The 57,671-nt window shown below is 45.5% G+C and carries 55 protein-coding genes and 4 pseudogenes (1 of these 59 running past the window's edge); 6 read left to right on the top strand and 53 right to left on the bottom strand.

The genetic code is table 11. The annotated features are described in order from the left end of the window. Positions 1–251 (bottom strand): annotated as a pseudogene (locus DWY93_RS12400) (mobilization protein); the annotation flags it as partial. Between the two features lie 343 nt (positions 252–594). On the opposite strand from DWY93_RS12400, the gene DWY93_RS12405 reads away from it, so the two are divergent. Beyond that, positions 595–927, top strand: a complete 333-nt coding sequence (locus tag DWY93_RS12405) for a hypothetical protein (protein WP_147324207.1) — start codon at positions 595–597, stop codon at positions 925–927. Between the two features lie 117 nt (positions 928–1,044). Here the strand turns inward: DWY93_RS12405 and DWY93_RS12410 are convergent. From DWY93_RS12410 to DWY93_RS12495, 20 genes and pseudogenes are all read right to left on the bottom strand, one after another. Continuing rightward, positions 1,045–1,227, bottom strand: a pseudogene (locus tag DWY93_RS12410) (cysteine-rich KTR domain-containing protein); the annotation flags it as partial. An 11-nt stretch (positions 1,228–1,238) separates the two neighbouring features. Next, complete coding sequence (locus tag DWY93_RS12415) at positions 1,239–1,676, bottom strand: DUF6591 domain-containing protein (RefSeq protein WP_015528419.1); 438 nt, start codon at positions 1,674–1,676, stop codon at positions 1,239–1,241. Positions 1,677–1,678: 2 nt separating this feature from the next. Further along, complete coding sequence (locus tag DWY93_RS12420; protein ID WP_005937453.1) at positions 1,679–2,137, bottom strand: DUF1700 domain-containing protein; 459 nt, start codon at positions 2,135–2,137, stop codon at positions 1,679–1,681. Further along, positions 2,134–2,493, bottom strand: coding sequence for a PadR family transcriptional regulator (locus tag DWY93_RS12425; RefSeq protein ID WP_005937450.1), 360 nt, complete (start codon positions 2,491–2,493; stop codon positions 2,134–2,136). Before DWY93_RS12425 ends, DWY93_RS12420 begins: the two co-directional genes overlap by 4 nt. Before the next feature lie 196 nt (positions 2,494–2,689). Then, positions 2,690–2,824 (bottom strand): annotated as a pseudogene (locus DWY93_RS12430) (Maff2 family protein); the annotation flags it as partial. A gap of 123 nt (positions 2,825–2,947) precedes the next feature. Then, positions 2,948–4,807: a type IV secretory system conjugative DNA transfer family protein gene (locus DWY93_RS12435; RefSeq protein ID WP_347466172.1), complete on the bottom strand. Its 1,860-nt coding sequence runs from the start codon at positions 4,805–4,807 to the stop codon at positions 2,948–2,950. Between the two features lie 23 nt (positions 4,808–4,830). Further along, positions 4,831–5,322, bottom strand: a complete 492-nt coding sequence (locus DWY93_RS12440; protein ID WP_117470894.1) for a PcfB family protein — start codon at positions 5,320–5,322, stop codon at positions 4,831–4,833. An 82-nt stretch (positions 5,323–5,404) separates the two neighbouring features. Continuing rightward, positions 5,405–6,199, bottom strand: coding sequence for an ATP-binding protein (locus DWY93_RS12445; protein ID WP_054356383.1), 795 nt, complete (start codon positions 6,197–6,199; stop codon positions 5,405–5,407). After that, a complete protein-coding gene (locus tag DWY93_RS12450) occupies positions 6,199–7,017 on the bottom strand; it encodes a replication initiator protein A (protein WP_054356382.1) in 819 nt (272 codons plus the stop codon). The genes DWY93_RS12445 and DWY93_RS12450 overlap by 1 nt, the downstream gene beginning before the upstream one ends. A 9-nt stretch (positions 7,018–7,026) precedes the next feature. Then, complete coding sequence (locus DWY93_RS12455) at positions 7,027–7,905, bottom strand: replication initiator protein A (protein WP_117470893.1); 879 nt, start codon at positions 7,903–7,905, stop codon at positions 7,027–7,029. Further along, positions 7,898–8,290 (bottom strand): hypothetical protein, encoded by a 393-nt coding sequence (locus tag DWY93_RS12460; protein WP_008688048.1) that lies wholly within the window; start codon positions 8,288–8,290, stop codon positions 7,898–7,900. Before DWY93_RS12460 ends, DWY93_RS12455 begins: the two co-directional genes overlap by 8 nt. 13 nt (positions 8,291–8,303) lie before the next feature. Next, positions 8,304–8,702, bottom strand: a complete 399-nt coding sequence (locus DWY93_RS12465; protein WP_117470892.1) for a single-stranded DNA-binding protein — start codon at positions 8,700–8,702, stop codon at positions 8,304–8,306. Between the two features lie 13 nt (positions 8,703–8,715). Further along, on the bottom strand, positions 8,716–9,114 hold the full coding sequence (locus DWY93_RS12470; protein WP_008688044.1) for a hypothetical protein: 399 nt from the start codon (positions 9,112–9,114) through the stop codon (positions 8,716–8,718). 131 nt (positions 9,115–9,245) lie between these two features. Next, the gene (locus DWY93_RS12475; protein ID WP_022068206.1) at positions 9,246–9,557 is read right to left on the bottom strand and encodes a DUF6050 family protein; all 312 of its coding nucleotides are present in this window, start codon (positions 9,555–9,557) and stop codon (positions 9,246–9,248) included. After that, on the bottom strand, positions 9,554–9,715 hold the full coding sequence (locus DWY93_RS17200) for a hypothetical protein (RefSeq protein ID WP_164468309.1): 162 nt from the start codon (positions 9,713–9,715) through the stop codon (positions 9,554–9,556). The genes DWY93_RS12475 and DWY93_RS17200 overlap by 4 nt, the downstream gene beginning before the upstream one ends. A gap of 4 nt (positions 9,716–9,719) precedes the next feature. After that, positions 9,720–9,854 (bottom strand): hypothetical protein, encoded by a 135-nt coding sequence (locus tag DWY93_RS17795; protein ID WP_008371487.1) that lies wholly within the window; start codon positions 9,852–9,854, stop codon positions 9,720–9,722. Further along, the gene (locus tag DWY93_RS12480; protein WP_117470891.1) at positions 9,851–10,756 is read right to left on the bottom strand and encodes a ParB/RepB/Spo0J family partition protein; all 906 of its coding nucleotides are present in this window, start codon (positions 10,754–10,756) and stop codon (positions 9,851–9,853) included. Before DWY93_RS12480 ends, DWY93_RS17795 begins: the two co-directional genes overlap by 4 nt. After that, on the bottom strand, positions 10,746–11,531 hold the full coding sequence (locus tag DWY93_RS12485) for a ParA family protein (protein WP_117472424.1): 786 nt from the start codon (positions 11,529–11,531) through the stop codon (positions 10,746–10,748). Before DWY93_RS12485 ends, DWY93_RS12480 begins: the two co-directional genes overlap by 11 nt. Positions 11,532–11,590: 59 nt before the next feature. Further along, positions 11,591–12,445, bottom strand: coding sequence for an Arm DNA-binding domain-containing protein (locus DWY93_RS12490; RefSeq protein ID WP_347466142.1), 855 nt, complete (start codon positions 12,443–12,445; stop codon positions 11,591–11,593). A gap of 15 nt (positions 12,446–12,460) precedes the next feature. Next, positions 12,461–12,649, bottom strand: coding sequence for a MarR family transcriptional regulator (locus DWY93_RS12495; protein ID WP_087306154.1), 189 nt, complete (start codon positions 12,647–12,649; stop codon positions 12,461–12,463). 205 nt (positions 12,650–12,854) lie between these two features. Here DWY93_RS12495 and DWY93_RS12500 point away from each other — a divergent pair, with 205 nt between their 5' ends. From DWY93_RS12500 to DWY93_RS12510, 4 genes are all read left to right on the top strand, one after another. Next, positions 12,855–13,328: a GNAT family N-acetyltransferase gene (locus DWY93_RS12500; RefSeq protein ID WP_117470889.1), complete on the top strand. Its 474-nt coding sequence runs from the start codon at positions 12,855–12,857 to the stop codon at positions 13,326–13,328. A gap of 24 nt (positions 13,329–13,352) precedes the next feature. After that, positions 13,353–13,922 (top strand): helix-turn-helix transcriptional regulator, encoded by a 570-nt coding sequence (locus tag DWY93_RS12505; protein WP_117470888.1) that lies wholly within the window; start codon positions 13,353–13,355, stop codon positions 13,920–13,922. Between the two features lie 88 nt (positions 13,923–14,010). Next, on the top strand, positions 14,011–14,910 hold the full coding sequence (locus DWY93_RS16970) for a hypothetical protein (RefSeq protein ID WP_140393083.1): 900 nt from the start codon (positions 14,011–14,013) through the stop codon (positions 14,908–14,910). 4 nt (positions 14,911–14,914) lie between these two features. After that, the gene (locus DWY93_RS12510; RefSeq protein WP_087306150.1) at positions 14,915–15,853 is read left to right on the top strand and encodes a DUF1848 domain-containing protein; all 939 of its coding nucleotides are present in this window, start codon (positions 14,915–14,917) and stop codon (positions 15,851–15,853) included. A 76-nt stretch (positions 15,854–15,929) separates the two neighbouring features. Here DWY93_RS12510 and guaA read toward each other — a convergent pair whose 3' ends face one another. From guaA to rfbA, 9 genes are all read right to left on the bottom strand, one after another. After that, positions 15,930–17,474 carry a glutamine-hydrolyzing GMP synthase gene (gene guaA, locus DWY93_RS12515; RefSeq protein ID WP_117470438.1) on the bottom strand — a complete coding sequence of 515 codons (1,545 nt, stop codon included), beginning with the start codon at positions 17,472–17,474 and terminating at the stop codon, positions 15,930–15,932. Between the two features lie 326 nt (positions 17,475–17,800). Next, positions 17,801–18,949 (bottom strand): beta-aspartyl-peptidase, encoded by a 1,149-nt coding sequence (gene iadA / locus DWY93_RS12520; RefSeq protein ID WP_117472426.1) that lies wholly within the window; start codon positions 18,947–18,949, stop codon positions 17,801–17,803. Positions 18,950–19,286: 337 nt separating this feature from the next. Further along, entirely contained in the window at positions 19,287–22,136 is a 2,850-nt protein-coding gene (gene uvrA / locus DWY93_RS12525) for an excinuclease ABC subunit UvrA (RefSeq protein ID WP_117470481.1), read from the bottom strand. A 309-nt stretch (positions 22,137–22,445) separates the two neighbouring features. After that, positions 22,446–23,690, bottom strand: a complete 1,245-nt coding sequence (locus DWY93_RS12530) for an FOG: Glucan-binding domain (YG repeat) (RefSeq protein WP_015552510.1) — start codon at positions 23,688–23,690, stop codon at positions 22,446–22,448. Between the two features lie 337 nt (positions 23,691–24,027). Beyond that, a complete protein-coding gene (gene leuA, locus DWY93_RS12535) occupies positions 24,028–25,701 on the bottom strand; it encodes a 2-isopropylmalate synthase (RefSeq protein WP_117472428.1) in 1,674 nt (557 codons plus the stop codon). A 576-nt stretch (positions 25,702–26,277) separates the two neighbouring features. Further along, a complete protein-coding gene (gene glmM, locus DWY93_RS12540; protein ID WP_117472430.1) occupies positions 26,278–27,636 on the bottom strand; it encodes a phosphoglucosamine mutase in 1,359 nt (452 codons plus the stop codon). A 316-nt stretch (positions 27,637–27,952) separates the two neighbouring features. Beyond that, a complete protein-coding gene (gene rfbD, locus DWY93_RS12545) occupies positions 27,953–28,801 on the bottom strand; it encodes a dTDP-4-dehydrorhamnose reductase (protein ID WP_117472432.1) in 849 nt (282 codons plus the stop codon). A gap of 31 nt (positions 28,802–28,832) precedes the next feature. Continuing rightward, positions 28,833–29,870, bottom strand: coding sequence for a dTDP-glucose 4,6-dehydratase (gene rfbB, locus DWY93_RS12550; protein ID WP_015552506.1), 1,038 nt, complete (start codon positions 29,868–29,870; stop codon positions 28,833–28,835). A gap of 160 nt (positions 29,871–30,030) precedes the next feature. Next, positions 30,031–30,933, bottom strand: coding sequence for a glucose-1-phosphate thymidylyltransferase RfbA (gene rfbA, locus DWY93_RS12555; RefSeq protein WP_117472434.1), 903 nt, complete (start codon positions 30,931–30,933; stop codon positions 30,031–30,033). Positions 30,934–31,362: 429 nt separating this feature from the next. Here rfbA and DWY93_RS12560 point away from each other — a divergent pair, with 429 nt between their 5' ends. Continuing rightward, positions 31,363–32,700, top strand: coding sequence for an MATE family efflux transporter (locus tag DWY93_RS12560; protein ID WP_117472436.1), 1,338 nt, complete (start codon positions 31,363–31,365; stop codon positions 32,698–32,700). A gap of 278 nt (positions 32,701–32,978) precedes the next feature. Here DWY93_RS12560 and prfA read toward each other — a convergent pair whose 3' ends face one another. The 23 genes and pseudogenes from prfA to DWY93_RS12670 form a co-directional block, all read right to left on the bottom strand. Beyond that, positions 32,979–34,052: a peptide chain release factor 1 gene (gene prfA, locus DWY93_RS12565; protein WP_015552502.1), complete on the bottom strand. Its 1,074-nt coding sequence runs from the start codon at positions 34,050–34,052 to the stop codon at positions 32,979–32,981. Between the two features lie 13 nt (positions 34,053–34,065). Continuing rightward, entirely contained in the window at positions 34,066–35,229 is a 1,164-nt protein-coding gene (locus tag DWY93_RS12570; protein ID WP_242990616.1) for a HemK/PrmC family methyltransferase, read from the bottom strand. Next, positions 35,226–36,227, bottom strand: coding sequence for a DUF1385 domain-containing protein (locus DWY93_RS12575; RefSeq protein WP_021905622.1), 1,002 nt, complete (start codon positions 36,225–36,227; stop codon positions 35,226–35,228). The genes DWY93_RS12570 and DWY93_RS12575 overlap by 4 nt, the downstream gene beginning before the upstream one ends. Positions 36,228–36,487: 260 nt before the next feature. After that, a complete protein-coding gene (gene rpmE / locus DWY93_RS12580) occupies positions 36,488–36,697 on the bottom strand; it encodes a 50S ribosomal protein L31 (protein WP_015552500.1) in 210 nt (69 codons plus the stop codon). Between the two features lie 222 nt (positions 36,698–36,919). Next, positions 36,920–37,657 carry a GntR family transcriptional regulator gene (locus tag DWY93_RS17800; protein ID WP_273482963.1) on the bottom strand — a complete coding sequence of 246 codons (738 nt, stop codon included), beginning with the start codon at positions 37,655–37,657 and terminating at the stop codon, positions 36,920–36,922. 314 nt (positions 37,658–37,971) lie between these two features. Beyond that, positions 37,972–38,970 (bottom strand): SIS domain-containing protein, encoded by a 999-nt coding sequence (locus DWY93_RS12590; protein WP_021905624.1) that lies wholly within the window; start codon positions 38,968–38,970, stop codon positions 37,972–37,974. Positions 38,971–39,001: 31 nt separating this feature from the next. Then, positions 39,002–40,741 (bottom strand): hydantoinase B/oxoprolinase family protein, encoded by a 1,740-nt coding sequence (locus DWY93_RS12595; RefSeq protein ID WP_117472438.1) that lies wholly within the window; start codon positions 40,739–40,741, stop codon positions 39,002–39,004. 1 nt (position 40,742) lies between these two features. Further along, the gene (locus tag DWY93_RS12600) at positions 40,743–42,803 is read right to left on the bottom strand and encodes a hydantoinase/oxoprolinase family protein (protein WP_117472440.1); all 2,061 of its coding nucleotides are present in this window, start codon (positions 42,801–42,803) and stop codon (positions 40,743–40,745) included. A 374-nt stretch (positions 42,804–43,177) separates the two neighbouring features. Beyond that, positions 43,178–44,083 (bottom strand): PfkB family carbohydrate kinase, encoded by a 906-nt coding sequence (locus tag DWY93_RS12605; RefSeq protein WP_117472442.1) that lies wholly within the window; start codon positions 44,081–44,083, stop codon positions 43,178–43,180. Positions 44,084–44,102: 19 nt separating this feature from the next. Continuing rightward, positions 44,103–45,911 (bottom strand): amidohydrolase, encoded by a 1,809-nt coding sequence (locus tag DWY93_RS12610; protein WP_117472444.1) that lies wholly within the window; start codon positions 45,909–45,911, stop codon positions 44,103–44,105. A 49-nt stretch (positions 45,912–45,960) separates the two neighbouring features. Next, positions 45,961–46,962 (bottom strand): dipeptide ABC transporter ATP-binding protein, encoded by a 1,002-nt coding sequence (locus tag DWY93_RS12615; RefSeq protein ID WP_117472446.1) that lies wholly within the window; start codon positions 46,960–46,962, stop codon positions 45,961–45,963. Further along, the gene (locus tag DWY93_RS12620; RefSeq protein ID WP_117472448.1) at positions 46,963–47,946 is read right to left on the bottom strand and encodes an ABC transporter ATP-binding protein; all 984 of its coding nucleotides are present in this window, start codon (positions 47,944–47,946) and stop codon (positions 46,963–46,965) included. 19 nt (positions 47,947–47,965) lie between these two features. Continuing rightward, positions 47,966–49,381, bottom strand: coding sequence for a M20/M25/M40 family metallo-hydrolase (locus DWY93_RS12625; RefSeq protein ID WP_117472450.1), 1,416 nt, complete (start codon positions 49,379–49,381; stop codon positions 47,966–47,968). Between the two features lie 29 nt (positions 49,382–49,410). Then, on the bottom strand, positions 49,411–51,081 hold the full coding sequence (locus tag DWY93_RS12630) for an ABC transporter substrate-binding protein (protein WP_117472452.1): 1,671 nt from the start codon (positions 51,079–51,081) through the stop codon (positions 49,411–49,413). 20 nt (positions 51,082–51,101) lie between these two features. Then, positions 51,102–51,968, bottom strand: a complete 867-nt coding sequence (locus DWY93_RS12635; RefSeq protein WP_117472454.1) for an ABC transporter permease — start codon at positions 51,966–51,968, stop codon at positions 51,102–51,104. A gap of 14 nt (positions 51,969–51,982) precedes the next feature. Continuing rightward, positions 51,983–52,672, bottom strand: coding sequence for an ABC transporter permease (locus DWY93_RS12640; protein WP_242990626.1), 690 nt, complete (start codon positions 52,670–52,672; stop codon positions 51,983–51,985). Positions 52,673–52,690: 18 nt separating this feature from the next. Further along, positions 52,691–52,969, bottom strand: a pseudogene (locus DWY93_RS17540) (hypothetical protein); the annotation flags it as partial. Positions 52,970–53,343: 374 nt separating this feature from the next. Continuing rightward, the gene (locus DWY93_RS12645; protein WP_117472458.1) at positions 53,344–54,570 is read right to left on the bottom strand and encodes an MFS transporter; all 1,227 of its coding nucleotides are present in this window, start codon (positions 54,568–54,570) and stop codon (positions 53,344–53,346) included. After that, positions 54,567–55,658 (bottom strand): sialidase family protein, encoded by a 1,092-nt coding sequence (locus DWY93_RS12650; RefSeq protein WP_117472460.1) that lies wholly within the window; start codon positions 55,656–55,658, stop codon positions 54,567–54,569. The genes DWY93_RS12645 and DWY93_RS12650 overlap by 4 nt, the downstream gene beginning before the upstream one ends. 17 nt (positions 55,659–55,675) lie before the next feature. Continuing rightward, positions 55,676–56,116 (bottom strand): RbsD/FucU family protein, encoded by a 441-nt coding sequence (locus DWY93_RS12655; protein ID WP_117472462.1) that lies wholly within the window; start codon positions 56,114–56,116, stop codon positions 55,676–55,678. Positions 56,117–56,386: 270 nt separating this feature from the next. Then, positions 56,387–56,800 (bottom strand): C-GCAxxG-C-C family (seleno)protein, encoded by a 414-nt coding sequence (locus DWY93_RS12660; RefSeq protein ID WP_117472464.1) that lies wholly within the window; start codon positions 56,798–56,800, stop codon positions 56,387–56,389. A 57-nt stretch (positions 56,801–56,857) separates the two neighbouring features. Further along, positions 56,858–57,301, bottom strand: coding sequence for a hypothetical protein (locus DWY93_RS12665; RefSeq protein WP_117472466.1), 444 nt, complete (start codon positions 57,299–57,301; stop codon positions 56,858–56,860). A 328-nt stretch (positions 57,302–57,629) separates the two neighbouring features. Further along, positions 57,630–57,671: the end of an acyltransferase gene (locus tag DWY93_RS12670; RefSeq protein WP_117472468.1), read on the bottom strand. 1,140 nt of this gene lie beyond the right edge of the window; 42 of the gene's 1,182 nt are visible here — the last part of the coding sequence; the start codon falls outside the window, past its right edge — the gene reads right to left on this strand; the stop codon is at positions 57,630–57,632.

Consider the following 57,671-nt stretch of genomic DNA (forward strand, 5'->3'; position numbering starts at 1 on the left):
ATCTGGTTTAAGTTGCCGCCGATCCTGCCGTATTCGGCGGTCAGCTTCCCGACAGCGGCAAGCAACTCGTCATTGACGGGGGAAACGGTTATGATGGGGCGTATGGCTGCCCCGGTTATGGCTTGCCGGATAAACTCGGCTTGGCTCATGTTGTAAGCAGAAAGCCGTTGGGCAAACTCGGCGTATTCTTCCTCGGTCATGCGTGTTTTGACTACCCGGCTGCGGTGCGGTGTGTTGTATCGTTTTCGCATGGTAAAACCTCCTTTCTGTGCGTGGTGTCCTCTCACTAATAGGAGAAAAACGGGGTGTGAAGCGGAACTGTTTTTGAAAAATCCGAAAAAATATTTTGAGGGATTTTTAAGCGGCGCAAGCCGCATAAGCAGGGTTTGGGGAAGGCACTCCCCAACAAGATTCCCGCAGGGGCAAAATGAGCGAAAAGCGAATTTTGGTACTGTGGTAGAATCTTGCTCTGAAAAACTGCCGCTTTCCTCTGTGAGGCTGCTCTTAATACCTACAAAACCGCAGCGGGGCAAATAGGCGGAAAATCCAACGGATTTTTTCTATGCCCTTACTGCAATTCGCAAGGGGGACGGTATGGCTGGTTTCATCAATATAGCGATAGTGGCGGCGTGTTCTGCCCGCTGTTTGTCCCCCTCCACGAAAGAAACCGAAAAATGCCAAACGCTTCTTTTGATTTTTTTCATCACTACTACGGTAGCCCCATACCTTTCTTCCAAATGGCTGCGGTATTCTTTTCATCACTACTACGGTACGCAAGACCGTTTTGGGCAAATTTCCCCGTCACTTTCTACAACAACAGGAATGTGCGGTCTGCCAAAAATGGGCGCAAAAAAAACGCCACGGACTTTCAAAAAATCTGTGGCGTTGCAGCTTGGTCGATATTCAATTTTCATTTCCATAATGTGAGGGGAGCGACAGCACTTTAGTCTGTCGCTCCCTTGATTACCCATCAGCGGAAACAGGCAGGGCTGTCAACGGCGGCGCATTTATGCGCCGTTCATCTTGACCGTTGACTGCTCCGGCTGATTCCGCTATTTGTTGTGGGATTACAGCTACATTCAAATCTTTTGCGCTGATTAGTGCTTCTTGTTTGCATTTCGGACAGAACAGAGGGAAATTTTCAAGTATTGTATCGGGGCGTATCTTTGTTCGTGTTTTATTTCCACAAATAGGGCAAAGCACCCACCTATCAGGCGATTTAATCATTTTAATTTTCATTATTTAAGGAAAGAAATGTAAATTGTGAAGTTATCGGGAATGTAGCTGATACTCAATCCCTTTTCGCCATTTGACAAAAGCGTACCGATAGAAACATAGTCCTGTCCCTCAATTTCTTCCGACACTTCCTCTATTATAGAAAACCCCTCTTGCTTCAAAAGCTCTAAATAGTCGTTATAGTCGGTTTCGCTTATATCCACAATACTGATACTGCAATTCTCATGTTCCGTATCAAGCATAGCCCAACCGACCGTACCGGACGGGACGGGAAGCTCCTCGGTGTATTCATTCACAGGCCATACACCCGCGTCAAGCATGGTATTGCTTTCTGTTTGTGTATTGCTTGGATTATCCGCAGCGGACGGCGTATCTTGATTGGAACAGGCAGCCAAAGAAAGCATAAGTAAAATAGCGATTATTGAAACAAATTTTTTCATAGCTACCTCCTGTTTTTGCGGACGGTTCGGATAATCTGAATGATTGCGATTGTAACCGCGATTACACCGACTGCCAAAATGATTTGTGAAGCGTCAAATCCAAAAGCTCCCTCAACTTGAATGTTTGTCATTGCGTCTGCTTGTCCGATTGCCCCGTCCGGCACTTTCCCGGATTGGGTAGTGGCGTAAATCACAAACGCTGCAACGGCAACGACAAGGGCTGCAACGCTCGAAATAATCCCTTTCCGTTTCTGCGGTGCTGCGCTGTCAATGCCTAACTGCTCGGCGGTATTCTCTGCAAACTCTTTGGGAGTGCCTAACCGTTCGATTACCTGTTGTTCCGTTTCGCCATGCTCCAACGCAGAAGCAAAGACTTCATTCAGATCACGCACGACCTCTTTTTTTGCTTTGCGTGTTAAACTCAATTCCTTTTCCACTTGCTTAATGTATTGCTCTTTCATTCTGATACCTCCGCTGTTTGATAGGTGGCAATAAAGCCATTTACACAACTTTCATAGCTCGCCCAAAATAAAATCAGCTCGTCTAATACCTCTCTGCCCTTATGGGTAAGGGAGTAGTATTTTTTTGATCCGCCATTTGCCGCTGCCGGGGCTAATCGGCATTGGATTAACTCGGCTTCCTGCAAACGATACAGAATAGGGTAAATCGTTCCCTCTTTTGCATAGCCCAAAACGGACGCGCTGTTATTTAGCTCTGTAATGATTTCATAGCCGTAGGTTTCTTTGCGTCCGATCAAGCACAAAAGTATCATTTCAAGAGAGCCTTTTTTGAATTGCTGCACATACCTGTTATCCATACTCTCTACCTCACTTTAGTTTTGCTATTTAGTGTTCCTAAATAGCAAAACATATTATAACTCCCGGAGGTGTTCAAGTCAATAGAGTTTATAGAAATGTTACAAATGCTTTTTTGACTTTACCCTATAATTTGCCTTGCTCGGAATAGCGGCGGGGCTGACTGTCCTTGTCCTGTTTTGTTGTGCTTCTTTATTAACCATGAGCATTAGCGCCGGGATTGTCATTTCCATATCCTTCCAGAAGGTTTACGACACCCCACACACCAAGACCTGCGCCGATAGCGACTACAAGAGTTTTTAAAGTTGTAATTGCGCTGCTAAAAAATGCCATATATTCATAAACCAAAACTGACTTCTTTCAGGTGTTTACGGGAATGAAAAAACACCGACTAAAAAGCCGGCGCACCTAATGTCAGTTATTCCTTTCCTCATTATTTTTCGTTCATTCCCAAGGTTACTCCGACAGTTCTACATGAATCACTTCCACCTCTTCTTCGGGTTTCGGTGTGTACTGCGGATTTAACTCTTTCTCTACTTTGTACCGGTTCTTCTCGTTTTCATCTGCAAGAAGCCGATAGTTTTTGTGTTTCGTGATATCATATTTATCCGAGAAAAATGGTCTGGCACCACGGATCTGCAGGATACATTTTCCTCCATCCATGACTGCAATCTCATCTTCCGTCATCAGCTGTTTGCCTGTTTTCTGGTAGTTCAATCCAAAGGACTTCTGATTACTCCTCGTCTCCGAAGTGTTATACAGGTCAATGGTTTCCTTCCCCAGAAGCTCACTCATTTCCTTTAAGGTGGTTTTCTCTTTGCCACCAAGAAAAAGTGTAGTATCACAGTTGCCCAAAATGGTATCTGCACTATCCTTATACATTGCCTTTAGCTGACTCTGGGACTGCAAAATAATAGAAGCAGAGATTTCCCTGCTTCGGATAGTTGCGATCAGCTTGTCAAACTGAGGAATCTGCCCGATGTTGGCAAACTCATCGGCGATGACACGCACATGCACCGGAAGTCTTCCACCATATTTATCATCTGCCTTATCGCAAAGCAGATTGAAAAGCTGTGACTGTAACATGGCAATCACAAAGTTAAAGGTTGTATCTGTATCAGACATGATCAGAAACAAGGCTGTTTTCCTGTCTCCGATCTTATCCAGTTCCATTTCATCGTAAGACATGATCTCACGAAGTTCTGCGATATCAAATGGGGCAAGTCTGGCTCCACAGGATATCAAAATACTTTTCGCTGTCTTTCCAGCCGCCATTTTATATTTTTTATACTGTCTGACCGCAAAGTGCTGCGGATCTCTTTCTTCCAGCTCCTGGAACATCATATCCACAGGATTCTGGTAAGTTTCATCCTCTTCACGGGTTTCGCTTTCGTTCAAAAGATCCAGAAGGGTATTCAGGTTCTTTTCCTCTTCATCCCCTTCATACCAGATAAAAGCAATCAGTGCTGTGTACAGCAATTTCTCTGCTTTCACCCAAAAATCTTCGGAAGCTTTTTCCCCTTCGCCTTTGGTATTCACAATGATTGTTGTCACCAGCTTCAAGATATCTTTTTCAGACCGTATATAGGCAAATGGATTGTAATGAAGCGATTTGGAAAAATTGATGGTATTCAGAACCTTAATCACATAGGGCTCATGAACTACTTTTCCAGACTTATCTTTCATAATATTTCCATTCTTATCTTTCTTAGGCGGTCCCTTTGCTAACATCTTCCCGCACTCCTCAATGAGAGTGCCCTTTGGATCTGTAATGACCATGGAACAATTCATCTGCATGACCGACGGTTTAACGAAAAATCGTGTCTTACCGGAACCACTACCACCGATGACCACGATATTTTTATTTCTCGCATACTTCGGCTGCTTTGGTCTGCTCTCCATAGTCAATGCTTCTGTTGCTGTCAACGGAATATTCATCCAGGGATCATCTGACATATAAGGCTTGATATCCTCTGCAGTTCCCCATCTGGCTGAACCATACTCGATTCCCTTCCGAAGTTTCTTTGCATCTGACTGTTTCTGCCAAACCAATAATTTCAAAATAACTGCGACAGTAACTCCAACCAATAGATCTCTCAGGTCAAAGCTCAACAGAATCCCTGTAAAGATCCGATCTGCATGTTCCATCGCATATAACAGTTTGTTCCCTATATCTTCTCCGGGACTGCTCCTGTATAAACAGGACGCTCGATCCGCATAAAAAGCAGTCAGAACATAGGGAAGATTTGTAAGAACCAGTTTCTTTTTATCCAGAGCGGACAGCCTGACCCTGATCTTATTCTTACATTTTTGCATCAGGTTTTTACCGATTTGCTTTTTCATCGGCTCTGCTCCTGATGTCGGTTCTTTACTTTGTCCTTCGTCTTCTTTGGCATCATTGCCCGGTAAGCTGCAAGACGCTTATGAATGGAAGGTTTATTCGCTTTTTGAATCTGTTTCTGGGAAAACTCACGGAAAGCAGCATTGAGGGCATCCTGATCACGTCCCTTGAAAAATACCAGATAAACCGGCGGCTCTTTGCTCTTATCTTTTTTCAAAGCATAATTGATCCCGTATTTTCTGGCATAGCGTTCAAAGGACTTGATATTCTTATTTGTGATCTCGATATTGACCATCCCGGCATTTTGTTTTGCCAGCTCTTTTACCGTGACCTTTCCCTGTTTCGGCTGATTCTTCTTCGCTTTCTTCTCTACTGATTTCTGCTTCTGATGATGCAGATACGCAACAAGAACCTTTTTCAACAGGTCTGCCGTAATCTTAGTAGCCCGAATACAGAACGTGACCGTTTTCTGAGTTACCTCTTCCTGCATGACTTTTCCCTCCTTTCAGCGATTCAACTGCTGTCCAAATCTGTAATCATGGCAATCACCCCCTTTAATGAAAAAAGACAGATTAACCGGTAATCAGGTTCTGCACCTGTACGAGTTTTTCTGTCCCTTCTTCTTTTCTCTTATCTTCTCCACCACAATAGATGGGAACACACATTTCAAGTATTCTACTGTAAATACGCTGATGGGCAGTATCCAAATCTGTGGACTTCATTTCATTCAGTCCCAGATTCGTTGTTATGATCAGCGGAAGCATTTTACAATAGCGGCTGTCTATCACATTATAGACCTGCTCCAAAGCAAACTCGGAATTTCGTTCTATTCCCAAGTCATCAATAATCAGCAGCGGATAATCCACAAGATTTTGTATAATCTGGTTCTTATCTGCCTGATAGCTGGTCATTTCATTTAAAATCCTGGAAAAGTTTGTCATCATGACACGTTCTCCCTGTTCCAAAAGTGCATTTGCAATACAGCCTGCAAAAAAGCTCTTCCCGGTTCCAACCGGTCCCATCAAAAGCAATCCTACATTTTTTCTCTTCATATCTGTCCAGTTTTCTACATACTGCCTGGCGATTAGTATCTTCTGGTTGCTTCCATTGTCATTTTCAAATTTCCATTCCCAGAATCTTCTTTCCCGAAGTCCGACGGATTTTCTCTGATAAAGCTGCCGCTGTTCTTCTTCCCGCTGCATCTTCTCATCCAGTTCCTGCCTGGCTTTTACCTCGCATTCACACAAACAGGACACTACACGCTCAAAACCTATCAGACTGACTTTCATCTGTTTTCTTTTTCCACAGGTGCCACAATGAAGACATCCCTCTTCGTCCAGATAATCTGCTGTTACTTTGTTTTCCATCACAGGCTTTCTCCTTCCTGAAATTCATATTTATCCATTCCTATCCTGGTTCCATCCCTTTCTGCCCAAAGACAGATTGTTGCAAAATGGTTTTGATACTCTTTTCCACTGGATTTCATATAAACAGAAAGATGCTCAATCCGTTTCTGGTAATCCCATGGAAATAGCGTCGTCAACTCCTGTAGTTCAGCTTCCGACAGAACAACATTTTTAAATCTACCATATTGACTGAATTTTTCTTCCAAAGCGGGTGTATTGCCCTTACTCTTATCAGTATGATTCTTTTCAGTCTTATTTATCTTAGTATTACTTCCATCCAGATTCTTGCAGTCCGGACTTCTATTTTTTTGCGTTCCGGACTTCCAGTTTCTTGCAATCCGGATTTCCAATTCTTTGCAGTCTGGATTTCCAGTTTCTGGCATTCCAGAAACAAAGTATCTTACTGGCTTTCCTCTACTCCGTTTTACAAAATTTTTCACATATATGACAGAGGGACGATTATTCCCCTGCCGATACCGCTCGATCAATCCAATCCCATGCACACTATCCAGCTCATATAGAAGCTTTGTCACTGTCGTATGCGACATTCGCAACAGCTCCTGCAATTCTGCGATCGTGTAAATGATATAGACATAACCCTCACTGTCAATCCAGCCATTTTTCTTGGACAGGCTGATTCGATCAAGCAGAATTCCATAAAGGAGCTTTGCGTCTGTGGACAGGCTTGCAAACTCTTTTTCTGTGAACAGAGCTTTTGGTATCCGAAAAAAAGAAAACTGGTCAGATTCTTCTGCTCTGAAATATTCAAAATCTGCCATAATATTTTCCTACTCTTCTACATCAAAATCACAATTTGCTGCACTGCCTGTACCATGGCACATCTCATCAAATGCAAAATTGAATGATTGAATCATTTCGTCCAAATAATAATTTCTGGCCTTCTTGTTACAAGCATACATATCACCAATAAAGCCTTCATCATTCCCCATCGCATGAACAAGGGTTTCCAGGACCTTCATAAACTTCTTTTTTGAACAGCTTTCATACTGTCTGTTCACATATTTCTGGATATCTAACACACGAGCAGGATTATTTTCATTTTCCTCCAGAATTCCAAATGCAAGATCCATACCAAACTCATATCCATCAGCCTTAATTTGATCAATATCCATCTCTCCAAGCTCATCCTGGTATCCTCGCTTTTCCATTGCAGTTAAAGACGTTTCATATTGATCAATATATCCCATATCCGCAATAGTTTCAAAAATATCTCTGGATGCTTTCACCATCTTATCCATAATAATTTCTCTTTCAGCCAGCGGCATATTTGCCATGATAGTATCTAATGTCATCATTGATTCTTCCTCCATCTCATTTTCATAAATACCATTGATATAAAAGTGGTTCGCCTTTCCATTGTTTGGAATGATACGCACCAGTTTACCAACCTGAACCAGTTCCTGTACTGCCTGATCTACTCCATACCGAGTCGTATTCAGGTCTTTCTTTATTTCACTTTTGGGATAGATAACAAACAGATTCCCGTTATGATCTACCCAGCCATTTTGCACCGCAAATTTCAAACGATCCAGAAATAAGCTGTATAGAATCTTTGCTGTATTTGACAGATTTTTGTATTTTTCCATCTGAAACAGCACCTTTGGCACCTGCAGACAATCTACCGGCATATACTCCATCTTACTCATTGATTGTTTCCTCCTTCTGTTTGTACAGCACTTCGGCTGAATTAATATTGATTTCCAGCATCCCTACAAACACCTGATAGTACAGCAGGCATATCTGTTCATCCTCTCTTGCCAGATACAATCCTTCCAGTTCATTGGACGGATGTTTCATTCCGTATACTGCCTGACAGATATCATGGATTTTCTCACATTCCACACTTCTAAGATGCATCTCCAAGGTGTGATTAAATCTCTGCCAGTCCTCCAGTTTCTGATTTACTGCCATCATGCACTGGAACAGTTCCGCTGCTTCACATGCTGCTGACAGCACTACATTTTTGTTGTTGATACTTCCATCGGCATTTTTCATATGCCCTACCATATACGCCTGATCTACTGAAACCATCTTTTATCCTCCTCTATCTAAACGGCATTTCTTCTTCCATACCCTCTGGGATCTCTAAGAACCCTTCCGCATCTTCTGGAAACGGTGGTCTGTCAACCATTTTTGCACCTGCGAATTCAATCCGGTTTGCATACACTTCGGTGGTATAGATCTTTTTCCCGGTATCCTTATCTTCATAATTACCTGTGACAATCTCGCCTTCCACCATGACCTTCGTTCCCTGCATCAGATAATCTCTGGCAAATTCTGCTTTCTTTGCAAAAGCCTTTACCGGAATGAAACTGACTTCATCGGAATAATTTCTTCTGACTGCCAGAACAAACTTGGCAATCTTATGAAGTCCTTTTTCATTCTCCACTTCGTTGTATCCGGGATTTCTTACTAATCGCCCGGAAATAACTATTGTATTCATTGGCTTACCCCTCCTATGCTTTCATTGATTTGTAACAGATACCGATACATGGTCCACATTTTCCATAGGCACATCCGTAACATTCATCTTTTTCCAACTCTTCTTGCTTCATTTCATCGGCAAACATTCCTAACAGTGTTGTGTAAATCTTTTTCATTGCCAGGAACTTTTCTTCTGCTTTTTCCATCTTCTCTTTGTAAAATGGGATCAGTTCACGAAGAACTGGATGGAAACGTTCATTTTCATCATCCCAGGCACAGGTTTTCATCATACAGCGTGGCTGTTTCTCATAATTGCCCAGATAATATGGGCAGAACGTACAGCCTCTTTCTTTAACAATTGCCACCGGAATCACTGGCATCTGACTTTTGATTTCCTTTGTTACATGCTTACTTTCAATTCGCTCTCTCATCTTAAAAATCCTCCAAGAATATATATATTTGCAAAAGGGAATTCCCCTGAATTGCCTGTTTTTAAGCACAAAAAAAGAGGCAGACTTACGATTTTTATTTTCGCAAGCCTGCCTCTTATCAATCTAATATTCTATTTTCCAATGACATACCGTATAAACACGTATATCGCTCTGATCACATACACTGGAATCATGATGCTTCCAATCAATGCTCCAATAATGACACTTAATGCAGCCATCCCAAGTGTTGCTGTGGTATCCATTCCTCTCGGAATTAGAATCAACCGCATTTTATGTATTCCAAATGGAAGTCCGGCAATAAATACCCACCAGAACCAATCCGTCTGCCCACTGACTTTCATAATTGTTTTTGTCATCCAAAACCAGAATACCATAAATGCCAGTGGCAGAATTGATTTTTTAATTACATCTTCAATCGTCATCTTTTTTTCTCCCTCTGTCTGATTCCTTCCGCCACCTCCCGATTAAGGTTTGCCAATATTTCTCTAACCACAGGAGAATCCAATCGAAAGGTTTCCAGATCTTTCTCCGTGAGCTCCCTTCCGTTCGCATCATATCTTCGTACAATTTTTAAAGCCATACTTTCACTTCCTTCCTGCTGATAATCCTAATGTTTTCAACAAATGTTTAAACTTCTCTCTTTTCATCCGTTTAACACGTATCTTTTCTATCTTTTTCAGATAGACTTGTATTCTACTTGCCATATCTTCATTGCTCATTCTTTACCCTCTCTTTCTGCCCACGATGCCAGAAGCATAAATATAATTTCTTCCATCTGAGTCTTTGTATATGTCTCTGGAAAATATTGTTTCAATTTCTTCGCCGGAATCTGCACCTGAACTTTTTCAGTACTTTCATTCATGCAAATCTGATCAATCTCCGAATACGTCAACATCCGCTCTTTTGAAATCTGTTTCAATTCCTTTGCCTGCTTCAAGGACGGTACCATATTGTGATTACTCATATACTGAAATAATATCTGCTGCTCTTCAGTTCTCAAATAAGAAAGTTCAACAGCTGTGTTAAAGGGAAGCTTCTTCTCGTCTGCCAATTCTAATAGCTCTGCTACTAACTCTGTCAGATGAATATATCGAAGAATCTGTCTGGAACTATCTCCTGTATTCTGACTGACTTCTTCTGCCGCCAACTTCTTGCCAACTTGGCAAGAAGTTAAATCAGATCGTTTTCCCTGACGCTTTAACGCCTCATATTTCATTTTATAAGCAAATGCCTTTTCGCTGATCAGCAGCTCTTCTCGTTGAATGTTGGAATCTACCATAATCACCGTCGCTTCATCATCTGTAAGATCTTTGATGATAACCGGCATTTTCTCTAGTCCAGAAAGTTCACATGCTCGTTTTCGCCGATGACCAGCTACCAGCTCATAACCACCGGATTCTCTCAACCGCACAATACCAGGAACCAACACGCCATATTGTGTAATACTTTCCGCTAATTCTTCCATTTTCTTATCATCTCTTACTTGAAATGGGTGATTCGTAAATGGATGAAGACTTCCTATTGCTATCTCACTAATTCCATTGGTTGTCTCTTCGTTTGTTCCAAACAATGCATCAAGCGGCTGTAAGGAAACGGGAGTTGCTCTTTTTTTAGATGGCATCTTTCAGCACCTCCTCCGTCACTCTCCGATAAGCTTCTGTAGCTTTGCCTTTCGGATCATAAGAGAAAATACTCTGTCCTTCTCTGACTGCTTCCTTCATTCTTACAGAAAATGGAATATAATTATCGAAGATATGAATTTGACCTCCATATACATTTCTGAGAAGTTCCATATTATTCCTGGCATCATTCGTATGAGCATCCACCATCGTAAACAGAATTCCACCGACTTGCAGCTTCGGATTGATTTGCTTACGGACCTTACCGATCGTTTTTAATAACTGCTGCAATCCTTTGATTGACAGGTAAGACGCTTCAACCGGAATTAGTACTTCATCTGATGCAGCCAGTGCATTGATTGTGATCATTCCCAATGATGGCATACAATCAATGATAATTGCATCATATTGATCCTTGATACCATATAAAATCTGTTTCAATACATATTCCCTGCTCATTGCATTTACCAACTGTACTTCCGTACCTGCCAGTCCAATGTTAGAACAGATAATGTCTATTCCTTCTGCCTGATGCCTGATATAACAGTCTGAAGGAATATCTTCATCTTTCATTACTGTATCCATAAGAGCTGTAAGTGTTTCATTACTTTCATCACAATCACGATATCCAAATCCTGCGGATACATCAGACTGTGGATCTGCATCTACAATCAACACTTTCATATTCTTTTGTGCCAATCCTACTGCTAAATTAGCTGTACATGCGGATTTTCCCGTTCCCCCTTTTTGGTTTACAATAGAAATAATTCTAGCCATTTTTTCATCACCTTTCAATCAATAAAAATGACCGAATCAGCTAAACAGATTTTCATCCATTACGAGCTAATTCGGTCCTGTTTTTCGCTATTAAATTGTAATATCACCACTTTCGTGATACAGTAAAAGCATCTCAGATAAAAGCGGAAATTTTCTTTCATCTGAATAAGTTTTTTATAAAAGGTAGGCCTTTCCTTCATAAATTTGTTGATTCGTTGCAAGTTTTTTTCAGGACCAAATCGACTCAACCCCTTGTATTTACTGGGTTTCCGTTGATTTAGTCTTATTTTATCATCATCATCGCCCACTCGTAAACTGCACCAGTACAATATCTGAAACGCATGATAGGAATATGGTTTGTCCTTTACCGCTTCAATGAATTTCAGATATTCCTCTTTTGTCCAGAACAACATTTCCTCCGCTTTTCCCTTTCCCAACGGCCCCGCCTTTACAACAGGATTGCTTTTCAGTTCATAGAACCGTACCGCATGATTAAACAGTGCACTCAATTCTGATTGCAGAGTTTTCAAATAAGTCGGAGCATAGGGCTTTCCTTTTTCATCACGATAGGAAATCTGTTCATTCTGCCACTGGATAATATCTTTCGGACGAATATCACGCATTTTCTTATCCTTGAAATAGGGCAGTAGCTTTGTCCTCAAGATATGCTCTTTCGTCAGCCAGGTATTGTGTTTCAGTTTCGGCTTCATATCTCTTGTGTATGCCTGAACAAATTCCTCAAAAGTCATATCCAAGTCAGCCGCTTCTTTCATACGGAAATGCCGTTCCCACTCTGTTGCTTCCCGTTTGGTCTTAAATCCCCTCTTAACTTTCCGGCAATTCTTACCAGTCCAGTCATAATAGTGAAAGGACACATACCATGTTCCCCGCTGTTCATCTTTGTACGCCGCCATAATCTCACTCCTTTCCTAATTCGCCTGTGCCATGCCATAAAATTTTTCTTCATAGTATTTTCTGCTCACTCGTCCGGCGATTGTGATAAAACCTTTTGCTTCCAGTTCTTCGTTCATCTGCCGCACCAGCTTATAAGCAAATGGTTTGGAAATGCCTAAGTCCTGCGCCACTTCTCCGGCTGTTACAAATAAATCATTTTTCAAATACACGTCCTTCTTTTGGATTTTTAACTTTTTTGTTAAGTTTTGTATTTTCAGTATACTTAACATTTCTGCTATTGTCAATAGCTTTTTTGTTAAGTTTATCTTTTTTATTAAATTTAGCATTTCTGATAAGTTTTTGTTGCCGTATTATTTTAGGTATGCTACAATGTAGGAAACGGGATAACTATTTTCACAGGAGGGCTTTATGGAATACACGATACGAGAAATGACGGTAATGGAATATCCTCTATTGAATGAATTTCTATACGAAGCTATTTTTATTCCAGACGGTATAAAGCCGCCACCGAAAAATATTATCGCTTCTCCCGAATTACAAATTTATGTTGACCGCTTCGGGGCATCAAAAGCTGATTTCGCATTAGTCGCAGAAGTTGAACAAAAAATCGTTGGTGCTGTCTGGGTACGCATTATACACGATTACGGACATATTGATGATGAAACGCCCTCTCTTGCCATCTCTCTATACAAAGAATACCGGGGACAGGGGATAGGAACCGATATGATGAAAGAAATGCTATCTTTGTTGAAAACACATGGTTATGAACGTGTTTCACTTTCTGTTCAAAAGGCTAATTATGCGGCTGAAATGTATCGAAAAATCGGTTTTGATATTGTACGGGAAAACGAAGAAGAATGGATTATGGTGTGTAATTTGTAAAGTTTAAGGAAAGGACACAAAATTATGATACTGGGAGAGCGAATTAAGAGAATCCGCACATTTCGGGGATTAACACAACGAGAACTAGGATTGAAGCTGGGATATGAGGAGCGCAACGCTGATGTTCGTGTGGCACAATATGAATCCGGCTATCGTGTTCCCAAAAAAGATACTCTCATGGAAATTGCCAGGATTTTGAATGTCAACTATATCAATTTTATTATAGAAGCCCCCGGCTGCGCTGAGGACATTATGCAGACTTTTTTCTGGCTTGACGAGGACAACCGCAATACCTTTCATCTGTTTCAGCTTGTCCGCAATCCCGGCAAGTGCAACGTTTCTGATGATAAGTCTGTTCGCTATAATGATAGTGACGAATGGCCTGCTCATGCTCCTGTCGGTATGTGGATTGATTATGGTCTGGTAAATGAATTTCTGCGTGAATGGGGTTTGCGGAAAGAACAGCTAAAAAGCGGAGAGGTTTCAGAGGACGAATATTTTGAATGGAAAATCAACTGGCCAGCTTCCAGCAGTAGCGTTGATGAAAAAGGAAATGACAAGAAAAATAATAGTTATCAATGGAGAAAATCATGATTTCTCATTCAAAATCTTGCTTAAAGAGTTCAACCATGTTATTATTATATAGAACATATGTTTGTTTTTAAGGGAATGGAGGATAAAAATGCTTATAGAAAACTTAACGAATTATTGTGATATGAACTATCGACAAAAATGTCTAAATGAAAATTGTGGCTATTGTAATACATCATGTTCTCATCCTACTGTTTGCCCCCAAGACTGTGAACAATGTCTAGAACAAATTCATTTTCCTTCTAGACACCCCAATGGAAGACTTGATTATACATGTAATAATGTCTTGAATTTTTATGTATGTAAATATTTCCATAAATATGCTTCTGAAATTGAATATGCTTTACATTCTATCAATAGTCTTCCATATAAAGATACATTCAATATATTATCTCTGGGATGTGGAGCATCTCCAGATTTAGCTGCTTTTGAAAACTATTTGTCAAAAAATAATTTTTGCATTCCCGTGAACTACTTAGGTATAGATATAAACCCGCTTTGGAATGACAAGCATAATTTTATTAAAGATTATTTTAAATCAACCTCATATAATCCGGAGTATATTTGCACTGATGTTTTTGAAATTTTTAAAGATCATTACACCGTTGATAAAAATCTTCTTATTTTACAATACCTCATCTCACATTTTTATAACACTGGTAAGTTGACTGCTGTAAATGAATTTTATAAAAACCTAATACAAAATGTTATTAAAAGAATGCAACCTAAATCAATAATAATTATCAATGATGTAAATAGTAATCGTCGTGGAAGAGATTTATTTTTACGATTTTCAGATACTCTATCAAAATACGGGATTCGGCACACATATTCCTGTCGATATTTTGAGTATAACATTCAAAACGAGTATCAACGTTATGGTATCAAATATCCAAGTAAAGATATATTAACTTGGCCTACACCAAATTTGGCACGTTATAATCCGTGGACGGTATGTTCAAGTGCCCAATTAATAATAGAATTGGAGTGATTTTATGATAATAAGTGCAAGTCGAAGAACTGATATCCCTGCTTTCTTTTCCGAGTGGATTATAAACCGCTTAAAAGAACAATATGCCTATGTACGAAATCCAATGAATATTCACCAAGTAAGTAAAATCAACTTATCTCCAGATGTTGTTGATTGTATTGTTTTTTGGAGCAAAAATCCTAAGCCAATAATTAATAAACTTAACGCTTTGAAAGATTATATGTACTATTTTCAATTTACACTTAACGCATATGATAAAGATTTCGAAGAAAATCTTCCTACTTTGTCTACAAGAATTGATACTTTCCAGACATTATCCAATTATATTGGAAAAGAACGTGTCATATGGCGTTATGATCCCATTATCATTAACGAAAAATACTCTATTGATTGGCACATTGAAAGATTCAAATACCTTACAGAACAACTCTGTCTTTATACAGAAAAAGTAACCATAAGTTTTATTGATTTATATACAAAAATCTCCCATAATATCAAAGGGAAAAATATTTATGAATTATCTTATGAGCAAAAAAACACCCTTGCGAGATACTTTGCAGAAATTGCTTATTCACATAACATAGAAATAGATACCTGTGCAGAAGACATTGACTTATCTTCTTATGGCATAACTCATGCTAGATGCATCGATGACAGACTTATTTCAAAGTTACTACATTGTTCCATAGACATAGAAAAAGATAAAAACCAACGATTGGAATGTGGTTGTATTGCAAGCATTGATTTAGGTCTATATAATACTTGTCAAAATGGCTGTATATATTGTTATGCTAATCATAGTTATGCTATTCGTAAGCAAAATTTTGAAACTTATGATCCATTTTCTCCTTTACTCTGTAGTAATATAACAGAATTTGACAAAATAACAGAGCGTAAAGTCAAAAGTCAAAAAAATATGCAACTAAGTCTATTTGACATATAGGTATCAAACAGGTATCACACCACACACTAAGAGCCGGAAAGTCCGCTGTTTATGCGGCTTCCCGGCTCCCTGTTTACTATTCAAACTCAATCGTAGCCGGCGGTTTCCCCGTGCAGTCATAGAGTACGCGGTTAACATGCGGTACTTCGTTTACGATACGGCTGGCAACGGTTCCGAGAACTTCCCACGGAATCTCAGCGGCCTCAGCAGTCATAAAGTCGATGGTGTTTACAGCTCGCAGGGCGATTGCGTAATCGTAAGTTCTCTCATCACCCATAACGCCCACGGAGCGCATATTGGTCAGTGCTGCGAAGTACTGACCGATATTGCGGTCGATTCCTGCCTTTGCAATCTCTTCGCGATAGATTGCGTCAGCTTCCTGTACCATCTTTACTTTCTCCGGTGTTACGGCGCCGATAATACGGATACCAAGTCCCGGACCCGGGAACGGCTGACGGTATACGAGCTTCTCCGGAATTCCGAGTTCCAGACCGGCCTTACGAACCTCGTCTTTGAAGAGGTCGCGGAGTGGCTCAATGATCTCTTTGAAATCAACATAATCCGGAAGTCCTCCGACATTGTGGTGGGATTTGATCACTGCGGATTCTCCGCCGAGACCACTCTCTACAACGTCCGGATAAATTGTTCCCTGTACAAGGAAGTCAACGGCACCGATCTTCTTTGCCTCTTCCTCGAACACACGGATGAACTCCTCGCCGATGATCTTTCTCTTTCTCTCCGGCTCCTCAACGCCTGCTAATTTATCGTAGAAGCGCTGCTGTGCGTTTACGCGGATAAAGTGCAGATCGTACGGGCCATTCGGTCCAAATACTTCCTCGACCTCGTCGCCTTCATTCTTACGGAGAAGACCGTGATCAACGAATACACAGGTGAGCTGGTCGCCGACTGCCTTTGCGAGCATAACGGCTGCAACAGAAGAGTCAACTCCACCGGATAACGCGCAGAGAACTTTTCCATTTCCAACTTTCTCGCGGATCGCTTTGATGCTGTTTTCAACAAATGCGTCCATCTTCCATGTTCCGGCGCATCCACAGACTTCATAAATGAAGTTATGGAGCATCTTTGTACCTTCCTGAGTATGAAGAACCTCCGGATGGAACTGGATCGCATATAATTTCTTCTCCTCGCACTCAGCGGCTGCAACCGGGCAGTCCGGAGTATGTGCGACGATTCTGAATCCAGGTGCTTCTTTCTCGATGTAGTCATTGTGGCTCATCCAGCAGATCGTCTTCTCGGATACATTTCCAAAAAGCTTGCTTGTCTTGTCCACAGTCACTTCGATCTTGCCGTACTCACGGACCGGTGCTTTGCATACATGTCCGCCGAGAACGTGGGACATCAGCTGCGCGCCGTAGCAGAGTCCGAGTACCGGAACGCCCATCTCAAACAGTTCCTTGCTGCATGTAGCAGCACCTTCCTCATAAACGCTGTTCGGACCTCCGGTTAAGATGATTCCTTTCGGATTCATTGCCTTGATCTGTTCGATCGGAGTCCGGTAGGAGTAGATCTCACAGTATACATGGCATTCACGGACACGACGGGCAACCAGCTGATTGTACTGGCCGCCGAAGTCGATAACAATAATTTTTTCCTGATTCATCGGGTGCCTCCTGAAATATGTGCATGTACTTCTTGATAACTGCCCGGCAATCCGCATCGATTTGTGCCGGAATGCCGGACAGATATAAATTTTCCTATTTGGAACTAATTATAAGGGATTCATAGAAACTTGGCAAGTGCTTTCCCTCAAAACCTGTACTTTAATAAGTATGAAGGTTACTGTACTCGGGTAGGAATTTTCTGAACTGAAAATTCCGTACAATACAGTGGTGGTAGTGGATTTTGCCGATTCGGAATGCGAAGCATCGGCAAAATCCTGTTACAGTACATAGTCAGGCATATTGACACCTCGCACAGGCAGCAACATTATTTCTCATACGTTCCCTTTTTAAGGATTTTCCCGTCTCTCATCATAGGCACGCCCATAGCGATCACCGTATCAAGAGAGAGATCTTCATTCATGATCAGGATATCCGCATCACTTTCTTCCTTCACAGCACCCTTTTTCGGATATAATTCCAGAGCCATCGCCGGATTCTTAGTTCCGAGAGCCAGAAGTTCCTCCAAATCCATATTTTCTTCTTTTACCATGTAGACGATCTGACGGTAGATCGTATCCACATCGGAAACACCGATCTCCACAAGTTTTCCTTCTGCATCATAGTTAGACCAGCTTCCCTGTCCGTCGGAGCTCATGGTCACCTTCTCCATTGGAACTCCTTCTTTTTTCGCTTTCTTGACAGCATCTGCAACAGAGTGGAACTTACTTTCAGATTCCCCACAGGTGAGGTCGATCGTTCCGCCCATCTTCGCGAACTTAAACGCATCCTCTAAGAGGTTCGCGTTGCGTCCCACGTGAGTCGGCTGAAATGTTTTCGGCGGAATCGAGGTGCGCTCTAATGCCTCAAATACCGGTTTTAATGTTCTCTTATCTCCGCCCATGTGAAGGCAGATAAATCCAGGTTTTCCACTCAGCATTCCTGCGGTGCGGACATCACTGGCCAGACGGATCAGTTCCTCTGTCGTGATATTCGGCGCACGGTGATCAGAGATCGCAAGCTTCACTCCAAGGATCTCATCGATAAACATAATGTCCTTGCTGACACTTCCGGTCACGGTCGTACTCGGATAACCATAGGCTCCGCAGATCGCATAAGCGGAAATTCCCTCTTCTTTTAACGCTTTTACCTTTGCTAAAAGATTCTCCACGCTTCTGCTGATTCCGTCAGTTCCCAAAAGTCCAAGTACAGTTGTAACACCACCCTTGATCAGGCTGGACAGCTGGACCTGCGGTGCCTGAGTGTGGAAGCTTCCTTCTCCGCCGCCTCCAGTCACATGGACATGACGGTCGATAATACCCGGAGTCACGATCTTTCCGGTTCCGTCGATTACTTCACATCCCTCATACTCCGGCAGATGATCCGCAATTCTTTCGATTCTTCCTCCGGCAATCAGGATATCCTTCACTCCGAGATATTCCGGTGCGTAAACTTTTGCGTTTTTTACTAACAGCATGGGCTTATTCCTCCTGTGTAATCCCTGTTTTACATAACTGCCCGACAGCGGGAAATTCAGTTCAGACAAACCAGCGTACGGCTGAATTGTAATAGAAATTACTGTCGGGCAATTATGATTTTCTTATTATTTTAGTATAACATACCGCCGGAAGTATTCCAAGTGATGATTCAAAACTTTCATTTCTTTACTCGTTACAGTACACGGGCACTCCATGCCCGCGCACTGTAACAGGATTTTGCCGATGCTTCGCATTCCGAATCGGCAAAATCCACTACCATCACTGTATTGTACGGAATTTTCAGTTCAGAAAATTCCTACCCATGAAAAGTAACCTTTACTCGTCTGAACCGGCATCTCCGTTCTCGAGATACCTCTTGACATACTGCCCCGTATAAGACTCCGGAACCTTCACGATCTCCTCCGGCGTTCCTTTCGCGATCACGGTACCGCCGCGGTCTCCGCCTTCCGGTCCCATGTCGATAATATAATCTGCTGTCTTGATCACATCCAGATTGTGCTCGATCACAACCACCGTATTTCCACCTTCGGAAAGCTTTCTTAAGATCTCCACCAGCTTATGGACATCCGCGAAATGGAGTCCTGTCGTCGGCTCATCAAGGATATAGATCGTTTTTCCGGTTCCGCGTCTGGAAAGCTCTGTGGCGAGCTTGATCCGCTGCGCCTCTCCGCCGGAAAGCTCCGTCGAAGGCTGTCCGAGGCGGATATAGGAAAGTCCCACATCGTTCAATGTCGCGATCTTTCTCGCGATAGACGGCACATTCTCAAAGAACTTTAGCGCCTCCTCCACGGTCATATTCAGCACATCGTAAATACTCTTTCCCTTATATTTCACTTCCAGAGTCTCACGGTTGTACCGCTTTCCGCCGCAGACCTCGCAGGGCACATAGACATCCGGAAGGAAATGCATTTCGATCTTGATGATTCCATCACCGCTGCAGGCCTCGCATCGACCGCCCTTCACGTTGAAGCTGAACCGTCCCTTTGAGTATCCCTTCGCCTTTGCGTCGGTAGTCGCCGCGAAAAGATCACGAATCAGGTCAAACACACCGGTATAGGTCGCCGGGTTTGATCGCGGCGTTCTTCCGATCGGAGACTGGTCGATGGCGATGATCTTATCCAGCTGCTCCACGCCGTCGATTCCGTCGTGATCTCCCGGGATCGTCCGGGCACGGTTCAGCTTTTTCGCCAGCGCCTTATAGAGAATCTCGTTGATCAGGGAACTCTTTCCCGATCCTGACACACCGGTCACGCAGGTCATAATTCCAAGCGGCACATCCACATTGATATTTTTCAGATTATTCTCCCTCGCGCCACGGATTTTGATCCAGCCCGTTGGGCTTCTTCTCTCCTTCGGCACCGGAATTTTGATCCGGCCGCTCAAATACGCACCGGTGATCGATTCCTTACACTTCATGATCTGGGCTGCCGTTCCCACAGCGACCACATTTCCGCCGTGTTCCCCGGCTCCCGGACCGATATCCACGATACAGTCCGCCGCCCGCATCGTATCCTCATCGTGCTCCACGACGATCACGCTGTTTCCGAGGTCCCGCAGGTGTTCTAGCGTTTTTAGCAGCTTATCGTTATCTCTCTGATGCAGTCCGATACTCGGCTCATCGAGGATATAAGCAACTCCCACAAGTCCGGAACCGATCTGGGTCGCAAGACGGATTCTCTGTGCTTCGCCGCCGGAAAGAGTTCCTGTCGCCCGGGATAAGGATAGATAATCCAGTCCCACATCGATCAGGAAGCTGATCCTCGCACGGATTTCCTTTAAAATCTGTTCACCGATCATCTTCTGCATCTCGGATAGCTTCAGATCATCGATAAACTCCCTGAATTTTACGATGGACATATTCGTAGCTTCGTAAATATTCAGCCCACCTACTGTCACCGCCAGAGAAGACTGCTTTAAACGCTGTCCATGACATGTGGTACACGGTGTGATCCGCATAAAGCTCTCGTACTCTGCCTTACTGGCCTGAGAGAACGTCTCCCGGTAACGGCGGTTTACGTTCTCGATCAGGCCCTCAAAGGCCACGTCGTAAACGCCGGTTCCGCGCTGTCCCGTATAGTGGACCTTTACTTCCTTTCCGCCGGTTCCGTAGATCAGGATATCATGGATCTCCTTCGGATAATCCTGAAATGGGGTGTCGAGATCAAAGTGGTACTCCGCAGCCAGAGCATCTAAGATCGCCCTCGAAAAGCTTCCCGGCTTCGCGCAGGACTGCCAGCCAAGGACGACGATCGCTCCCTCATTGATACTCAAAGACTTATCCGGGATCATCAGATCCTCATCAAATTCCATCTTATATCCCAGACCGAAGCAGTCCAGGCAGGCGCCAAACGGATTATTAAAGGAGAAGCTTCGCGGCTCCACCTCCTCGATACTGATCCCGCAGTCCGGGCAGGAAAAGCTCTGGCTGAAGTTGATCGGCTCGCCGTCAGCTACATCCACGATCATCAGACCATCGGACAGCTTCATCACTGTCTCTATGGAGTCCGTCAGACGTTTCTCGATCCCCGGCTTCACAACGAGACGGTCCACAACGATCTCAATATTGTGCTTGATGTTCTTCTCCAGCGTGATCTCTTCTGACAGCTCATGTAGATTTCCGTCGATCATCACACGGACGTAACCACTGCGTTTCGCCTGTTCCAGAACCTTCTCATGACGTCCTTTTCTTCCACGGACCATTGGCGCTAATAGCTGGATCTTCGTCCGCTCCGGCAGTGTCATGATCTGGTCCACCATCTGGTCCACTGTCTGCTTGCGGATCTCCCTGCCGCACTTCGGGCAGTGGGGGATACCGATCCTAGCGTACAGAAGACGCATATAGTCGTAGATCTCCGTCACGGTTCCTACGGTGGAACGCGGGTTGCGGTTCGTGGATTTCTGGTCGATGGAGATCGCCGGGGAAAGTCCCTCGATGCTCTCCACATCCGGTTTTTCCATCTGGCCTAAGAACTGGCGCGCGTAGGAAGATAAGGACTCCATATAGCGTCTCTGTCCCTCCGCATAGATCGTATCAAATGCCAGAGAAGATTTTCCCGATCCCGAAAGTCCGGTCAGGACCACCAGCTCATTTCTCGGGATATCCAGGGAAATATTTTTTAAGTTGTGCTCGTTGGCACCTCGTATTTTTATATACTGCTTCGGCATTGTGTTTCTCCTCTTTGCCATGTCTGCTTTTGCTTTATCATTCTCACGGAATTTCCTGAGTATACGCTTCGTCAAGAAATCCGGATATTCTCGCATGCTACGGACTTGTTTCCTGTTACGCCCAGTATATCACATTTCGTTTTTATATGCAAACATTTGTTCGTTTTTATTTAAAGGTAAAATCATTTACCTTTCACAAAATGTGCATCAACGTGCAAGAGACCCCGACAGCAAACTGCCGGGATCTCTCTTTTATGGGGTTCTATGAAATTTTACATCATAAGCTCCTCAAGCTTTTTGTATCCATTCCTACCAGGAAACTTCTACATTATATCCACCGTTCTGATCCTTCGTGATCTTATATTTCACGCCGTCCGCATCTGTCACGGTTCCGCTGGTCTTTACCTTACCGGATTCGTTGACCACATATGTCTTTCCGTCAACGGTGACTTTCTCGTACTTCATTCCTTCTTCCGCACTCACAAGGCGTCCGTTCTCGTAGAGACTTCCGTCCTTCACACCCGTGAATCCGTCGCCTCTCGTTCCGATACTGCCGGAAGTTGTGAAGTAGAATACTTCGTTGTCATGGTTATCGTCGTTGATCACGATCCGCCCGGTCTTCATCTTTCCGTCACTGTCAAAGTAGAACTTTCTGCCGTCGCTCAGCTCCACAAGACCTGTCTTCATGCGGCCCTTTTTATCAAAGCAGTAGGTCTCGCCCTTGATCTTTGCTATTCCGTATCCGCAGGCCTCCGTTGTTTTATAGGATGTGGAGTATGCGCGGCCATCTTTAAAGTAGTACCAGTTTTCCTCAGCGTCATCCGGGGATGCCATATATCTCCAGCCGTTCATCTGCTGTCCGCCGCTGCGGAAGTAGCGAAGGGCATTGACATCGCTGTTGGAGAGGTCGTCACGTCCTGTAGATGTGTAATCAGACTCATTTACCCAGCCAGTCAGCATCCTTCCGCTGTGGTCAAAGATATAGGTCTCACCGGAGATCTTCAGCTCACCATCATAGATCAGCTTTCCACTGGAATTAAAATAGTACCAGTACTCACCCCAGTCATCCTCTCTGTCCGCCAGTTTTCTCCAGCCCGTCGTCATAGCTCCGGAATCTTCTAAATGATAGATCTTACCATCGATCTCCACCCAGCCGATATCCAAAACGGAATCCGTAAAGTGGTACCACACGTCATTGATCTGTTTCCAGCCGTTTGTGTACGCCTTTCCGTTCGCTCCAAAATATCTCCATCCGCTCTCGTTCCAGCGGCTGTTGTTGATGTACTTCCATGTGTTTGTGATCATGACACCATTCTCGTTTACATAATAAGTATCATCGATCAGGCTGTTTGTCTGCATCACTCCATTGTAATCCATATAATACCATGCATCCTTGGAGCATACCCAGTCATTCCGAACGAGGCGTCCGTTGTTGTCATTGTAGTAATACCATTTTCCATTCTGCTGCGACCAGTCCGCAAAAGAGGTCGTCGCCATTCCTGCGGTTAAAATCATCGCCGCAACTGCTGCACCTGCAAAATATCTCTTCTTCATAGAAACCCTCCTCTTCTAAATATTTCCGTTTCCGGAATATACTTTTTCACTTTCCCACCGGTTTCCTTTTCATCGTTCCCACGGTGGCTATTTGTTTTCGATATCTCCGTTAGATATCTTTCGTTTTTTGTTTGTACTTGTATTATACAGAAAACTTCCTAAAAACTCTTCTCTTTTTCCTTACATTTCATTAAAAATATGACGCAAAAATGCGGCAAAAACAGGATTGCATTCCCATTTCTGCCGCATTTAAAATTTTCTTATGATTTGCCGCCGGACACTGCAGTTTCTCCCTATGTCTTACCGCAGCACTGAACGTATATCCGACATTTTTATTTTACTCTGCATCTCCAAACAGACGGTTAACTGCACTGAAGATACCTCTTAAGGATGCTCTCGTGATGTTGGAGCTGATGCCGACACCGTATGTCACCTTGCCGGTCTTCTGATCCATCAGGTGGATATAGGAAGCCGCCTGTGCCCCGGAACCGGATGTCAGCGCATGCTCGCTGTAATCGAGAACCTTGATTGAGATACCAAGCTCCTCCTCCAGTCCGCGTTTCACAGCATCGATTGGGCCGTTTCCGACACCTTCAAACTGTTTTGTCTCGCCGTGGTTAGAGTAGGTAACAACAGCAACGGTTGTGAACTGGTCTCCGGACTCGAAATCTGTGGTCTTGCACTTGCGGAAGTGGTACGGTTCCTTGCGGTCGAGATACTCGATGCGGAACTCTTCCATGATCTGTTCCGGTGCGACCTCTCCCTGCTTCTCTGCGATCTTCTGGATCACATCCGCGAACTCTTTGTGCATGCCGCGTGGAAGCTTGAATCCAAAGAAGCTGTCCATAACGAAAGCAACACCGCCCTTTCCGGACTGGCTGTTGATACGGACCACCGGCTCGTACTCTCTTCCGATATCGGACGGATCGATCGGCAGATACGGAACCTGCCAGATCTCGCTCTTTCTTTCCATAAGCACATGCATTCCCTTGTTGATAGCATCCTGATGGGAACCGGAGAATGCAGTAAATACCAGCTTTCCAGCGTACGGATGACGCGGATCGATATGCATCTTTGTGCAGCGCTCGTAAACTTCCGCGATCTTCTTGATATCGCCGATTTCAAGCTCTGGGTCGATTCCCTGAGAGAACATATTGTAGGCGATGGTCAGGATATCCACGTTTCCGGTACGCTCACCATTTCCGAACAGGGTTCCCTCAACGCGGTCAGCGCCTGCAAGCATTGCAAGTTCTGCAGCAGCGACACCTGTTCCGCGGTCATTATGCGGATGAACGCTTAAAATGATGCTCTCGCGGTTCTCCAGATGTTTGCTCATCCACTCGATCTGGTCTGCAAATACGTTCGGCGTCGTCATCTCGACAGTGGACGGAAGGTTGATGATCATCTTATTGTCCGGTGTCGGTCCCCATGCTCTCTGGACCGCGTTGCAGATATCAAGCGCATAGTCCATCTCTGTTCCGGTAAAGCTCTCCGGGGAATACTCCAGGATCACTTTTCCGTCATAATCTTTCATGTACTTCTTTACCATATCGACACCGTCGATTGCGATCTGCTTGATCTCCTCACGGTCCATATGGAATACAACATCACGCTGTAAGGTGGATGTAGAGTTGTAAATATGCACAACTGCCTTCGGGATTCCCTGAATGGACTCGAAGGTTCTCTTTAACAGGTGATCACGGCACTGGGTCAGAACCTGAACCGTCACATCGTCCGGGATCAGCCTGCGTTCAACGAGCTGTCTTAAAAAGTCAAATTCGATCTGGGAAGCGGCCGGGAAACCGATCTCGATCTCCTTGAAGCCCATCTGCACCAGCATATTGAACATTTCAATCTTCTCTTCAACGACCATCGGCTCTACAAGGGCCTGGTTGCCGTCGCGCAGATCCACGCTGCACCAGATCGGCGCCTTCTGGATCTCTTTATTCGGCCACTCCCGCTCCGGGTAATTCATGACCGGTACTCTCTGATATCTCTTATAATTCATCATAGTTTCTTTCCTCCGCTTTTCTGATAAAAGTTATTTTCATTCCTGCATTTCATGAATTTCTGTAATCATGCAGTCTTTCCAGGCACTGCAGTTTCCCTCCAGCTTCATAGTTGCAGGCCACGGAGTCGGTAAACCACGCTGTACTTCTCAATTATAAACAATGTTACGCTTTTAGGTCTAACCCCATTTTCATCAGTCCTTTTTTTGTGAAATTCAATCGACGGTCGCGTTTTTGACCGTCCTTTTCCGTTTTTTCATTATATCACTGTAAAAAAGGAATCGCAAGGATCTATGCCATAACATTTAGATATAGGAGATATGAAGTGTTACAGTACACGGGCACTCCATGCCCGCACACTGTAACAGGATTTTGCCGATGCTTCGCATTCCGAATCGGCAAAATCCGCGGTCATAACAGTATCATACGGAATTTTCAGTTCAGAAAATTCCTACCCATGAAAAGTAACTACGAAGTCACTGTACACCTCCCAAGCCTTTCTGAGATTATAACCATATGTAAAATGAGGCAGCAAATTATTTCACTGCCTCATCCTTCATATTTTATATTTCAAGCGATCAGCTTTCTGTCACATGACCTTTTTTCTTCAATACATCGATCACCTGATCCACATACTTTTCGCAGATCTCCGGTGTCTCCGCCTCGACCATAACGCGGATCAGCGGCTCTGTTCCGCTCTGGCGGAGGAGAAGTCTTCCGTCATTTCCGAGTGCCTCATCAACAGCCTTTCCTGCTGCCTGCACATCCGGGTCATTTAATGCCGCCACCTTGTCTGCCACGCGGACATTTTTTAAGAGCTGCGGAAGGATCGTAACCTCGGAAGCAAGCTTTCCGAGCGTCTCCTTCTTCTCCAGCATAACCTCCATGATCTTTAAGGACGTCAGGATTCCGTCACCGGTAGTCGCGTACTTGCTGAAAATGATATGTCCGGACTGCTCACCTCCGAGGCAGTTTCCGGTCTTGGACATGTTCTCGTATACATATTTGTCGCCGACAGCCGTCTTCTCGTAGCCGATGCCCTCACGGTCAAGTGCCTTGTAAAGGCCAAGGTTTGACATAACTGTGGTAACGATCTTATTGTTGCGCAGAAGTCCCTGTTCCTTCATATATTTTCCGCAGATATAGAGGATCAGGTCGCCGTCCACGACGTTTCCGTTCTCATCCACAGCCAGGCAGCGGTCCGCGTCACCATCATAGGCAAAGCCCACATCGAGACCTTTCTCCTTCACGAATTTCTGAAGGTTTTCAATATGAGTGGAACCGCAGTCGCGGTTGATGTTCAGTCCGTCAGGCTTGTCATTGATGACGTATGTGTCAGCGCCGAGGGCATCAAATACGCTCTTCGCAACGGAGGAAGCACTTCCGTTGGAGCAGTCGAGACCGACTTTCTTGCCCTTGAAGGATCTCGTCGCAATGGAGATCAGATAACCGATGTAGCGGTTTCTTCCTGCCGCGAAGTCCTGCGTTCTTCCGATATTCTCTCTCTTCGCGAGCGGGATCTCTTCCATCTCTCCGTCTAAGTACTTCTCGATCTCTGTGATCACGCTCTCCTCGAGCTTCTCGCCGTTGCCGTTCATGACCTTGATTCCATTGTCATAGTACGGATTGTGGCTGGCGGAGATCATGATCCCACAGTCAAAATCTTCCGTGCGGATCACATGGGACACACTCGGAGTTGTTGTTACATGTAAAAGATAAGTGTCAGCGCCGGATGCCGTGAGTCCCGCCGCAAGGGAGTACTCAAACATATAGCTGGAGCGTCTCGTGTCTTTTCCGATCACAACTCTGCAGTGGTCTCCCTTGGCCTGTTTTCCATAATACCAGCCGAGAAATCTTCCGACTTTATACGCGTGTTCCACGGTAAGATCGACGTTTGCCTCGCCGCGGAAGCCGTCGGTACCAAAATATTTTCCCATTCCTCAATTTCCTCCATATACCGCGAACCTTATAGAGAATCGGACATTTCCATAAAACAATATCCTCATTCTCTATAGAGTCCGCGGTTTTCTGTCTCTTCATAGATTATGCGCATCTGCACCAAACTGTCCGGCATTGATACGCTGCTGACAGGACTTCGCAGATCCTGTTTTCTCTGATAAAACAGGCTGCCGGAGAACATGTCTTCACCGACAGCCGTATGTCTTTTTATAAGCAGGACCGGTCCTTCGCCGCCAAATCCTGATCTTTATCCCAGTCCGGTAAGGCTCCACCTCTTTCAGGCAGTGAACCCTTCTACCAGGTGATCTCCTTCAGATATCTCGCAACCGCGTCCTTCCACTCCGGAAGACGCTCGAAGCCGTTCTCTGTAAGCTTTTCCTTGCTCATCCGGCTGTTCATCGGGCGTTTTGCCTTTGCTGCCGGATACTCATCGGAATGCACCGGTGTCACCTTGACATCCATGCCGGCTGCGCGGAAGATCTCGCACGCGAACTCATACCAGGAGCAGAGTCCCTCGTTGGTCGCATGGTATCTGCCGTATTTGTCGGTCTGGATCATATCAACAAGGAGTCTTGCGAGATCGTAGGTGTAGGTCGGGGACCCGATCTGGTCATCAACGACAGATGCAGCTCCACGCTCCTTTCCGATCCGCAGCATGGTCTTGATAAAGTTCTTGCCGTTTACGCCGAATACCCAGGCGATGCGGACGGTAAAGAATTTCTCTACCAGCTCCTCGACTGCAAGCTCTCCCTCATATTTGGACTGTCCATAGACATTCAGTGGATGTCTCTCGTCATCCGGCTCCCACGGGCGGGTTCCCTGTCCGTCGAACACATAGTCCGTGCTGATGTACATCATCTTAATGCCGAGCTTTTTGCAGACTTCCGCGATATTTCTTGTCCCGCCTGCGTTGACCTTCATGCAAACATCCACATTGTCCTCCGCTGCGTCAACTGCTGTATAAGCGGCACAGTGGATGACCGCCTCGACATTTGCCTCCGTGATCACACGGTCACATGCCTCTTTATCGGTAATATCCATCTCCGCAAGATCGACTCCGATCGGAGTCAGACCGCGTTTTTCCATCTCATTTACAACGTCATGACCAAGCTGGCCTTTTACGCCTGTTACTAAAACTCTCATGTTCGCGTTATTCCTTTCACCTGAAAGTGCCTTACTTTAAATCCTTACCGAGGCGGTCGCCGTACATATTATCAAAGTAATTGCTGTACTCACCGCTTAAGATGTGCTTCCACCAGTCTTCGTTGTCCAGATACCACTGGATCGTCTGCTGGATACCGGTATCAAAGTTGTATTTCGGCTTCCAGCCAAGCTCTGTCTCAAGCTTTGTCGGGTCGATGGCGTAACGTCTGTCGTGGCCCGGGCGGTCTGTTACGAATTTAATGAGGCTCTCCGGCTTATTTAATGCCTTTAAGATCGTCTTAACGACCTCAAGGTTTGTTCTCTCATTGTGTCCGCCGACGTTATAAACCTCACCGACACGTCCGTTGTGAATGATCAGGTCGATGGCCTCACAGTGGTCGGAAACATGGAGCCAGTCGCGGACATTCTCGCCTGTTCCGTATACCGGAAGCGCCTCGTCAGCGAGAGCACGGCTGATCATCAGCGGGATTAGCTTCTCCGGGAAGTGGTACGGGCCGTAGTTGTTGGAGCAGCGGGAGATCGTCACCGGGAGTCCGTAGGTTCTGTGGTAAGCGAGAACGAAAAGGTCAGCGCTTGCCTTGGAGGAAGAGTACGGGCTGGAGGTGTGGAGCGGTGTCTCCTCTGTGAAGAAGAGGTCCGGGCGGTCCAGCGGAAGATCTCCGTAAACCTCATCGGTGGAAACCTGATGGTAACGCTTGATCCCGTAGGTGCGGCATGCGTCAAGCAGCGTTGTGGTTCCCATTACGTTTGTCCGGACAAAACTCTCCGGATCTACAACGGAACGGTCTACATGGCTCTCCGCTGCGAAGTTTACGACGATATCCGGTTTCTCTTTCTCGAAGAGGTCGAATACGAATTTGCGGTCTGCGATATCACCCTTTACGAACTTGTAGTTCGGCTTGTTCTCGACCGGTTTTAATGTCTCAAGGTTTCCGGCGTATGTTAAGAGATCGAGGTTTACGATCTGGTACTCCGGGTATTTGTTTACCATATGGTGGATGAAGTTGCCGCCGATAAATCCGGCGCCGCCTGTTACGATGATTTTCATGTGTTTATTTCTCCTTCATGAACATGATCCTGACTGCAAAATTTCCCTACAGGAATACACTCAGCTCATGTTCCATCCTTTCCTGTATCAGTTCAGAAGCTTTCACTCAAGCGCTTTGTGTTTGGGCGTGAGTGCGCTGAAATCCTGCTGTTTTTTCTCTTTACTTATCTGCGTGTCCCGGCAGTTTGTCGATATATTTTCCGTCGATGACATCCTTTAAGTACTGGCCGTACTGGTTCTTCTTATAGATCTCGTATGCGGCCATAACTTCTTCCTTGGAGATCCAGCCATTCGTGTAGGCGATCTCTTCCAGACACGCGATCTTTCTGTGCTGGTGGGTCTCGATGGTCTTAACGAAGTTTGTGGCCTCAACTAAGGACTCGTGGGTACCGGTGTCAAGCCATGTAAAGCCCTGTCCTAAAAGTGTTACATCCAGCTCGCCGTTCTCAAGGTAGATGCGGTTTAAATCTGTGATCTCAAGCTCGCCTCTTGCGGACGGCTTTAAGTTCTTCGCATACTCGACAACGCGGTTATCGTAGAAGTAAAGACCGGTCACGCAGTAATTGGACTTCGGTTTTTCCGGCTTCTCTTCGATGGAGATCGCTTTTCCAGTCTCATCGAACTCAACGATACCGAAACGCTCCGGATCATCGACATAGTAGCCGAATACGGTTGCGCCTTTCTCCTTCTCTGCTGCCGCACGGAGACGTTTCTTTAAGCCCTGTCCATGGAAGATGTTGTCGCCGAGGATCATGGCTACAGAGTCACCGTCGATGAACTCTTCACCGATGATGAACGCCTGTGCAAGTCCGTCCGGGCGCGGCTGTACTGCGTAGGATAAATTTACGCCGAACTGCTTTCCGTCACCTAACAGTGCCTCGAATCTCGGGGTATCGTCCGGTGTGGAGATGATGAGGATATCTCTGATTCCTGCGTTCATCAGCACGGATAACGGATAATAGATCATTGGTTTATCATAAATTGGTAAAAGCTGTTTGGAAGTTACCTTCGTGAGCGGGTACAGTCTTGTGCCGCTTCCGCCGGCAAGTATGATTCCTTTCATATGCTCTCCTTTTCTCATCTGTTTTTGGGCACACTACGCCCTATACTGGGGTCATTATAGCATAAATGCCTTTTCTTTTAAAGGTACTTCCTCTTATAATTCTCTTAAAAAACATGAAGATTTTTGTGGATTTTTTATAATTTCCCCATATTTCACATCATACCTATGATGTTCGCTGTCCGTTTTCCTCTGCAGACATCTGTTTTTCCTTCTGACTCTTTTCTTAACTGCTCTGCACCTTCTTCGACATTCATTTCCCTTTGCAGTTCTATTCTTAAATATTCTTATAGACTATCCCTTTATTTAAGAAAATTCGCTGAAATCATACCACAGGACCATACTTAAAAACCGGAACTTTTCCCAATTGCAAATCTTATAAAAATATGTTAGAACCTATATTATATTTTTTTCTGGAGGATGTATCTACATATGAATAATCATCTTTTCAGCCGGAACGACCTGGTGCGCCTGATCATCCCCCTGATCGTGGATCAGTTTTTACAGGTCGCCGTCGGTCTTTCCGACTCTATCATGGTCGCGCGGGTCGGGGAAGCCGCCGTCTCCGGTGTTTCCCTGGTCGACACGGTCATGCTTCTCATCATCAATATTTTCACGGCTCTCGCCACCGGCGGCGCGGTGATCGCCGGGCAGTATCTTGGAAGAAAAGATCCGAAGACCGGCTGCGAGGCGACCGCCCAGCTTTTTAACTTCACATTCCTGTTCTCGATCTTTATTATGATCCTCGGCTACCTCGGACAGAACGTAATCCTGTACCATGTATTCGGAAAGATCGAGCCGGAAGTCATGAAGGACAGTCGTACCTACCTGCTGATCGTTCTGTCTTCCATCCCGATGATCGCCATGTACAACGCGGGAGCCGCGATCTTCCGTGCTATGGGAAATTCCAATATCGCCATGAAGACCTCACTACTCATGAACTCCATCAATGTATTCGGAAACGCACTTTTAATCTTCGGATTCCACCGCGGTGTCGAGGGCGTTGCGATCCCGACGGTCGTGTCCCGAGGTGTTGCCTGCGTGGTGATTCTTATTTTGTTAAACAACCAGAAACATGAACTTCACATTTTGCACCCATACCCGTTTAAGATCAAGTGGAATGTGCTGAAAAAGATCCTCTATATCGGAATTCCGAACGGCCTGGAGAACAGTATGTTCCAGCTTGGAAAGATCGCCGTTTTAAGTCTCGTCTCCGGTCTCGGAACCGCATCCCTGGCAGCGAACGCGGTCGGCAATAATATCGCGAACTTTGCGATCCTGCCCGGCATGTCCTTCGGCTTTGCACTTATCACGGTCTGCGCCCAGTGCGTCGGCGCGGGAGATTTCGAGCAGGTAAAATATTACACAAAGCACATGATGCGCGTGGAGTATCTCTGCCTGATCGCATCAAACCTCATCGTGATCCTGGCGCTGCCGTTTATCCTGTCGGTCTATAATCTCTCCGACGAGGCCGCCCGGTATGCAAACGATATTATCCTGTATCATGCTGCCTGCGTTGTGACGATCTGGCCGCTGTCCTTCACGCTGCCGAATACGCTGCGCGCCGCGGCGGATGTGAAGGTCACCATGGTGCTCTCCATCATCTCCATGTGGGTGTTCCGGTTTGGTTTCAGCTACCTGCTGACCATGGTGTTCCATATGGGAATCTTCGGTGTCTGGGTTGCTATGACCATCGACTGGCTTGTCCGCGGGATCTTCTTTGTCTGCAGGTATAAGAGCGGACGGTGGCAGAAGATTATTTTCTCATAAAGAGAATGTGCCTTTTGTGAAATAGGGAATTTCTTGGAATTTCCCATTTTTTCAAGTCGAACGTCCATGAGACTTGACGCGTAATTCTGGTCAGCGCAAGCTGACATATTCTTTACAGAATCACTGCGCATCCTCGCGGAGCGTCTCTCTCAGTCGGAGACCTAACTCCCACTGAGACTAATCTGTTATGACTCACCACCTGAAGAGGTGGGAGTCTTCTCGACTGAGGTAAAAAATACCTTCAAAGATCATTTTTGATCCTCGAAGGTATTTTTTAATTAGTTCTCATTCATTTTTGCAAGCTTCGCCGCCTGGTCTGCTGCGATCAGGCTGTCGATCAGTTCCTGAATATCGCCGTCCATGATGGCATCGATCTTATAGAGTGTCAGCTTGATCCTGTGGTCTGTCACACGTCCCTGCGGGAAGTTGTAGGTACGGATCTTCTCGGAGCGGTCGCCGGTACCGATCTGGCTGCGACGCTCTGCCGCTTCCTCATTCTGACGTCTCTCAAGCTCCATATCATATAACTTGGAGCGCAGTAAACGGAACGCTTTTTCCTTATTCTGAAGCTGGGACTTCTCAGTCTGGCTGTAGATCACGATTCCTGTCGGAATATGGGTTAAGCGCACCGCGGAGTCTGTGGTGTTGACACACTGTCCGCCGTTACCGGACGCACGCATAACATCGATACGGATATCCTTGTCGTCAATCACAACGTCAAACTCTTCTGCCTCCGGCATGATCGCAACGGTTGCGGTAGAGGTATGGATCCGTCCGCCTGACTCTGTCTCCGGGACACGCTGTACACGGTGGACGCCGCTCTCATATTTTAACTTGGAGTAAGCGCCATGTCCCGTGATCATGAACTCCACTTCCTTCATTCCTCCGATTCCACTCTCACTGACGTTGATCATCTCTGTCTTCCAGTGCTGGCTCTCCGCATAGTGCACGTACATGCGGTATAACTCGGAAGCGAATAACGCCGCCTCGTCTCCGCCTGCACCGGCACGGATCTCAACGATAACGTTCTTCTCATCGTTCGGGTCTTTCGGAAGAAGCAGGATCTTTAACTCCTGTTCCAGCTCCTCGATCCTCTTCTTCGCATCGGCAAGCTCTTCCTTCGCGAGTTCCTTCATCTCCTCGTCGCTCTCCTCGTCGAGAAGCGCCAGGCTGTCCTCGACATCCTGTTTCGCCTGCTTATACTGCTTGTAGGCGTCAACGATCGGCGCCAGGTCTGCCTGCTCCTTCATCAGCTTGCGGAATTTTCTCTGGTCTTCCGCCACCGACGGGTTATTTAATTCCAGCATCAGTTCTTCGTAATGCCGTAACATGTCATCCAAACGGTCAAACATCTATAAAACCTCCTCATACGCCTGCGGTCTGCCAGGCGCCGCACACGACGCGGTCTTTTCCTGCCAGATCCTGAATCACTCTTGTATCCTTAAAACCATGGTTATCCAGCAGTTCCTTCACCGCCATCCCCTGGTCATATCCGATTTCAAAATACACATGTCCTCCCGGCGTCAGATGTTTGGCACATTCTTCTGCCAGAATTCTGTAAAAATAAAGCCCGTCCGCGGTCCCGTCAAGAGCTCCTCGCGGCTCATGGTCCCGCACTTCCGGTTCCAGCTCTTCGATAACTGCGCTGGGGATGTAGGGTGGGTTGGAAACGATCACATCAAACTGTTCTGTCTCCGGAAAATTGCTGAACATGTCACTGTGGCGGAATGTTACACCTGCCTGCGACAGCTTGCTGGCTTCAGAAACCATGCGTTCTTCAGAATTATCCTGTTTATTCTGATTGTTTGTCAAATTCGTGCAATTCTGTATTTGTTCTGTCCTGCTGCTGACTGCATCATTATTTACATCGTTGTTTTCAAGAATCTCTTCTGAATTTCTTTTTGCAACCTTTAACGACTCTTCCGAGATATCCGCGCCTTCCACATGCGCATATCCTCCAAGCTTCTTCAAGCTCACCGCAATACAGCCGGATCCAGTACACATATCAAGGATCGAAATATCCTTATCCTTCTGCTCCTGCAGCACAAGCTCCACCAGCGTCTCCGTATCCTGCCTCGGGATCAGTACATGCTCATTGACAAAGAACGAAAGTCCCATGAACTCCTGTTGTCCTATGATCTGCTGCAGCGGAATGCGGGCTGCGCGTTTTTTCAGTGCGTGCTCATACGCTGACAGTTTCTCTTTCAGCCACAGTTCTGCACAGTCCAGCGCGTTACCGCTCTCTAAAAGATCTCCGTGCTGCTCCTGCACAGCGATCTTCTGTGCCGTGCTTCCGACAATGTTCTCCCTTGCGCAAAGAAAATACTGCGCCCTGGAGATCCCGAAGCTCTGCTCAAACAGATACCAGGCGTCAAGATCCGCCTCCACAATCCCCGCATTCTTTAAGATCTTTTTTCCGTAGTTTAGGACATCTGCCCAGATCTTAAATTCACACACACTATTTCCCGCGCATAGATCATCTCCGGACCGACCTGTTCCAGCCCCGACAGCGTTCTTCATCTCGCTCATGCCGTTATCTCCTGCGCGTTCTTCCCTGTCTGATCTTCTCTCTCAAAATATCCTGCCGGATACTGCTCCGGGAAATTTTCTTCCAGATATTTCTTCCAGTCAAACACAGCCTCGACCGCGACGATCGCTACCTCGATCATCGAGTCATCCGGCTCCTTTGTCGTAAGTCCCTGCATCCACATGCCCGGACGGCTGACGATGTCCATGATCTTCGAATTGCTGGTTCCTGCAAGGCGGAGCACCTCATAGGAGACACCCGCGATCACCGGGATCAGGACGATCCGGCTGACGATCCGAAGCCAGATCGTATCTACACGGACCACCATGAAGAACAGGATGCTGATCACCATAACGATCAGAAGAAAGCTCGTTCCGCAGCGCTTATGCTCTTTGGAGCTTTTTCTTACATTCTCCACGTTGAGCACAAGGCCATGCTCTAAGCAATTGATGCATTTATGTTCCGATCCGTGGTACATGAACGTCCGCTTGATGTCCTCCATCCGTGAGATCACCTTAATGTAGGTGATGAAAATCGCAATTCGGATACAGCCTTCAAGAATCGCCATCACAGTCTCAGAGTGGATAAATTTCCGGAAGATTCCCGCGATCAAAAGCGGGAGTACCATAAAGATCGCAATCGCCATAAAGATGGAGAATACCATCACCGCCGACATAACGACATTATCTACTTTTTCACCAAATGTATCGATCAAAAATTTCTCGAACTTTCCCGGCTCCTCGTCCTCCTCATCGTCCTCAAAGAAGCTTGCCGACCATGTCAGGGAACGCATTCCCAGGATCATGGAGTCCGCGAAACTAAAGATTCCTCTCACAAACGGCAGGGAGAAAAACTTTACTTTTTCTGTCATGCTCACATAGGTATCTTTCTTGACAACGATCTCGCCGTCCGGCTTTCTGACAGCCGTGGCGTAATTGTCCTTGTTCTTCATCATGATACCCTCTAATACTGCCTGTCCCCCGATACCGGAATATTTCAAGATTTTACCTCCATATATGTCTCATAGTGTCATACCAGAATCGCTCCGCACTTCGTGCTCCCGCGATTCTCCACAAACATTCATAATCCGCTCATTTTTCTTACGAAAAATGGCTGCTTGTTCATGTTTGTGCGGGAATCAAAGAGAAAAAATCCCCTGCAAGCAAGCTTGCGTTGATTTTTTCTCCTTGATTCCCTGTATGACAAAAAAGGCTGAGTTTTCAGAGTTATCCAAAAGCTCAACCTTTCACTAATCAAACCTTATTTGTCTGTTTTCATACCATACTTACGGTTGAACATCTCGATACGTCCGCGAGCGGAAGCAGCCTTCTGCTGACCAGTATAGAATGAATGGCATTTGGAACAGATTTCTACGTGAATGTCTTTCTTGGTAGAACCAGTTACAAATTCATTACCGCAGTTGCAAACGACCTTGGCCTGATAGTAATTTGGGTGGATTCCCTGTTTCATGATTTTCACCTCTTTAAAATTTTTGGTACATGACTGACAGTCACGTTACGTTAATAAAAAATAATACAGCTTTACAGCCATATGTCCTGTTCCGCCAGAACAGCTTAATAATTATAGCATATGCATACTGCTAATGCAAGTATATTTTCCGCGGTTTTTCATGATTTTTGCAGGTTATCCACAATGACCGCAGGCAGCCCGTCATTTTTCCACTTCCCGCTGCTACTGTTCCACAGATTCACAGACATAGAGGGAACATACCTCACCGTTAAAGACCTGGGCACCCGCGTAGAGAGGCTCCCTGTCGTACGTATAGGCAACACTCTTAATATACAGAAGCGGAGCTCCTTTCTTTACTTTCATCAGCTTTGCCTCTGCTGCTGTGGCCCGGCATAACTCGATCTGCTTTTCTGACGTGATAACACGCACCTTCGCCTCCTCCTGAAGGCATTCAAACAGAGAGTTATCATCAAACTTCTTCTCCAGGAGGAATGAGTATTTCACTGGAAAATAGTTTCTCTCGATCGTCACCGGTTCACCATCGGCTGTCCGCAGCCGGGAAATATAGATCACGTATGCTCCCGGCTCCAGATTTAACTGTTTCCGAATCTTTTCATCAGCGTGAACCAGCTTGTTCTCCAGCATCTGTCCGCCCGGTTTCATATTCATATGATGACACATCTCTGAGAAACTCTGAAGGTTTTTAATATCTTTCGCAAATTTCTGGCGACAGATAAAAGTTCCCTTTCCCTGTTTTTTCTCGACCAGTCCCTGACTTACCAGATCATCCACAGCTCTGCGGATCGTGATCCGGCTCACTTTATACTGTTCTGCCAGTTCCGCCTCCGTTGGAATTCTTCCTGTTGCATTGTATACTCCGTTTTCAATATCGCGTTTTAGACATTCTACGACCTGTACATATAATGGAACAATGCTGTTTGGATTCATATTTATTTCCATACACCCCTCCTTCTACCCCATTCTTTCAGAGCAGTTAATTATACTAATTAGATATATAATGTTATATACACTATAATACTATTTGTACTATTAGATAGCAAGATATTTTTTCTCTTCGCCTTGTATTTCTAATTTTTTTCTCAAACACAAAACAGGCTGACATCCACATTCCGTAGGCATCAACCTGTCTTATATCTCATTTGTAATTCAAGTCAAACAGCTGTGAGACTGGGCTCCCACGGGGACGCATTTACCAGTATTCACCACTTGAAAGAGGTGAAAGTCTTCTCTGACTGAGATAAATTAATGAGCAATTAATAATCAAATTTCCACATGTAACGACGATAGGTCATCGGATGCATTCTCACATCTGCCATCGCAGAGATGAACTGTTTGGAGATCGGGTGGAACAGAAGAGAGTTAAAATACTCTGCAACTCTCTCATCCAATTCGCCTAAGCCCAGCTCCTCGGCATCAATGATCCAGTGATGTCCGCCGAACTGATTTAAGAAGCGCTCTGCTCTCTCATCCACCGGACGTGTGCGTCCTACGCTCTTAAATAACAGAATTGCCAGATCCTTGTCGCATGTCTCAAATGCGCCGTGGAAATACTCACCGGAATGGATCGGAACACAGTGGACGGTCTGCATCTCCTGGAAGAAGCAGAATGCGTCAGAATAGGAAACTTCCCACGCAGCTCCGCTGGACATTACGTTCCATACGGTGTCATCCTTATATGTCATGGCGAATTTTGCTGCTTCCGCGCGAACATCCTTGTATGCCTTACCGTAGATCGTCTCTAACTTCTCGAAAGCCTCCAGAGCCTGATCATATGCCTCATAATTATCGTACTCTTTTAAGAGCCAGAACGCGATCTTTAATGCTGTACCCTGACTGTTGTAATGAACAAGTGTCGGGTCCTTATACCACTCGTCTGCGTGATAATATGTTACATAATAATCAGCTGTCTGGGCTGTCAGGGAATCCGCGTAGCCGGATAATCCGATGGTGACCGCGCCCTTTGCCTTAGCCACTTTCAGCGCTTCTACGGTCTCTGCCGTCGCCTTTGTGGATGTGCCGATCACAAGAGTGTTTTTATCTACGTTCTTCGGGGTCGCATTGACGAACTCGCTGCTGTTGTAACCCTGAACACGGATGGAACTCTCCTGATTTAATAAAAAGCGTGCCGGATAGGAAGATGCGAAAGAGCCTCCGCAGGCTACAAAGATCACCTGCTTTAAGCCGCCGTTTTTATCCAGATCTGCTTTTGCCTTTGTCATCACATCGATGACTTCCTGCATCCCTTTGATCATAGGAATATCCTCTCTTTCTTACAATTGATTTTTATCCACGGAGCGCTTTGGTTGCCTGCTCATCTACATGGTAATCAACTCCATCGGATACAACAACCACACCGTATTCCTTCTTTGCTGCCTCTGCAGATACTTTTTTCTCTCTAACGTCCTTCAATACCTTTTCCGGATCACGTTTCATCGGATCACCGTAACCGCCGGCACCAGGTGTTGTAACACGGATCACATCGCCCTTCTTTAACGGGAAGCTTGTCGTCTTATGGCCCATCTTTGTGACGGTGCCGTCTGTCGCAACGCGGTAGAATGCGCCTGCTGCGCCCTCTTTGCCGCCTGCAAGTCCCCACGGATGGAATTTATGACGATCCCCAAGTCCTGTGTATGCCACATCATCCTGCAGCACTTCAAGCTCACGCTCAATTCCAAGACCGCCGCGGAACTGACCTGCTCCGCCGGTATCTTCCTTCAGTTCATATTTTCTGGCAAGGATCTTTGTGAACTCCATCTCTGTTGCCTCTATCGGCATGTTGGATGTATTTGTCATATTTACCTGAACACCGGACAGGCCATCTAAGCCCTTGGAAGCTCCGCCGCCTCCGGCGATAACCTCATGGAAAATAAATACGCTGTCCGTACCGATCGCACCTTCACCAGCTAAGATCGTCGTGGTGCACGCGCCATTTCCTGCGGTAACTACGGTATCCGGGAAGATCGGAGCGAGGGCACCGAAGATCGCGTCCGGAATTCTCTGCTGGCAGTCGATCTGCGCTCCAATCGGGCTCGGCTCTGTCGGATTTACAATGCAGCCCTTCGGAGCAATGATCTTGATCGCACGGTTGATTCCCTCATTGGCTGGGATATCGTCGCCCATCAGGGCTTTTACTGCGAAGAATACTGCCGCTTTTGTACACGGATACGGTACGTTGATCGGAGCTTTGATCTGATCTGCAGTTCCTGTAAAATCGATCGTTAAATCGTCGCCCTTGATAGTTACTTTCACCTTGATCGGAAGCGGATCCGGATATTTGTCTCCGCAGCCGTCTACATAGTCCGTGTAGTTATACTCGCCGTCCGGAAGCTCTGCAACGACGGCGCGGACACGGCGCTCGGAGTAGCCTACCAGTTCCTTCATGCACGCGATCAGGTCATCCTGGTAGCGGGCATATGCTTCCTGGATCCTCTGCACACCGATCAGGTTTGCAGACATCTGTGCAGTCAGGTCTCCCTCACGCTCCTGTGGAACACGGGTATTATCAAGAAGGAGATCAAGAACGCTGCTGATCGTCTCGTCATTTTCGCGGATACGGATCACCGGAATACGGATACCTTCCTGGAATAAGCTGTCGGCGTCACCGGATGTGGAACCCGGTACTTTACCGCCGATATCGGAATGATGGGCAATGTTTGCGATCCAGCCCACCAGCTTATCGCCTGCAAAGGCCGGAGCCGCGATTACGATATCCGGCAGGTGGTTGCCACCACCGTGATACGGATCGTTAGCGATAAACATATCGCCCGGACGGACATTTTCTTTTCCGAATTTCTCATAAATATTGGGAACTACACTCAGCATGGAGCCTAACAGTGCAGCTAAACTTTCTACCTGCGCAACGCTGTTTCCATCCGGATCGATCACAGCCGTACAAACGTCACGGCGTTCCTTCATATTGGTGGAGTATGCACTGCGGACAATGATTCCGTAAGTCTCCTCAGCAATGGACATCAGGAGATTGCGGACAACCTCAACAGTTACGGTATCGATCTGCTTTGCCATCTTACTTCTCCTCCTCACGAATCTTTAAGTTATGATATCCATCTACATGGATCGTCCAGCCCTTCGGCACTACAAGTGTGGTATCCATCTGTTCGCAGATACACGGACCCGGAATCGCCTGACCCGGAACGAATTCTTCTCTTAAGTATACCGGAGTCTCAATATACTCGTCGCTGTTCTGGAAGAGGACCTGACGGACTTCGATCGGTGCCGGGATCGGTGCTTCCGGATGAAGCTCTGATGCCTTAAGATCCGGTTTGTCGATCACGCCGATCGCGGAAACACGGTAGCTTACAAACTGAACGATTGCGTCTTCCTTGCAGTAACCGTAGCTTCTCTTGTGCTCTGCATGGAAATCAGCCAGTGCTTTCTTTAATGTCTCCTCTGTCATCTTTCCAGCCGGTACCGGAATGCTGATCTCGAAGTTCTGACGCTGATAACGCATATCAATAGCAAACTCAAAGTAGCGGCGGTCTGCCGGAACACCTTCTTTGTCTAAAAGACCGGTTCCCTGTTCTACCATATTGTCAAACTGCTCGTTGATGCTGTCTAAGTTGTCAGCCTCACCGTTCATAACTTTTGTTCTGGATAAGTCAAACTTTGTATCAGCTAAGAGTAAACCTAAGCTGCAGAGTGTGCCCGGATGCGGCGGAATAAGAACTTCCTTCATTCCCAGTTCTTTTGCTACTTCGCACGCATGGAGCGGACCTGCGCCGCCGAATGCCATCAGGCTGAATTCGCGGACATCGTAGCCTTTCTCTACGGATACGCTTCGGATCGCACGGACCATGTTGGAGTTAACTACGGTGATGATTCCGTTTGCTGCACGTTTCATATCAAGATTAGATTTATCACAGATCTTTGTCTTGATCGCATTCTTTGCCAGCTCAATATCCACGTCCATTCTGCCGCCGAGGATCTTCTTCTGGTTCAGTTTTCCTAAGACGATGTTTGCATCTGTTACGCACGGATTCTCGCCGCCGCGCATGTAGCATGCCGGTCCAGGAGTTGCGCCGGCACTCTTCGGTCCTACCTTTAACGCGCCGCCGTCATCGATTTTTGCGATGGAGCCGCCGCCGGCACCGATGGTGATGATGTTGATCATCGGGATTCTTGCCGGATATCCCTCAACGTAACGCTCGTTGGATACCTGCGGTGTATAGTTCTCGATCAGGGAAATATCTGCGCTGGTACCGCCCATATCGAATGTAATGATCTTGTCTGCTTCGCACTGTTTGCCGATATAAGCCGCTGCAATAACGCCGGCACTCGGTCCGGATAACGCGGTCTTGATCGGGCAGTCGATCGTCTCTTTAATGGAAATGATGGAACCGTTGGACTGTGCTACATACGGCTCAACCTTGATGCCGAGCTGTGCGATAGACTCGCGGAAGTTGTTTACATACTTCTTCATAACCGGTCCTAAGTAGCTGTTCATGACCGTTGTACTCATACGGCTGAACTCACGGAACTCCGGTGCCAGCTTGCTGGAAATCGTTACGTAAGCTTCCGGGAACTCCTCGTGAATGATCTCTTCGATTCTTTCCTCATGAACCGGATTGATGAAGGAGAAGAGGGTGCACACTGCGATAGCAGCAACTCCCTGGGCTTTTAAGTAGCGGACCACTTCTCTGGTCTCTCCCTCATCAAGCGGTGTCTCAATGCTGCCGTCATAGCGGATACGCTCTGTAACGGTGCAGTTTAAGCCAGACGGAACTAACGGATACGGCTTCTGTGCCTGGAGGTTGTAAAGAGACGGACGGCGCTGTGTTCCGATCTCCATCAGGTCTTTAAATCCCTTTGTGGTGATAAGACCGAGGCGGCAGCCTTTCTTTTCGATCAGCGCATTGGTTCCTACTGTGGTACCATGTGCCAGATAGCTGACTGTCTCCGGTTTTGCCTTCTTTATCTCTAATACATCCTGCACACCTTTTACAATTGCCTTGGACGGGTCTGCCGGTGTAGAACTGTCCTTATAATTGAACAATTCGCCGGTTTCCTGATCAAAAACAGAGAAATCTGTAAACGTTCCTCCAACGTCTACGCCAATCATATAAGACATATTATTTCCTCCCATGTATTGGTTGTTTGTAAGCTGCTCTGTCCGGGCATGACTATTTGCATGTCCGCTGCTTCATATTGACTTCATACAGCTTGTATTGTTATATATCGTCATATATTCTTTAATGATAAAATACTTTATTTTTGACCATTTGTCAATACTATTCTTCATTTCTTTCTCATAACAAGCTGCTCCGATTCTTTCAAGTCGAATGTCCGTGAGACTTGGCGCGTGATTCTTGTCAGCGAAGCCGACATATTCCTATCAGAATCACTGTGCATCCTCGCGGAGCATTTATCTTAGTCGGAGACCTAACTCATACTGAGACAAATTTGCTACGACTCACCACCTAAAAGAGGTGGGAGTTTTCTCGACTAAGATAAATCTTTATACACCTGCTCATATACAGAATCCGGCACTTGAACGCCTCCACCAAAAGCGCCTTTGATCAGACATGTTTTTGCTGAAAAAGCTGCGGCAGTCTTTAATGCTGCTGGCAAAATCTTCATTCTTATTTCCGGATCTTCCCAATTTGCTTCTGACTCCTCTTCTAATTTTTTCAAAATTGTCACCAACATGGCCGTCGCAAAGCTGTCTCCCGCCCCCATTGTATCCACAGGGATCACATAGTCCGGCAGTTGACGGTAAAAATGGTGTCCATCATAAACTGTCGCACCTTTGCTTCCGCGGGTAGCTGTCACAACCCCACAGCCTTTTTCATGCAGTTTTCCGCACAACCCTTCCGTTGCTTCATCGCTTAAATCGCTGCAGGAAAGGAACGCAAAATCAATATACGGGCAGACACGGTCCACACGGTCCTCCTCATTCCAGCGGTAAGAAAAGTCGTAGCTTACAAATGGTGAAAGCACATGCAGATCAGGAAGCAGATCATCCGTAAATCCATTGTTTGTCGTGTGGATCAGATCAAAGCCGTCCGCATACTCAAGATCCTCTTTCTCAAGACGGATCGGATGTTTCTGGATTACTCCGCCTTTATTGCTTCCCTTAAACACACGGTCCCCATCAACAATCATCACTCTCGCAAAACCATTTTCTCCGGCATAGCTGCGACAATGGCTGTATCCAACGCTATGGGCGTCGAGTGATGCCTTCACATGACCGGCAATCGCGTCATTTCCAAAAACGCCCATAAAATCTGATTTTACGCCAAGCATACCTGCGTATACCGCAAAATTAACTGCCTGCCCACCTGGATACATCGTCCTCTCATTCAGGTAGATATCACACACATTGTCACCCAAACCCAAAACCTTAACCATTTTTGTATCCTCTTATTTTTTACTCAAACAAAAATTTTACCTGGCAGCCAGTCACTTCTGCCGCCCCTGTGGCTACCATGTCCACACCTGTAAAAAATTCTCTGAGATCATCACTGCGAATGTCTTCCTGCTGCTTTACAGTCACCAGGATCTTCGTCAGTTCCGGAACCTTAACCATATCCTCATCGCCTGTTTCCATGATTCTCGTCTCATAGCCAACCTTATCGAATATATCTTTGTTCCCATATGCCAGACCCAGAGTGAAAAATTCCAGCGCCTCTAGTGCATTTCCATTTTTGGACAGGGCTTTACCTGTCTGTCTTTGTGCTAATCCATCGTCACACAGACCGGTAAACTCAACCTGCACTTTCCGGGACTTGTTAAAATCAGACAGCTTCCTCTCCATATCCATTTTTTGTGCAGACATTTCCCCGTTCTCTACAGTTTTCCTTGCAAGGAGCGGCAGATATGAATATGCTTCTCTCTTTTCCTCAAACTCTTTCCGAACCTGCTCCAAAAGAAGCGGCTGTTCAAATAACTCAGCTCCCGTCAGTGCCATTACCTTTGCCGCTACCAGCATTCCCTTCATGCAGATATCACTGCGCCCTTGGGCAACCTCCTGCCAGGAATGTCCCAACGTATCCTTTATATAGCACGCTGCCACACACTGTACAGTAGGCGTTGCAAAGCTTACATCGCAAATATCTGTTGAACCAGGCTTATGGATATTAATTTCGCGGAAAGGATACAATACATCATTATACGGCTTTCCTTTCACCTGCCTGATAATATCTTCTGCCTGTTCCTCATACAACAGTCGCATTAAATCGAAGGTTGCCTGTTCTCCGTTTTCCGGAAGAGCCTGATGCATATGTTCTGCATATTTCCAGTCTGCTTCCGTCATTGGAACAGTGCCCACTATCTGGTATTTTTTATACATAGTGCGTTCCAGCGTCCGGTTCGGAAGCAGCTCGGTTGTTCCTGTCTTATAATCCGCCGTCAATACGCATCCGGTCATGACAGCCGCGCCGTATGCTGCCATATGTAATAGCCGAAATCCTTCTTTGACCTGGCTACTCACATGAGCGCGATATGCATATAGAATCCGGGCTTCAGGCACTTCTCCATCGTTTGCATCATCGCCCGGTGAAAGAATTGTAGAACGTACGACAAAGCATGGATCGAGATAATGTCTGACATTTGTCGCGCCCATCAAAAAGATCTGCAGCGCATCAGCAGCGCGTTTTCCCTTAAAGCTGTAAATTACTTTTTGCTGCGCGTGAAAGTTGATCGACCATATACCGTTATCGTCTGTCGGATGCCAACTGATCGCTGCGGCGCAATCATCAAACACTCCAGCCTGTTTCATCAGCACTTTTCCGGCACCGCCTTCCTCGGCCGGGCATCCATAAAAACGGACGGTTCCTTTTATTCCGTTTTCCTTTAAATAGTCTTTCACCGCGATCGCAGCAGCGACAGCCGCTGTTCCCAAAGTATGATGACCACACCCGTGACCGTGTCCACCCTCGATGATCGGTTCTCTTTCAACGGAATCTGCTTTCTGGCTCAGATTTGGAAGCGCGTCAAATTCTCCCATGAACCCGATTACGGGCTTTCCCTCACCCCAAGAGGCAATAAATGCGGTCGGCAGACCGGCAACCCCTTTTGTCACGGAAAAGCCTTCCTGTTCAAGAAGTGCTGAAAGGCGAGCAGAAGATTTATATTCTTCAAAAATTGGTTCCGCATAATCCCAGATATCAAGAGCAGCATGAATATACTGCTCCCTTTTATCTTCAATTGTCTTCAGAATACTTTCCTGTGTGTTCATCGTTTCCATTCCTCCATCCATGCAAATATCCCTGTTTGGTCACATCACGTCATTTTTCTTCATGCTTTGTTTCTGACTGCTGCTCTTCTGCCAGCCAACATAATACCTGATGTCCCGGTTCAACTGTTACAAACGGCGGTACTGTTTCTGAACATTCTTTTTTTGCATAAGGACAACGCTTATGAAAATGGCATCCTGATGGGGGATCGGCCGGATTTGGGACATCTCCCTGAAGAATGATCCGTTCCCGCTTTACCTCCGGATCAGGCATTGGAATTGCCGACAACAGAGCCTTTGTATATGGATGGACCGGATTCTCATATATCTGTTTTTTATCTGCTATCTCTACAACCCGTCCCAGGTACATAACAGCCACGCGATCGCAGATGTGATGTACAACACTGAGGTCATGAGAAATAAAGATATAAGTCAAATTCAGTTTGTCTTTCAATTCCTTTATCAGATTCAACACCTGCGCTCGTATGGAGACATCCAGTGCTGATACTGGCTCATCACAAATGATCAATTTAGGATTCACCGCCAGTGCTCTTGCGATCCCAAGACGCTGTCTTTGTCCACCGGAAAATTCATGCGGGAAACGATTAATATACGCACGGTTAATCCCAACCAAATCCATGAGCTTATAAATTCTCTCTTCTTTTTCCTTGCCCTCGCAGATATGAAACACTTCGAGCGGTTCTCCGATAATTTCGCCAACCGTCAATCTTGGATTTAACGAGGCGCCCGGATCCTGAAACACGATCTGCATTTCCCTGCGTTTCAGACGCATTTCTTCTTTCTTTAATCCGCAGATATTAGTGCCTTCAAAAATGACTTCCCCGCTTGTTGGCTCTATCAATCGTAAAATACTTCTTCCGAGTGTCGACTTTCCACAGCCGCTTTCTCCGACAATTCCAAGAATTTCTCCCTGCTTTACCGATAAGTTAATGCCGTCCACGGCTTTTACACTGCGACGGTCCTTATTCAGAAAACCAGACTTAACTGAATAATATTTCTTTAAATTTCGTACTTCTAATAAATTCCCTGCCACCTATACCACCTGCTTTCGATTTTCATGTAAAAAGCATCGTACCTTGCGATCACCTATCTGATATAAATCGGGAACTTCTGTTTTGCATCTCTCCGTCGCATAAGGACAACGAGGCCAGAATCCACATCCGGCAGGCATATCATACAGGCTTGGAACATTTCCTTTTATCACATATAATCTGTCCTTCTGATCGTTAATATTAGGAAGTGCGCTGATCAGACCTTGCGTATATGGATGCAGTGGATCTTTAAACAGAGAATGGACATCACAATATTCCATTACCCTTCCCGCGTACATCACAAGCACATAATCAGCCATTTCCGCAATAACACCCAAATCATGCGTGATCATCATAATAGATGTATTCAGCTTTTTCTGTAGTTTACGCATTAAATCTAAGATCTGCGCCTGGATCGTCACATCAAGAGCCGTTGTCGGTTCATCTGCGATCAAAAGTTCCGGATTGCACGACAGCGCCATGGCAATCATAACCCTCTGGCGCATTCCTCCGCTCAGTTCATGTGGATATTCGTCCACTCTTTTCTCGGGAGACGGAATACCTACAAGCCTGAGCATTTCGATGGCGCGCTCTCTTACTTCCTTTTTTGAGACTTTCTCATGGGCAGTTATCATTTCTGAAATTTGGGTTCCAACTGTATAGACCGGGTTCAACGATGTCATCGGCTCCTGAAAAATCATCGCGATTTCTTTTCCACGGATTTTTTCCATCTGCTCCGCAGAATAATTCACAATATTTTCCCCTTTAAAGATAATCTCCCCATCTACAACCTTTCCTTCCGGAGGCAATAGCTTTAATATTGACATCGACGTAACGCTCTTTCCGCATCCCGACTCGCCTACGATACCAAGGGTTTCGCCTTTTCGTATGGTGAAATCAACTCCATCGACAGCAGGAACTTTTCCAGTTCGATCAAAGAAATATGTTTTCAGATCTTTTACCTGTAATATTACATCATCCTTCATTACACATTCCTCCCCGCATCTACTTTTTCTTGCTGTCCGCGTATTCAGGGAATAGTTTCAGATAATATATCATGGATTTTTCGAAATCCAGTACTCCTTTGACTGTGCAGTATTCATTGCTGGAATGCTGCCTGGATCCATGTCCCATACCGCCTGTGACGTATGGGATCCCCAATATCTTCTCGAACAGGAAATATGGTGCGGAACCCGGATTCCAGGGCCAGATCTGCGGTCTTGTTCCCATCAGCTCATATGTTTTCTTCAAGGTCTGAACAGAAGAAGAATGATAAGGTACGCTGGACGGATCATATGGCTTTCCATACTCCTCGATCTCGATATCCTGGAAGCCTCTGGAATCCAGATGTTTCCGTACTTTCTTCAGCATTTCGTCCGGCTTCATTCCCGGAACAAGGCGGATATCCATCTTAACCGTTACTTCGTGCGGTAAAAGTGTCTTTGAACCTTCACCGATATAGCCGCCTTTGATACCATCAATATTCAGAGTCGGAACCGTCAGCATCTTTTTCCACAGATCCAGACCGGTTAAGTCCCACTTGAATTTTTTGACGTCATACGCTGTTTTCCACTCTTCTTCATCCAGAAGGTCCGCGGAAGCAGCCAAAGCCTCGTCTTTTTCCTTTTCCAATGGTAAGATTCCATCATAAAAACCATCGATCAAAATTTCATTTTCATTCTCGCCGATCATCGATGAGAGCGCTTTTGTCATTCTCCACACAGGGTTCGCAACCCAGGCTGCAAAAGCGCCATGGATCCCTCGGTCTGTCGGACCGCCCCAGTCTCCGCCTTTTGACTTCAGTTCAAAGCTTACAATTCCCTTCACCCCCATAAAGATGGAAGCAATTCTGTTTTCCTCTCCAAATGATGGGAAAAACATTGCATCGCAGTCTTTAAATTTATCCTTGTTGACTTCCAGGAACTCCTGGAGGGATTTGGAGGAAAGTTCCTCCTCCCCCTCTATCAGGAATACAAGGTTTACCGGAAGTTTTCCGGCAATTTTTTTATATGCCTTTATCGCTCTGAAGAAAGCGACTGTCGGTCCCTTTGTATTTACTGCACCACGACCGATAATGCAGTCTCCGTAATCTCTGAACGGATGGATTTCTGCTGCCCACGGATCTGAAATCCAGTCAGGCTCCTCAGCCGGAAGCACATCGTACATGCTGTAGATAAGAAGCGTGTGCTCTGCTTTTTCATCAATGCGGCCGTAAACAATGGGATTACCAGGTGTCTCAATCAGCTCAGAGGTGCCGCCGCACTCTTCGATCATTTCCTTCACGCGTTCCGCTGTTTCCCGGATACCTTCCCCTGTCGCTGAAATGGATTTCATACGCATAAAATCCTGGACAGCCTTTAAATCATTATCAAAATTCTCGTCAAGATATGTCAATACTTCCTCGATTTTCGGTCCTTCCATCGCTATGCTATCTCCTTTCCGTCCACGGATCAATCTGCAAGTTTCCATTTCCATACTTCGAAATTAAACCATACAAAATTCTCGATCGGAACTTCTGCTAAACGTTTTGAATATGCCCATAAATCATTCTGATGGTATAACCAGATATACGGCTGATCTTCTACTAATGCTTCCTGATATGCGTCATAGCACTTTTTCCGCTCTTCCTTTGTTACTTTAGAAACGCCTTCGTTAGCCAGATCAAACCACTTTGGATCTTTTACAAGTGAATAGTTTCTTGCGTCATTCGGTTTTAAAATTACGCTGCTTTCGTTCGGATCGATATTACTTCCGCCTCCGAGAAGACCTAAATCAGCTTTTCCTTCGCGGAGCATCTGAAGTAATGTAGTGAAATCATATGTCTCAATTTTTACTTTCACACCGATTTTTTCAAGGTCCTGTTGGATTAGGAGCGCAGACTGCTCTCTTACCTGATTTCCTTTCGGAACGATCATCAGATACTCTTTGTCAAAATTAAATCCTGCTTCTTTCAGCATTGTCTCTGCTGCTTCCGGGTCATATGTATTAGGTTTCAGGTTCTCATCATAATACGGATGATATTTTGGCATCGGTCCGACAGCAACCTGACCTTCTCCCAGCATCAGCTGATCAATCATCACCTGTTTGTTGATCGCTTTATCAAATGCATTTCTCACCTTCGCGTCCTGGAAATCAGGATCCTCGTCAGACAGATTAAATAACATATACTGATAAGAATAATCTTCTACAGAAGCAGCCACAAGAGAGTCTGAGCTCTTGACAGTTGCCCAGTCGGATAACGGGATACTTCCCATGCCAACCACATCAATATCTCCATTTAAGAGTCCTGCTGTCAGGTTTGCTGCCGGCACAACACGAACGACTAATGTCTTAAAATCAGGGCATCCCTGATAATAGTCTTCAAATGCTTCCATCTCTAAAGTCTCACCTGCAGTATCTTTCACATATTTAAATGGTCCGGCACCAACTGGACTTGTCCAGAAAGAAGAGTTATTGATATCCGCATAATTCCCAGTATCTAAAATATGTTCCGGAAGAACATAAAGGAAGCTTAAGAATGCGTTTAAAATAGTATCCTGATCCTTCGGCTCTTTAAATGAAAATTTTACCGTGTAATCATCGACAGCTTCTACACCTACCTGATCTGTGTCTGCTGCAACGCCGTCATCATCGGTTCCCGCTAACACATTAAACGCGGAACGATAATAGTTATCCACATCTGGATTCGTCATTGCCTTACAGGTAAATACAATGTCATTTGCCGTCAGTTTTTCTCCGTCATGCCACAATGCATTTTCAGCTAATTTGAAAGTCATCGACTTGTTATCATCTGCTATTTGCCACTCAGTCGCAAGGCGGGGTTCGATAACTCCATCATGTGTTCTTGTAACCAGACGTTCAAATAATTGATCTGCTACCGCGTTTCCGTAATTTCCTGACGTATTGTAAATATTCAATGTGTCCCAGGAAGAAATAACTGCCATAGTTACTACTTCATCTTTAGGACCTTTCTGCGCTGTTTCTGTTCCCGTTTTTTCCGCTGCAGCCGTTGTTTCCGTTTTCCCTTCTGTCTGTGTGGTCGTTGTACCACTTCCTCCGCATCCGGACAGCGCTGTCATTGCCGCTAATAAAATTGCCAGCATTTTTGTCGTCTTCGTCATTTTCTTTTCTCCTCCTATAATTATTTTTTTGCTGTTTTCGGATCTAACGCATCCCGCAAACCGTTTCCAATAAAGTTAATCGAAAGAATTGTGATTACCAGTGCCAGTCCCGGCGGAACCCACATCCATGGACGGCTAGTCAAGATCGTGATGGACTGTGCATTATAAAGCATATTTCCCCAGGAAGCAGCCGGCGGCTGAACACCCATTCCAAGGAAGCTTAACGAAGATTCCAAAATAATCGCGGAAGCGATCCGAAATGTAATGGAAATAAAAATCGGAGCGACCGCGTTCGGAAGGATATATCTGGTAATGATCAACTTGTCTTTTGCTCCAATCGCCACAGCACCTTCAATGTAATCCTTTTCTCTTATGCTCAAAACACTTCCATAAATCTGTCTTGCGAATTTCGGCCATCCGAGCACACCTATCACAACCGTGACGGTGATAATTGACGGACCAAACATGGATACCAGAAACAAAATCAGAATCGTGGATGGAAATGACATGAAAATATCTGACAGACGCATTACCACAACTTCAAATGCCCCACGATAAAATGCTGCCAGCATACCCAGAGGAATTCCCACGATCACGCTGACCGCCGTGGAAAAAATTCCAACTGCCAAAGACACCCGGCCACCGTAAAGTAATCGGCTTAATACATCTCTGCCGACATCGTCTCCTCCCAACAGATGTTTCGCGCTAGGCGGCATATTGAATGCCAACGGATCGATCTCAGCTTCCGAAAACGGAAGGAACGGAGGAGCTATGATAACGATCAGTGTGATAAGCACCAGTGTGAAAAAACCGATTACCGCCAATTTGTTGTTACAATACCTCTTGATAAAGTTTTTCGCTTTCGACTCTTTTTTACTGTCTTCCACCTTTCTCACCTCCCTTAATTATACCGGATCCGTGGATCAAGAATTCCGTAAACAAGATCTGTTAAAATATTAAATACCAGCACCGCAATTGCGACCAACACTGTAATCCCCATAACAACCGGATAATCTCTGGCATCTATGGACTTGATCATCAGGCTTCCGATTCCCGGCCAGGAAAAAACCTGCTCCGTGACAACTGCTCCGCCAATCAGCAGCGGTATTTCCATACCAAGATATGTAACCACCGGTATCAAAGAATTTCGCAGCACATGTTTTATTATAACTTTCTTTTCTTTGATTCCTTTTGATCGTGCTGTTCTGACGAAATCCTCCCTCATAACCTCCAGCATGCTGCTTCTTGTATACTGGATCACGCTTCCCACTAGCTGCATTGCCAGGACAACCGACGGCATAAATAAATGGCACAATAATGAACCTATGGTCTCCTTTTTTCCAACATCGTACATGCCGCCAATAGGAAGGACTTTTAATTTCACTGAAAAAACATATAAAAAAATCAATGCCAGGAAGAAGCTCGGAGTTGAAGTCGCCAGGAATGAAAATACCGACGAACCATTGTCCCAGCCTTTATTCTGATATCTTGCTGACTGAACTCCTAATGGGATTGAGATCAGACAGGCAATGATCACTGCCGCAAAGGTCAACAGAATTGTCGGACCAAGACCTTCCAAAATCATTTGCATTACCGGCTGTCCTGTTCTGTATGAATCTCCCAGATTTCCCTGGAAAAAGTTTTTGATCCAGGTGAAATACTGGATATACAACGGTTGATCCAGACCAAGCTTTATCCGCTGTCGTTCAACTTCTGCCGCTGAAATATTCTGGTTGTTGAGCAACAACTCTAATGGGCTTCCGGACGCCATAGAAGAAATTAAAAAAACCAGAACTGTAATTCCAAAGAAAGTTGGTATTGCTATCAAAGCACGCCGTAATACATACTTTTTCATTCTATTTCTCCCTTCCATTGATTGAGTAAACATTTACATATGCTATATAACATTATATAATATTTAGATACATCTATATTATCACTCAGGCGCTGATTTGTCAAATAATTTTGTACTCTGACATATTCTTTTAGTCAAGTTCTATTATCCGGAATTTTTTTCACAAAGTGTACCAGAGAACGATCATATCTTTATGCCGCACCATTGAAAATACATATCCGGATTCCGCACGGATCACCGCATGGCTGACCATTTGATTTCATGTTTATACAATACATCATGTAACATCATGACTTTATATGATTCAGTATAAATAAATTGTGAACAATCAACATTTTTCTATTCTTTTTTATTTTTAGTTCAGAAAATGCATACCACGTGTACAGTAATGTAATTTTTACAATTCTTCAGCCATGTTTTTCCATACTGTGGTATAACCGTTCTGCAAAAAATACAGCTGAATTCAGGAATCCCAGAGCAAAGCTAACCAGAATCAGGATCCCCGGATGGAACATATCGCACAGTCTGCCTCCCACCAGGTTTGCAAGGACTGTTCCCACCACACTGCTGACGGTCAGTCCCATTGAAATACTGAAGCTGCGCAAGCGCTCATCCGCCGCCTCCGCAAAGCACTCCACGCTGACACTCATGTAGAACGCAAAACTAGCACACTGCAGCATCTGTCCCAGATAAAGGGCCCATGTACCGGAAAACAGCAGAAAGCAGAACGGTCTGAGGAGATTTGTGATCAGGGCGATCGCCATTCCCAAAAGAGCATGGGAATTCTTCTTTTTCCATGCAAAAGCCAGCAGCATAAGACCTGCAAACTCCACTGCCGCTCCTGCCCCACAGACATTTCCATATGTCTCCGCATCTCCGCCCAGTTCCACGATGATCAGGGAGAGAAAGCTTCCCACCAGACGGTGGCTGAACCAGTAAAATGTGATGATTCCCAGCCAGAACAGGAAACGACGGTTCTGCACCAAAGTATGAAATGCCTGGAAAAAGGAGAGACTTTTCTCTTTCTCCTCCTGTTTCCGGCGATTCCCGAGACTGGTATCTGGAAGAAGAAGGAGACATGGGATCATGAAGAGAAATATCACCATTTGTACGAGAAAATAGCCATCCCAGCCTCTGTGTTTAAAATAATATCCACCAATCACCGACATCACCGCATACCCGATGGACCCGCCGGCACGAACCCGGCTGTAGATCAGATCCGGCTGTTTTTCCCGGCTGATATCGACCCAGGCATCCATCAGCTGACTGAACGGGTAAACGATCCCGGCAGACAGGACCATCCCAGGAAGCATGATCCAGGGCTGGTCCATATATTTTGTACAGAAGATACACAGTGCTGAGATCATTCCGATAAGCAGAAGAAGATACCGCCTTGTTGGAAGAAATGTGTCCGTGATATAACCGCCCACCGGCTCCATCAGAAGATTTGCCAGAAATGTCAGGCTGGTGATGATTCCGCAGACCGTGGCGCTGTAGGCGCGTTCCGTCAAAAACAGGACCGTATAGCTGGAAAATATGCAGTATGCGGCATAGTAAATAAAGTATGCAGAAAAAAACAGAACCGTATAGTGAGAGCCGCTGTTTATTCCAGCGGCCCTCTCGCGTCTCATCATAAAACCTCCAATGGAACAGATGCCAGCAGTAACCTCCTGTTAAAAATACAGTTACCGTCCTGCCATCCTTCCTCATAGAAGCAGTACACCGGACCTGTTCCCGCCAGGTCAGACGCCCCGCCCTCTTCTGCCAGAAGGAAACCATCGTCCCAGTTTTTTCCATCATCTACACTGATGCGGATCGTCAGTTTCTGACGGGCGTCAAGACTCCACCGGACCGCCTCGCCGTTTTTCTGACGCTCCAGTGCCGGTTCATCTCCGTAAGCGCAGTTGACAAAGGCCATCTGTCCGTCTGGAAGTGTGAGCAAAGCTCCGCCGCAGATCGGATCCGGAAGTTTTTCGTTCAGCCATGGAGCTCCCCACTGGACCGCATCCTGTCCTTTCTCCGTTTTTTTGCTCTCACAGAACGCTCTTCTCCGCACTCCCGGGATCTCATGGCGCATGGTGGCAAGCAGAGTTCCGTCACTCCGCTCCGCCACGGAGCTTTCGGTTGGATCACCGATCCCATTCTCCGCTGGAACCGTATTGCTGCAGTGCCACGTCCCGCCCCAGTCATCGCTGGAAAGGCAGGCAAAGCAGGCCGGGAGATGCGCATTCTCTCCACGGCTCAGCCACAGCGGCAATATCAGAGTTCCGTCTTTTTTGCAGATTCCATGGCCCGGAGCAATGGCCCACAGCGTCACCGGCCATTCTTTCCGGAAACCATCGATCAGAGAAGTCAGCTCGCGCTCCTCCCCAAATGTTTCCCCATTATCATGGCTTTCCCTAAGAAACAGTCTTTGATAATCCTGACACCAGAAGAAATATACTCTTCCCTCCGGCGCTGCGATCAGCAAGGGATTATGAAGAAGCTCTTCCCCTTTCGGCGATACCATTGTGATCCGCTCTCCTGCGGGCTGCGGCTGTCCGTCCTTTATCTGATATCTCCTGAAGAATAAAGTTCTGCGGTTTCCTCCGGCTTCCCTGCCCTCATATGCCAGAAGCAGATCCCCGTTGGAAGCCGTAACGATTCCCGGGACACGGTAAGAGTCAAAGCCATGTTCCCCATTTTCCTCCACCAAAACCTTAACACAAGTCTTCTCCGCCATCATTTTTCCTCCCCACTTTACTCCTGCATTGGAAAATCACAGTTAAACTGTGTTACATACTTGTCCCTTCCGGACGTGGAATATAAAACCATTGTACAGCAGCTGCCAAAATCTCCAGTCCGCACTACTGCCTTAGCATTTTTCATTGTCTCCATCAGGCGCTCCTGGCTGATCGTTCCGCCCGGAAGCTGAGGCACGAGAGACTGGATCTTCTGATACATCGCATCATTGTACTGCAGCATCAGCTCAAATACTTCATAGCGCTCCGCAACCAGATCATTCAGGATCGCGCACATCGTCTGCACCAGCGTCGGAACTCCCCGCACGAGAGAGACATCGATCACATTACATCCATCCGGAATTGGCATATTCGCGTCACAGATCACGATCGCATCCTTATGTCTCGCTGTCGCCAGCGCATATCCAAGCTCCGCATTGATCACCGTGTGTTTAATCATTTAATTTCTCCTTTCGTTAAATACGTTATATAACATCATTATTTTATATGACCAGTATAGAGGAATCTGAAAAAAAGGTCAATATTTCTTTTTTCTTTTTTTAATAACATTTAAAATTAAAAAAAGAAGATGCATCTTTGGTGGTATGTTAATACCTTTTTGTCCAACAGGACGTCCCATCAGAATTTCCTGTTACATAAGAAAAAGCCCTGTAAGCTGTTTATATCAACAGTTTACAAGGCTTTGGGGCTTTTTTCTTGATTTTCCAGGTTATTTTTCACTTTCTACAATTAATGTATTATAGAACTCTTCAAATACATCTGCCGCCAGACAGACGGTTTCCAGACAGCGCACATCGTCTTTCTTATAGATCTTTACCAGCTCTGAGCAGTCTGTGTTTCCAAGCTTCTTTCGGAATTCATCTACAAGGTCCGCGCATGTATCCTTAAAACCATCGGTTGCATGGGCACGGGTCTTTACCGTCAGCCGTCCCAGCGCTGCCATTGCGCCGCATAATGCACCGCAAGAGGAGCCGCATCCCATGCCGCCGCCAAACGCACTGACCAGCTTGAAATCATCTTCCGTAAGACCGATCCCGTATTCCTCGTCAATACATCTTAAGATCGTCTCCGCACAATTGTAATCCTGTTCCAGATAGTATTTTTTTACGTTATCTCTCAGCATACTCTCTTCCTCCGATTCTTTTTTCTGACCGAGTCCCAATTCTCTCTCAAAGTACTTTTATGATGAAAAATGATATCGACGCTCAAATTCTCTTTCATGAAGTTTTTTTATTCCTTTTATATGTTCGACATAATCATCAACAAATTTTATCACAGATTCTACTATCTTTTCAATATTATATATAACTTCTTTGTATTCGTCCTGATCAACAATAGCGATATCCTCGTTTATAAATTCTTGATTGGCGACAATTACCGCCTTTGTAAAATCCAGCCCAGAATGGTGCTTTCTCGATCTTTGCGATGCTTGGAAATGATACGCATATTTATGACGTATTTCAGTCCGAAACGGTACACATATCAAGTATCCATGTTGTTTAACAAGAAGACATGAATATGGTCTATCCTCTTTACTTAGAATTTCCTCATACATTTTAGATGGATACCTCTGATAAAATTTTTTGCTTAATTTCTTTATACAAAATTCAATTGATGTATTCATGGTAAGAATCCCCTAAGAAAAATAGACTAGTATAGAAAAGGGAGGATTTCTCCTCCCTCAAAGATTCTTCGCTCGGTCACTTTTTATTTTACCGACGAGTCGGAACCGTCACTCGTCTCATCGCTCGGTCACTTTTTATTTTACCGACGAGTCAGAACCGTCACTCGTCTCATCTGCGAAGGAAAGATTAACTCTTTCACTGATAGTATAGTGGATTTCTTATCGAAATACTATTAGCATTTTTTACAAAAAAGAACACTTGAATTTTACATGCTGCTGTCCATGCGGTACGCCGACAGTAACGGATTTTTTGCAGTTCTTATTCCCCCTATCCTTCCAACTTCCGCCCTCCCGACAGCACTCTCCACAC

The sequence above is a fragment of the Clostridium sp. AF28-12 genome, assembly GCF_003435225.1.
Classification (GTDB): Bacteria; Bacillota; Clostridia; order Lachnospirales; family Lachnospiraceae; genus Pilosibacter; species Pilosibacter fragilis.

What these genes read in the sequence shown, in the direction of transcription:
- DWY93_RS12645 (WP_117472458.1), bottom strand. Translation starts at nt 54,570, where the DNA reads ATGATGAGACGCGAGAGGGCCGCTGGAATAAACAGCGGCTCTCACTAT.
- DWY93_RS12425 (WP_005937450.1), bottom strand. Translation starts at nt 2,493, where the DNA reads ATGGATAACAGGTATGTGCAGCAATTCAAAAAAGGCTCTCTTGAAATG.
- DWY93_RS12415 (WP_015528419.1), bottom strand. Translation starts at nt 1,676, where the DNA reads ATGAAAAAATTTGTTTCAATAATCGCTATTTTACTTATGCTTTCTTTG.
- DWY93_RS12420 (WP_005937453.1), bottom strand. Translation starts at nt 2,137, where the DNA reads ATGAAAGAGCAATACATTAAGCAAGTGGAAAAGGAATTGAGTTTAACA.
- DWY93_RS12500 (WP_117470889.1), top strand. Translation starts at nt 12,855, where the DNA reads ATGGAATACACGATACGAGAAATGACGGTAATGGAATATCCTCTATTG.
- DWY93_RS12640 (WP_242990626.1), bottom strand. Translation starts at nt 52,672, where the DNA reads ATGCAAATGATTTTGGAAGGTCTTGGTCCGACAATTCTGTTGACCTTT.
- rpmE (WP_015552500.1), bottom strand. Translation starts at nt 36,697, where the DNA reads ATGAAACAGGGAATCCACCCAAATTACTATCAGGCCAAGGTCGTTTGC.
- DWY93_RS12595 (WP_117472438.1), bottom strand. Translation starts at nt 40,741, where the DNA reads ATGGCAAAGCAGATCGATACCGTAACTGTTGAGGTTGTCCGCAATCTC.
- DWY93_RS17800 (WP_273482963.1), bottom strand. Translation starts at nt 37,657, where the DNA reads ATGGAAATAAATATGAATCCAAACAGCATTGTTCCATTATATGTACAG.
- DWY93_RS12470 (WP_008688044.1), bottom strand. Translation starts at nt 9,114, where the DNA reads ATGAGAGAGCGAATTGAAAGTAAGCATGTAACAAAGGAAATCAAAAGT.
- leuA (WP_117472428.1), bottom strand. Translation starts at nt 25,701, where the DNA reads ATGATGAATTATAAGAGATATCAGAGAGTACCGGTCATGAATTACCCG.
- DWY93_RS12630 (WP_117472452.1), bottom strand. Translation starts at nt 51,081, where the DNA reads ATGACGAAGACGACAAAAATGCTGGCAATTTTATTAGCGGCAATGACA.
- uvrA (WP_117470481.1), bottom strand. Translation starts at nt 22,136, where the DNA reads ATGCCGAAGCAGTATATAAAAATACGAGGTGCCAACGAGCACAACTTA.
- DWY93_RS12620 (WP_117472448.1), bottom strand. Translation starts at nt 47,946, where the DNA reads ATGAAGGATGATGTAATATTACAGGTAAAAGATCTGAAAACATATTTC.
- rfbA (WP_117472434.1), bottom strand. Translation starts at nt 30,933, where the DNA reads ATGAAAGGAATCATACTTGCCGGCGGAAGCGGCACAAGACTGTACCCG.
- DWY93_RS16970 (WP_140393083.1), top strand. Translation starts at nt 14,011, where the DNA reads ATGCTTATAGAAAACTTAACGAATTATTGTGATATGAACTATCGACAA.
- DWY93_RS12485 (WP_117472424.1), bottom strand. Translation starts at nt 11,531, where the DNA reads ATGGCTAGAATTATTTCTATTGTAAACCAAAAAGGGGGAACGGGAAAA.
- glmM (WP_117472430.1), bottom strand. Translation starts at nt 27,636, where the DNA reads ATGGGAAAATATTTTGGTACCGACGGCTTCCGCGGCGAGGCAAACGTC.
- DWY93_RS12590 (WP_021905624.1), bottom strand. Translation starts at nt 38,970, where the DNA reads ATGATCAAAGGGATGCAGGAAGTCATCGATGTGATGACAAAGGCAAAA.
- DWY93_RS12660 (WP_117472464.1), bottom strand. Translation starts at nt 56,800, where the DNA reads ATGCTGAGAGATAACGTAAAAAAATACTATCTGGAACAGGATTACAAT.
- prfA (WP_015552502.1), bottom strand. Translation starts at nt 34,052, where the DNA reads ATGTTTGACCGTTTGGATGACATGTTACGGCATTACGAAGAACTGATG.
- DWY93_RS12455 (WP_117470893.1), bottom strand. Translation starts at nt 7,905, where the DNA reads ATGAGTAAGATGGAGTATATGCCGGTAGATTGTCTGCAGGTGCCAAAG.
- DWY93_RS12530 (WP_015552510.1), bottom strand. Translation starts at nt 23,690, where the DNA reads ATGAAGAAGAGATATTTTGCAGGTGCAGCAGTTGCGGCGATGATTTTA.
- DWY93_RS12480 (WP_117470891.1), bottom strand. Translation starts at nt 10,756, where the DNA reads ATGCCATCTAAAAAAAGAGCAACTCCCGTTTCCTTACAGCCGCTTGAT.
- DWY93_RS12465 (WP_117470892.1), bottom strand. Translation starts at nt 8,702, where the DNA reads ATGAATACAATAGTTATTTCCGGGCGATTAGTAAGAAATCCCGGATAC.
- DWY93_RS12655 (WP_117472462.1), bottom strand. Translation starts at nt 56,116, where the DNA reads ATGATTAAACACACGGTGATCAATGCGGAGCTTGGATATGCGCTGGCG.
- DWY93_RS12475 (WP_022068206.1), bottom strand. Translation starts at nt 9,557, where the DNA reads ATGACGATTGAAGATGTAATTAAAAAATCAATTCTGCCACTGGCATTT.
- iadA (WP_117472426.1), bottom strand. Translation starts at nt 18,949, where the DNA reads ATGCTGTTAGTAAAAAACGCAAAAGTTTACGCACCGGAATATCTCGGA.
- DWY93_RS12600 (WP_117472440.1), bottom strand. Translation starts at nt 42,803, where the DNA reads ATGTCTTATATGATTGGCGTAGACGTTGGAGGAACGTTTACAGATTTC.
- DWY93_RS12605 (WP_117472442.1), bottom strand. Translation starts at nt 44,083, where the DNA reads ATGGTTAAGGTTTTGGGTTTGGGTGACAATGTGTGTGATATCTACCTG.
- rfbD (WP_117472432.1), bottom strand. Translation starts at nt 28,801, where the DNA reads ATGAGAGTTTTAGTAACAGGCGTAAAAGGCCAGCTTGGTCATGACGTT.
- DWY93_RS12460 (WP_008688048.1), bottom strand. Translation starts at nt 8,290, where the DNA reads ATGGTTTCAGTAGATCAGGCGTATATGGTAGGGCATATGAAAAATGCC.
- DWY93_RS12560 (WP_117472436.1), top strand. Translation starts at nt 31,363, where the DNA reads ATGAATAATCATCTTTTCAGCCGGAACGACCTGGTGCGCCTGATCATC.
- rfbB (WP_015552506.1), bottom strand. Translation starts at nt 29,870, where the DNA reads ATGAAAATCATCGTAACAGGCGGCGCCGGATTTATCGGCGGCAACTTC.
- DWY93_RS17200 (WP_164468309.1), bottom strand. Translation starts at nt 9,715, where the DNA reads ATGGCTTTAAAAATTGTACGAAGATATGATGCGAACGGAAGGGAGCTC.
- DWY93_RS12440 (WP_117470894.1), bottom strand. Translation starts at nt 5,322, where the DNA reads ATGCAGGAAGAGGTAACTCAGAAAACGGTCACGTTCTGTATTCGGGCT.
- DWY93_RS12445 (WP_054356383.1), bottom strand. Translation starts at nt 6,199, where the DNA reads ATGGAAAACAAAGTAACAGCAGATTATCTGGACGAAGAGGGATGTCTT.
- DWY93_RS12665 (WP_117472466.1), bottom strand. Translation starts at nt 57,301, where the DNA reads ATGAATACATCAATTGAATTTTGTATAAAGAAATTAAGCAAAAAATTT.
- DWY93_RS12650 (WP_117472460.1), bottom strand. Translation starts at nt 55,658, where the DNA reads ATGGCGGAGAAGACTTGTGTTAAGGTTTTGGTGGAGGAAAATGGGGAA.
- DWY93_RS12490 (WP_347466142.1), bottom strand. Translation starts at nt 12,445, where the DNA reads ATGGCGGCGTACAAAGATGAACAGCGGGGAACATGGTATGTGTCCTTT.
- DWY93_RS17795 (WP_008371487.1), bottom strand. Translation starts at nt 9,854, where the DNA reads ATGAGCAATGAAGATATGGCAAGTAGAATACAAGTCTATCTGAAAAAG.
- DWY93_RS12610 (WP_117472444.1), bottom strand. Translation starts at nt 45,911, where the DNA reads ATGAACACACAGGAAAGTATTCTGAAGACAATTGAAGATAAAAGGGAG.
- DWY93_RS12510 (WP_087306150.1), top strand. Translation starts at nt 14,915, where the DNA reads ATGATAATAAGTGCAAGTCGAAGAACTGATATCCCTGCTTTCTTTTCC.
- guaA (WP_117470438.1), bottom strand. Translation starts at nt 17,474, where the DNA reads ATGAATCAGGAAAAAATTATTGTTATCGACTTCGGCGGCCAGTACAAT.
- DWY93_RS12505 (WP_117470888.1), top strand. Translation starts at nt 13,353, where the DNA reads ATGATACTGGGAGAGCGAATTAAGAGAATCCGCACATTTCGGGGATTA.
- DWY93_RS12450 (WP_054356382.1), bottom strand. Translation starts at nt 7,017, where the DNA reads ATGGCAGATTTTGAATATTTCAGAGCAGAAGAATCTGACCAGTTTTCT.
- DWY93_RS12625 (WP_117472450.1), bottom strand. Translation starts at nt 49,381, where the DNA reads ATGGAAGGACCGAAAATCGAGGAAGTATTGACATATCTTGACGAGAAT.
- DWY93_RS12405 (WP_147324207.1), top strand. Translation starts at nt 595, where the DNA reads ATGGCTGGTTTCATCAATATAGCGATAGTGGCGGCGTGTTCTGCCCGC.
- DWY93_RS12570 (WP_242990616.1), bottom strand. Translation starts at nt 35,229, where the DNA reads ATGAGCGAGATGAAGAACGCTGTCGGGGCTGGAACAGGTCGGTCCGGA.
- DWY93_RS12435 (WP_347466172.1), bottom strand. Translation starts at nt 4,807, where the DNA reads ATGCAAAAATGTAAGAATAAGATCAGGGTCAGGCTGTCCGCTCTGGAT.